49 protein-coding genes and 1 pseudogene (1 of these 50 running past the window's edge) are annotated in these 55,021 nt (G+C 60.3%); 29 read left to right on the forward strand and 21 right to left on the reverse strand.

The window, feature by feature from the left end; all coding sequences use genetic code 11:
• The 5 genes in view from BM131_RS12160 to BM131_RS12180 are tightly spaced (at most 19 nt apart) and all read right to left on the reverse strand, a layout consistent with a single transcriptional unit that may run on beyond the window.
• Nucleotides 1-1,150: the 5' portion of an ABC transporter substrate-binding protein gene (locus tag BM131_RS12160; protein ID WP_090189840.1), read on the reverse strand. 467 nt of this gene lie to the left of the window's left edge; the window shows 1,150 of its 1,617 coding nt (coding positions 1-1,150); the start codon lies at nt 1,148-1,150; its stop codon lies off the left edge, out of view.
• Nucleotides 1,151-1,169: 19 nt separating this feature from the next.
• The gene (locus BM131_RS12165; RefSeq protein WP_090189842.1) at nt 1,170-2,090 is read right to left on the reverse strand and encodes an ABC transporter permease; all 921 of its coding nucleotides are present in this window, start codon (nt 2,088-2,090) and stop codon (nt 1,170-1,172) included.
• Nucleotides 2,090-2,974: an ABC transporter permease gene (locus BM131_RS12170; RefSeq protein WP_090189844.1), complete on the reverse strand. Its 885-nt coding sequence runs from the start codon at nt 2,972-2,974 to the stop codon at nt 2,090-2,092. The genes BM131_RS12165 and BM131_RS12170 overlap by 1 nt, the downstream gene beginning before the upstream one ends.
• Nucleotides 2,971-3,570: an ANTAR domain-containing response regulator gene (locus tag BM131_RS12175; RefSeq protein WP_090189845.1), complete on the reverse strand. Its 600-nt coding sequence runs from the start codon at nt 3,568-3,570 to the stop codon at nt 2,971-2,973. Before BM131_RS12175 ends, BM131_RS12170 begins: the two co-directional genes overlap by 4 nt.
• Nucleotides 3,567-4,640, reverse strand: a complete 1,074-nt coding sequence (locus tag BM131_RS12180; protein WP_090189847.1) for a transporter substrate-binding protein — start codon at nt 4,638-4,640, stop codon at nt 3,567-3,569. The genes BM131_RS12175 and BM131_RS12180 overlap by 4 nt, the downstream gene beginning before the upstream one ends.
• A gap of 570 nt (nt 4,641-5,210) precedes the next feature.
• Here BM131_RS12180 and BM131_RS12185 point away from each other — a divergent pair.
• The 9 genes from BM131_RS12185 (at nt 5,211) to BM131_RS12225 (ending at nt 20,405) form a co-directional block, all read left to right on the forward strand.
• The gene (locus BM131_RS12185) at nt 5,211-6,515 is read left to right on the forward strand and encodes a mechanosensitive ion channel family protein (RefSeq protein WP_090189922.1); all 1,305 of its coding nucleotides are present in this window, start codon (nt 5,211-5,213) and stop codon (nt 6,513-6,515) included.
• 218 nt (nt 6,516-6,733) lie between these two features.
• Nucleotides 6,734-9,271: a PAS domain-containing protein gene (locus BM131_RS12190; protein WP_090189849.1), complete on the forward strand. Its 2,538-nt coding sequence runs from the start codon at nt 6,734-6,736 to the stop codon at nt 9,269-9,271.
• Between the two features lie 120 nt (nt 9,272-9,391).
• On the forward strand, nt 9,392-10,198 hold the full coding sequence (locus BM131_RS12195) for a DUF6635 family protein (protein WP_139222620.1): 807 nt from the start codon (nt 9,392-9,394) through the stop codon (nt 10,196-10,198).
• Nucleotides 10,199-10,419: 221 nt separating this feature from the next.
• Nucleotides 10,420-11,997 (forward strand): ABC transporter substrate-binding protein, encoded by a 1,578-nt coding sequence (locus tag BM131_RS12200; protein ID WP_090189854.1) that lies wholly within the window; start codon nt 10,420-10,422, stop codon nt 11,995-11,997.
• Between the two features lies 1 nt (nt 11,998).
• Nucleotides 11,999-12,961 (forward strand): ABC transporter permease, encoded by a 963-nt coding sequence (locus BM131_RS12205; protein WP_245754229.1) that lies wholly within the window; start codon nt 11,999-12,001, stop codon nt 12,959-12,961.
• Entirely contained in the window at nt 12,958-13,776 is an 819-nt protein-coding gene (locus BM131_RS12210) for an ABC transporter permease (RefSeq protein WP_090189856.1), read from the forward strand. Before BM131_RS12205 ends, BM131_RS12210 begins: the two co-directional genes overlap by 4 nt.
• Nucleotides 13,769-15,403, forward strand: coding sequence for an ABC transporter ATP-binding protein (locus BM131_RS12215; protein ID WP_090189858.1), 1,635 nt, complete (start codon nt 13,769-13,771; stop codon nt 15,401-15,403). The genes BM131_RS12210 and BM131_RS12215 overlap by 8 nt, the downstream gene beginning before the upstream one ends.
• Nucleotides 15,404-15,501: 98 nt before the next feature.
• Complete coding sequence (locus BM131_RS12220; protein WP_090189859.1) at nt 15,502-16,185, forward strand: glutathione S-transferase family protein; 684 nt, start codon at nt 15,502-15,504, stop codon at nt 16,183-16,185.
• Nucleotides 16,186-16,520: 335 nt separating this feature from the next.
• Nucleotides 16,521-20,405 (forward strand): hybrid sensor histidine kinase/response regulator transcription factor, encoded by a 3,885-nt coding sequence (locus BM131_RS12225; RefSeq protein ID WP_139222621.1) that lies wholly within the window; start codon nt 16,521-16,523, stop codon nt 20,403-20,405.
• A 315-nt stretch (nt 20,406-20,720) separates the two neighbouring features.
• On the opposite strand, the gene BM131_RS12230 is transcribed toward BM131_RS12225, so the two are convergent.
• A complete protein-coding gene (locus BM131_RS12230; RefSeq protein ID WP_090189863.1) occupies nt 20,721-20,924 on the reverse strand; it encodes a hypothetical protein in 204 nt (67 codons plus the stop codon).
• 63 nt (nt 20,925-20,987) lie between these two features.
• A complete protein-coding gene (locus tag BM131_RS12235) occupies nt 20,988-21,389 on the reverse strand; it encodes a hypothetical protein (RefSeq protein ID WP_139222622.1) in 402 nt (133 codons plus the stop codon).
• A 332-nt stretch (nt 21,390-21,721) separates the two neighbouring features.
• On the opposite strand from BM131_RS12235, the gene BM131_RS12240 reads away from it, so the two are divergent.
• The 5 genes from BM131_RS12240 (at nt 21,722) to BM131_RS12260 (ending at nt 27,199) form a co-directional block, all read left to right on the forward strand.
• On the forward strand, nt 21,722-22,564 hold the full coding sequence (locus BM131_RS12240) for a UTP--glucose-1-phosphate uridylyltransferase (protein ID WP_175499313.1): 843 nt from the start codon (nt 21,722-21,724) through the stop codon (nt 22,562-22,564).
• Nucleotides 22,561-23,310 (forward strand): trehalose-phosphatase, encoded by a 750-nt coding sequence (gene otsB, locus BM131_RS12245; protein ID WP_090189869.1) that lies wholly within the window; start codon nt 22,561-22,563, stop codon nt 23,308-23,310. The genes BM131_RS12240 and otsB overlap by 4 nt, the downstream gene beginning before the upstream one ends.
• Nucleotides 23,307-24,689 carry an alpha,alpha-trehalose-phosphate synthase (UDP-forming) gene (locus tag BM131_RS12250; RefSeq protein WP_090189871.1) on the forward strand — a complete coding sequence of 461 codons (1,383 nt, stop codon included), beginning with the start codon at nt 23,307-23,309 and terminating at the stop codon, nt 24,687-24,689. The genes otsB and BM131_RS12250 overlap by 4 nt, the downstream gene beginning before the upstream one ends.
• Nucleotides 24,690-24,853: 164 nt before the next feature.
• Nucleotides 24,854-26,764, forward strand: a complete 1,911-nt coding sequence (locus BM131_RS12255) for a PAS domain-containing sensor histidine kinase (protein ID WP_175499315.1) — start codon at nt 24,854-24,856, stop codon at nt 26,762-26,764.
• 45 nt (nt 26,765-26,809) lie between these two features.
• Complete coding sequence (locus BM131_RS12260; RefSeq protein WP_090189874.1) at nt 26,810-27,199, forward strand: response regulator; 390 nt, start codon at nt 26,810-26,812, stop codon at nt 27,197-27,199.
• Between the two features lie 77 nt (nt 27,200-27,276).
• Here BM131_RS12260 and BM131_RS12265 read toward each other — a convergent pair whose 3' ends face one another.
• A complete protein-coding gene (locus BM131_RS12265; RefSeq protein ID WP_090189875.1) occupies nt 27,277-27,759 on the reverse strand; it encodes a nucleoside deaminase in 483 nt (160 codons plus the stop codon).
• Nucleotides 27,760-27,826: 67 nt separating this feature from the next.
• On the opposite strand from BM131_RS12265, the gene BM131_RS12270 reads away from it, so the two are divergent.
• Nucleotides 27,827-28,258 carry a VOC family protein gene (locus tag BM131_RS12270; protein WP_090189877.1) on the forward strand — a complete coding sequence of 144 codons (432 nt, stop codon included), beginning with the start codon at nt 27,827-27,829 and terminating at the stop codon, nt 28,256-28,258.
• Nucleotides 28,259-28,287: 29 nt separating this feature from the next.
• On the opposite strand, the gene BM131_RS12275 is transcribed toward BM131_RS12270, so the two are convergent.
• The 8 genes from BM131_RS12275 to BM131_RS12310 form a co-directional block, all read right to left on the reverse strand.
• Nucleotides 28,288-28,740 carry an SRPBCC family protein gene (locus BM131_RS12275; RefSeq protein ID WP_090189878.1) on the reverse strand — a complete coding sequence of 151 codons (453 nt, stop codon included), beginning with the start codon at nt 28,738-28,740 and terminating at the stop codon, nt 28,288-28,290.
• Between the two features lie 139 nt (nt 28,741-28,879).
• Nucleotides 28,880-29,665, reverse strand: coding sequence for an XdhC family protein (locus BM131_RS12280; protein ID WP_090189880.1), 786 nt, complete (start codon nt 29,663-29,665; stop codon nt 28,880-28,882).
• Nucleotides 29,662-30,849 (reverse strand): vWA domain-containing protein, encoded by a 1,188-nt coding sequence (locus BM131_RS12285; protein WP_090189882.1) that lies wholly within the window; start codon nt 30,847-30,849, stop codon nt 29,662-29,664. Before BM131_RS12285 ends, BM131_RS12280 begins: the two co-directional genes overlap by 4 nt.
• A complete protein-coding gene (locus tag BM131_RS12290; RefSeq protein WP_090189884.1) occupies nt 30,846-31,721 on the reverse strand; it encodes an AAA family ATPase in 876 nt (291 codons plus the stop codon). The genes BM131_RS12285 and BM131_RS12290 overlap by 4 nt, the downstream gene beginning before the upstream one ends.
• Before the next feature lie 54 nt (nt 31,722-31,775).
• Complete coding sequence (locus tag BM131_RS12295) at nt 31,776-34,202, reverse strand: aerobic carbon-monoxide dehydrogenase large subunit (protein ID WP_090189886.1); 2,427 nt, start codon at nt 34,200-34,202, stop codon at nt 31,776-31,778.
• Complete coding sequence (locus BM131_RS12300) at nt 34,199-34,693, reverse strand: (2Fe-2S)-binding protein (RefSeq protein WP_090189888.1); 495 nt, start codon at nt 34,691-34,693, stop codon at nt 34,199-34,201. The genes BM131_RS12295 and BM131_RS12300 overlap by 4 nt, the downstream gene beginning before the upstream one ends.
• Nucleotides 34,694-34,707: 14 nt before the next feature.
• Nucleotides 34,708-35,562: an FAD binding domain-containing protein gene (locus BM131_RS12305; protein ID WP_090189927.1), complete on the reverse strand. Its 855-nt coding sequence runs from the start codon at nt 35,560-35,562 to the stop codon at nt 34,708-34,710.
• Nucleotides 35,563-35,695: 133 nt separating this feature from the next.
• Nucleotides 35,696-36,817 (reverse strand): MHYT domain-containing protein, encoded by a 1,122-nt coding sequence (locus tag BM131_RS12310; RefSeq protein ID WP_090189890.1) that lies wholly within the window; start codon nt 36,815-36,817, stop codon nt 35,696-35,698.
• Between the two features lie 481 nt (nt 36,818-37,298).
• On the opposite strand from BM131_RS12310, the gene BM131_RS12315 reads away from it, so the two are divergent.
• The 9 genes from BM131_RS12315 to BM131_RS12355 all read left to right on the forward strand — a co-directional run bounded on the left by BM131_RS12315 (nt 37,299) and on the right by BM131_RS12355 (nt 47,995).
• Nucleotides 37,299-38,888 (forward strand): ABC transporter substrate-binding protein, encoded by a 1,590-nt coding sequence (locus BM131_RS12315; protein WP_090189892.1) that lies wholly within the window; start codon nt 37,299-37,301, stop codon nt 38,886-38,888.
• Between the two features lie 73 nt (nt 38,889-38,961).
• Nucleotides 38,962-40,071, forward strand: a complete 1,110-nt coding sequence (locus BM131_RS12320; protein ID WP_090189928.1) for a M24 family metallopeptidase — start codon at nt 38,962-38,964, stop codon at nt 40,069-40,071.
• Nucleotides 40,065-41,072 carry an ABC transporter permease subunit gene (locus tag BM131_RS12325; protein ID WP_090189894.1) on the forward strand — a complete coding sequence of 336 codons (1,008 nt, stop codon included), beginning with the start codon at nt 40,065-40,067 and terminating at the stop codon, nt 41,070-41,072. Before BM131_RS12320 ends, BM131_RS12325 begins: the two co-directional genes overlap by 7 nt.
• 1 nt (nt 41,073) lies before the next feature.
• Nucleotides 41,074-41,979, forward strand: coding sequence for an ABC transporter permease subunit (locus BM131_RS12330; RefSeq protein WP_090189897.1), 906 nt, complete (start codon nt 41,074-41,076; stop codon nt 41,977-41,979).
• A 5-nt stretch (nt 41,980-41,984) separates the two neighbouring features.
• Nucleotides 41,985-42,962: an ABC transporter ATP-binding protein gene (locus tag BM131_RS12335; protein ID WP_090189900.1), complete on the forward strand. Its 978-nt coding sequence runs from the start codon at nt 41,985-41,987 to the stop codon at nt 42,960-42,962.
• On the forward strand, nt 42,959-43,951 hold the full coding sequence (locus BM131_RS12340) for an ABC transporter ATP-binding protein (RefSeq protein WP_281245333.1): 993 nt from the start codon (nt 42,959-42,961) through the stop codon (nt 43,949-43,951). The genes BM131_RS12335 and BM131_RS12340 overlap by 4 nt, the downstream gene beginning before the upstream one ends.
• A gap of 454 nt (nt 43,952-44,405) precedes the next feature.
• Nucleotides 44,406-44,876: a (2Fe-2S)-binding protein gene (locus tag BM131_RS12345; RefSeq protein WP_090189902.1), complete on the forward strand. Its 471-nt coding sequence runs from the start codon at nt 44,406-44,408 to the stop codon at nt 44,874-44,876.
• Complete coding sequence (locus BM131_RS12350) at nt 44,873-47,206, forward strand: xanthine dehydrogenase family protein molybdopterin-binding subunit (RefSeq protein WP_090189904.1); 2,334 nt, start codon at nt 44,873-44,875, stop codon at nt 47,204-47,206. The genes BM131_RS12345 and BM131_RS12350 overlap by 4 nt, the downstream gene beginning before the upstream one ends.
• 198 nt (nt 47,207-47,404) lie before the next feature.
• Entirely contained in the window at nt 47,405-47,995 is a 591-nt protein-coding gene (locus BM131_RS12355) for a rhodanese-like domain-containing protein (protein ID WP_090189932.1), read from the forward strand.
• A 206-nt stretch (nt 47,996-48,201) separates the two neighbouring features.
• Here BM131_RS12355 and BM131_RS12360 read toward each other — a convergent pair whose 3' ends face one another.
• A complete protein-coding gene (locus tag BM131_RS12360) occupies nt 48,202-48,558 on the reverse strand; it encodes a globin family protein (RefSeq protein ID WP_090189906.1) in 357 nt (118 codons plus the stop codon).
• Between the two features lie 129 nt (nt 48,559-48,687).
• Between BM131_RS12360 and BM131_RS12365 the strand changes: the two genes are divergently transcribed.
• From BM131_RS12365 to BM131_RS12370, 3 genes are read left to right on the forward strand one after another with little or no spacing between them, the layout of a single operon-like run.
• Complete coding sequence (locus tag BM131_RS12365; protein WP_090189907.1) at nt 48,688-49,128, forward strand: RrF2 family transcriptional regulator; 441 nt, start codon at nt 48,688-48,690, stop codon at nt 49,126-49,128.
• A 33-nt stretch (nt 49,129-49,161) separates the two neighbouring features.
• Entirely contained in the window at nt 49,162-49,317 is a 156-nt protein-coding gene (locus BM131_RS20270) for a hypothetical protein (protein WP_175499316.1), read from the forward strand.
• A gap of 2 nt (nt 49,318-49,319) precedes the next feature.
• Nucleotides 49,320-49,715, forward strand: coding sequence for a group III truncated hemoglobin (locus BM131_RS12370; RefSeq protein WP_090189909.1), 396 nt, complete (start codon nt 49,320-49,322; stop codon nt 49,713-49,715).
• A 27-nt stretch (nt 49,716-49,742) separates the two neighbouring features.
• Here BM131_RS12370 and BM131_RS12375 read toward each other — a convergent pair whose 3' ends face one another.
• The 3 genes from BM131_RS12375 to BM131_RS12385 form a co-directional block, all read right to left on the reverse strand.
• Nucleotides 49,743-50,399 (reverse strand): DUF2461 family protein, encoded by a 657-nt coding sequence (locus tag BM131_RS12375; protein WP_090189910.1) that lies wholly within the window; start codon nt 50,397-50,399, stop codon nt 49,743-49,745.
• Nucleotides 50,400-50,652: 253 nt separating this feature from the next.
• A complete protein-coding gene (locus BM131_RS12380) occupies nt 50,653-52,362 on the reverse strand; it encodes an FAD/NAD(P)-binding protein (protein WP_090189912.1) in 1,710 nt (569 codons plus the stop codon).
• Nucleotides 52,363-52,760: 398 nt separating this feature from the next.
• Nucleotides 52,761-53,075: a hypothetical protein gene (locus BM131_RS12385; RefSeq protein ID WP_090189915.1), complete on the reverse strand. Its 315-nt coding sequence runs from the start codon at nt 53,073-53,075 to the stop codon at nt 52,761-52,763.
• A 261-nt stretch (nt 53,076-53,336) separates the two neighbouring features.
• On the opposite strand from BM131_RS12385, the pseudogene BM131_RS19970 reads away from it, so the two are divergent.
• Nucleotides 53,337-53,444, forward strand: a pseudogene (locus BM131_RS19970) (IS5/IS1182 family transposase); the annotation flags it as partial.
• A 727-nt stretch (nt 53,445-54,171) separates the two neighbouring features.
• A complete protein-coding gene (locus BM131_RS12390) occupies nt 54,172-54,735 on the forward strand; it encodes a GAF domain-containing protein (RefSeq protein WP_245754230.1) in 564 nt (187 codons plus the stop codon).
• Nucleotides 54,736-54,750: 15 nt separating this feature from the next.
• Here BM131_RS12390 and BM131_RS12395 read toward each other — a convergent pair.
• A partial coding sequence (locus tag BM131_RS12395) for an ATP-binding protein (protein ID WP_175499320.1) occupies nt 54,751-55,021 on the reverse strand: 271 nt, incomplete at its 5' end.

Genomic DNA, 55,021 nt, shown 5'->3' on the forward strand with positions numbered 1-55,021 from the left:
TGCGTGGGTTGGGGTCGGTGTTCATCACGAAAAGCTCTGTGTCGAACCCGTCTGCCAAGCCAGCTTCTGCAAGCAGCGCCTTGGCCGCTTCGACGTCATAGGCGTAACCGGCGTAACCTTCGGTGTAACCGGGCATCGAGGGTGGCAGCGGCTGGGTCGCGGGCACGGCGCGGTTGTTGATCAACTGCGTGATGCGCTCCTTGTTGATCGCCATGTTGATGGCTTTGCGCACATTCACGTCGTCCAGCGGCGGGGTCGTGACGTTCAGGGTGATATAGCCGGTCTGCAACTGGCCGCCTTCGATCACGCGGGCAGCTTGAGCAGGATCGCCCATCACCTCTTGGAATTTGGCGGGCGGGATACCGTCACCGGGCACGTCGACTTCGCCATTTTGCAACCGCAGCAGGGCGACGATAGGCTCTTGGCCGACCTCGAACGTCACGGTGTCCAGATAAGGCAGACCGGCACGCCAGTAGTCGGCGTTCTTTTCAAACACCAGTTTTTGGCCGATGGTCCAGTCGCCCAGCTTGAAGGCACCCGTGCCCACGGGCATTTTGCCGAAATCGCCGTTGGCGGCGTCAACAGCTTCGCTTGGCACGACAGAGGCAAAGTTCAGCGCCATAACGTGCAAGAAGGTCGCATCAGGGCGGGACAGTTTGATTTCCACCGTGGCGGGGTCAACGACGGTGACGCCTGTAAGTGTATCAGCCTCGCCGCTGGTGATCGCATCATAGCCAGCGATGGCACCAAAGAAGCCCGCGCCGGGGGATTGCGTGGCCGGGTTCGTGACACGGTCGAGGGAGTATTTCACATCCTCGGCCACCATGTCGCGGCCGTTGTGGAATTTGACGCCGGGGCGCAGGTGGAAGGTGAAGGTCAGGCCGTCTTCGGAAATCTCATAGCTTTCGGCCAGACCGGGGCGCAGCGTTGTGGTGCCGGGCTCGTAATCCATCAGGCCGTCGAACAGCGATTTAATCATCGACCAGTTCTGCCAGTCATAGCCAATCGCCGGGTCCAGCGTGGCGACGTCGTCCTTATAGGTGACGGTGATATTGCCGCCGGACACAGCGTTCGGGTCCAGTGTTTCCTGTGCAAACGCTGGCAGCGCGATGGCTGCAATCAATGCGGTAGAGGCAAGTAGTTTTTTCATTTTAGTCTCTCCTGTTGGGTTAGCGGATACGGATACGAGGGTCGATCAGGGGGGCCACAAGGTCGGCCAAAAGGTTGCCCAGCACGATGGCAAAGGCAGACACGAGCGTGACGCCCATGATGATTGGGATGTCGACGCGCTGGATCGCCTGCCACGCCAGTTGGCCAATGCCGGGCCAGCCAAAGACGCCTTCGACGACGACGATGCCGCCCATAAAGATGCCGATATCAATGCCAATCATCGCGATAATGGGCAGGATTGCATTGGGCAGCGCGTGGCGCAGGATCACGCGGGACCGGGTCAGCCCCTTGGCGCGGGCGGTGCGGACAAAATCGGCGCGCAGCACTTCGACCATGCTGGACCGCATCATGCGGGCGTACCAGCCAGAGCCAAGGATCCCGAGCGTCATAGCCGGCAGCACCAGATGCGCTGGCGTGCCGTAGCCGCCGATAGGGAACCAGCCCAGCTGCACCGCAAAGACGTAAAGCAGCAGCAAGGCCACCACGAACTGCGGCGCGGACACGGTGACGAAGCTGGTCATCATCAGCGTATTGTCCAGCACGCGGCCCCGGAACAGCGCGGCGACAACGCCCATAGTCAGGCCGACTACCAGCTCTGCCCCGATGCCAGCGACCATCAGCAAAAGCGATGCGGGCAGGCGCGACATGATCAGTGTGGCCACGTCGGTTTTCTGCAAATAGCTGCGGCCCATGTCGCCATGAAACAGCCCCGCCAGATAGCGGCCGTATTGCACGATAAACGGCTGATCTAGGCCAAGCTGCGCGCGGATGTTCGCCACGGTTTCCGGCGTGGCTGACCGCCCCGCAATCTGGCGCACCGGATCGGCGGGCAGCACATACAGCAGAAAGAAGGTGATAAAGGACACGCCCAGCAGGATCAGGGCAGACTGGATCAGGCGGCGGATCAGATAGGCGGCCATCAGTCGGACCCTCGCAATGTTGGGTCAAGCACATCGCGCAGCGCGTCGCCAACCAGATTGAACGCCAGCGCCAGCACAACGATTGCAGCACCGGGAAAGAACACCAGCCAAGGGGCGGATTGGAAATAGGTCTGGTTTTCGAAGATGATGTTGCCCCAGCTTGGCGTGGGGGGCTGCACGCCAACCCCAAGATAGGACAAGGTCGCTTCTAGCAGGACGGTCGTCGAAATCCCCAGCGTGCCCCAGACGATAATCATCGGCACCAGATGCGGCAGGATATGCTTGAACAGGATGCGCGGGGTGCTGGCACCGAGCGTGCGTTCGGCTGCGATAAAGTCGCGGGCGGCCAAGGCGCTGGTTTCGGTATAGATGACCCGCGCCGTCTGCACCCAGTTCACCATGGCGATGACAAAGGCCACGATCCACAGGCTGGGTTGGAAAATCGCGGCAAGGCAGATCGCCAGCAAAAGCGCCGGAAAGGCCATCATCAGGTCGGTAAAGCGCATCAGGATTGCGCCGATCCAGCCTTGAAAGAAACCCGCCGTCAGCCCGATGACCGTGCCGATCACCAGCGCGATGCCATTGGCGACGACGCCGATGATGAGCGATGTGCGGGCCCCGTAAAGCAGACGGCTTAGCAGATCGCGGCCCAGCAAGTCGGTGCCAAGGACATAGGCACCGCCGGGCGGCAGCGGTTCGCCGAACATCGTCAGACCGTCGAATTTCTGCTCGAACGGATCATAGGGCGCGATCCACGGGGCAAGGATGGCGGCCCCGACAATCAAGATCACCAGCGCAAGCCCGAACATCGCCATCTTGCGGCGGCGCAGACGGGTCCAAGCGGACTCTGGCACGGCGCGCGTATTCGTGGTGGCGGCGGTCATCGGGGGGTGCCTTTCGTAACGGGGCGGATCGGTTGCGACAGAATGCGCGCGGCGGCCTCTTCTAGCCCGACACGTCCGTCCATCGCGGCAGCACGCAGGGCGGCATAGGCGGCATCCTCTGACCCGGTCGTCTGCATCAGCTGCACCACAGCGCGCACAACGGTCTGGCGTTCGCCCAAGCGGCGGCGCAGATCGGCAGCCTCTGCGGCCAAGGTGCGCCGTGCCTCGAACCCGTGGCGGGCGATCAGCAGGGCGCTGTAAACGCCGCTGTCGCCAACGGGTTTCAGGACCTGCGCATTGGCCCCCGTGGCCAGCGCCCATTCGACACGGCCGGGTGCTTCGGACCCGATCAGGGCGATCATCGGCATCGGGGCTGCCCCCTTGTCCCAAGGGAATTGATCGTCAAAGCCCATGTCGGCGTCAAAAAAGACAAAGTCGGCGGCCAGCGCCTCTGCCGGCAACTCTGGCCAGCAAGTCGTGACCTGCAGACCGACAGCTTGCAGCTGTCGCGTCAGGGCGGTGACGACGGCGTGGGGACGGTGCAGGATGATCGCCCGCGCGCCGCCAAGGTCTGCAATGCGCACCGGCCCGGTCACGAGATTACCCGCAGGCGCGTGACGCTGGCGCTGGGCGCGGGGCCCGTCAAATAAGGGTCCCCTGCCCGCACACCGCCATTATGCACGACCTGAAACGCGCCGCCCCGCACCTGCGCGATCAAGGCAGGCTGCGCCGTGTGATGCGTCTTGGCGTCAATGCCGCTGCGCTGCCCGGCGGGCGTGTCCAGCAAAGCCGACAGCGGCAGGCTGGCGGTGTCTGGCGATTGTTCCAGCATATCGGCCAGCGCGATGACGGCGCGGTAAGCGGCGGCCTCGTGGCTGCTGCCAAAGCCTGCGCCATCGCGGAAATACGGCCCCGCCGCGATCAGCCCTTCTGCGGCGGCCCCGACGTCGGCCAGTTCGCATTCCGTCATGTTGCACGACAGCACGGGGCAGCGATCCGGCGCAAAGCGCGGATCGCGCGCGGCCAATTCGGCCAGCGCCCGCAGGAAGGCATAGGACGACGGGCCGATCAGCGAATTGAGGATGAAGTCCGGCGCAGTGGCGCGGATTTCTTCGATCATGCGGGCGACATCAACGGAGCCGAGCGGCAAGTAACGCTCGCCCAAGACCTCTCCGCCTTTGGCGTGGATCGTGTCGCGGGCAAGGCGGTTCATCTCCCAGCCCCAGATGTAGTTGGATCCGGTCAGAAAGCCGCGTTTGCCATAGGTCGGCAGCGCCCAGTCCAGCAGCGGCAGCAGATGCTGGTTCGGACAGGCGTGCAGGTAAACGACGTGATCGGACGCCTCGAACCCCTCGTAAGGGACCGCATACCACAGCGTGCCGCCATGCTTTTCCAGCGTCGGGATGACTTCCTTGCGGCTCCATGATGTGACGCAGCCGATGATGTGCCGCGCGGTGGTATGCCGCAGAATATCGTCGCACAGCGGCGCATATAGGTCGATATTGCCGCCCGGATCGCGGTCCAGCGGATCAAACGCCACCTGCCGCGCCGTATCTGCGTTAATCGCCGCGATCGCGTTCAGCGCACCCGTGCGGCAGGCCTGACCGATACGGGCATAGCTGCCGGTCACAGAATACAGCAGGCCTAGCGGAATGGTGCGTTTCAAAGGGTGCCCCTAACGAAAAAAGCCCCGCCCCAAGACATCAGTAAACCTGATGGTCGGGTCGAGGCGCGTTTGCCGATCGGCGTTCAGCCGGATTTGCAAGAAAGGTGTCGCGTGGCGGCGATGCGGTCAAGTGGGGTTCAAAAACCGGGCGACCAGTTACACGCTTAACGTGCGTATTGACGTCAATCAGCATGGGTAAAAGTTGATCGTGCGGTTGATTTTCGCCCCGCGACCCAAGAAAATGCTCAGGTTTTGGGATAGATGCGCAAATTATGGGCAGAGCAGGCTTTCCAAAGAAAAATGCGCCAGCGCGCCTGCAAAAGACCGCAGCTTGCGCCGTCACGGACCCAAATCGACTGAATCTGATTCTAAACTGTCCCTTTTTGCTGCCCCCTTCGCCCGGACAACGTCCGCGAAACCATCACGGCGATGGGTTCTGACGAAGGCATCTTGCCGTAATGTGCAGCACGCGGCCTTATTCAGGCCCCAGCCGCCCCCCTTCGCCCGCAAGCCGCTTGCGCCACCCGCCCTGTTTATCGCATGACAGAGGCGGGCAATTTGGGGACGGCCATGGACAGCACTTATGTCGACACAGCGCGCGATTACGCCGCTCAAGGGGTCGCTTTTGCACAGGACTGGCTGCTGCGCCCCGCGTCTTGGTCACAGTTCGCCCTGCTCATCGCTGCCTATCTGCTGGCCTTGGTCCTCGCCCGCATGATCGCGCCCCGCCTGCGGGCGCTGCTGACGCCAGAGGACGCGAATACCTCTATCTTTGCGACGGCCCGCCGTTTTGCCCGCATGTTCTTGCCGCTGCTGCTGCCGCTGCTGGCCTATGTCCTGACCGCCGCAGGCGAGCAGGTCACCCGGTCGCTGTTCGGGTCCGGCGCGATCATCGCCTTTGGTAAGCGCGTGTTTTTGTTCCTTGCTGCGCGCGCCTTGGCGCGGCGTATCCTGACCGAGCCGTTCCTGCGTTTTCTGGCAACCTATGTGCTGGTCCCCGTCGCCGCGCTGTACGCGCTGGGCATCTTGCCCGCCGTGATGACCCTGCTGGAAGGCACCGTGGTCGGCATCGGCAGCATCCAGTTTTCCGCCCTCGCGCTGATCCGCGGGCTTATTGCCGGCGCATTGCTGTTCTGGTTCGGCCATTGGTCCAACAGCCAGACCGCAGGCTACATCGGCCGCCAGCCCATGCGCCCCGCCGTGCGGCAACTGATTGTAAAGGCTGCAGAGTTCGCAATCTTTGGCTTCGCGTTCTTGCTGCTGATGAACATCATGGGCATCAGCCTGACCAGCCTTGCCGTCATCGGCGGCGCGGTCGGCGTTGGCCTTGGCTTTGGCCTGCAAAAGATCGCGTCGAACTTTATCTCTGGCGTGATTTTGCTGCTCGAAGGACAGGCGACCGTCGGCGACTACGTCGAACTTGATGGCGGCGAAGCGGGACGCATCCACAAAATGATGGCCCGCGCAACAATCCTAGAGACATATGACGGCCGCTGGATCGTGGTCCCGAACGAGGATTTTATCGTCACGCGGGTCACGAACTATTCCGATGCCGGGTCCAACAACCGGCTAGAGGCGCTGTTTTCCGTCAGCTATGACACAGACATTAACCGCGTGCCGGACATCATCTGCGCCGCCGTGGCGCAGGTGCCCGGCGTGCTGAACACGCCAGAGCCGCCCGACTGCGAGCTGCGCGGGTTTGGCGACAGCGGCATTGATTTTGCAGTAGAATTCTGGGTCGAAGGTATCGACGACGGCCAGAATAAATACACATCCGACGTGCTATTCGCCGTGTGGAACGCGCTCAAGGCGCATGACATCGAAATCCCATATCCGCACCGCGTCGTCGAAATCAAAGGCGCTGGCTTTCTTTGACACGGGACGCGCGGCGCGGACTTCCTTTGGACTGAAAACGCCCCCCCGTTTCGCAATGCGATCCCACAGCAGGGCACAGGTCAGGTACGCCGCACGCGAAAATGATGCCGAAATCGCCGACGCATTCCAAAAATCACATAAATCTTGCACATTTTCTAATTTTTTAACCCGTATTGGCGACCAAATATGCAAGGATCGCCCGAATACGTGGAGGATTCATGTTCCTTTCAATCTTTCAAAGCTTAACCGGCCTTATTTTTACCGGGACGTTTTTATACGCGATCCTGATGTCAGAGCGCCTGACGCGCGCGGTGCGGACCCAGCAGATCATGGTGGGCGCGGCCTTCGGGATTTTGGCGGCATCTTTGGCGTCGCAGGGACTTTCCATGCAGCCCTTGCATGCAGAGCTTGATATCAAAGCTGGGCCATTAATTTTCGCAGGCTATTTAGGTGGACCAATTGGTGCCTTGGTTGCAGCCGCCATGTGGACTTTGTTTCGGATATTGTTCGACGGTCAGGCTACCGGATTTTCACCGAACTTTGCTTTGGTGTTTCCAATCATCGGTCTTATCGTCCGATGTCTGGTGCCTTCAAAAAACCCAAATGTGATACCAAGCCGCGCCATCGTTTATATTTCACTCGGCTTTGTTATATTTCAAATTGGCCATGTTGTAGTACATCCTTTTATCTTCAACCCAGACAATAAATGGGAATGTCTGCATAAAGCCGTTTTGGCGTCGACTTCTATCGGCGGTACATCGATTGCACTGACAACCCTGATTACCGTTATTGCCCAACACTTTGCCAGCCAAGTCTCAAAGGCCACGCTCCTGGCAAAGCGCCTTCATTTTGCGCTGAAACATACAAAAGTCGGATTGTTCGAGCGTGCGCTCGAAGATTACAGGGGGACGGTCGACGAGGTATACGTGTCGATTTACGGCTTATCCCCGGGGACAACGTCGGTCACGCGGTCAGAATGGCTTGGTTCCATTTACCCTGACGATGTCCCAACAGTCCTTGCGGCGATGCGAGAGATTAATTCACCAACGCATGATCAAGGTATATTTGACTATCGCATCATCAGACCCGATGGAAAAATTCGCGATATACACGAGAATTGGATTGGCGAATTTGATCGCAATGGCAAGAAGCTTGGGATCATTGCAATCCACTTCGACGTGACCGATATCAGAGAGGCTGAGCGCGTTCACCTTGAATCAATGGCGCGTGTGGCTTTGATTGCCGATAATTTACCCGGTGTCGTCTTTCAAATTGACATCACCGATCCGAACAACACCAATATTATCTACATCGGCCCCAAATGCCTGTCACTTTGGGGATATACCGACCAAGAGCTTTATGCCGATAATTCCCTACTTTTAACAGCGCATGATCCTCAGGATCGTCCTGTATTTTTAGCCGCAGTCCGGCAAAGCATCACAACTGCCACGCCCTTTTCGCACCGCTATATGATTACGGCGCGGGACGGCAGCACGCGCTGGCTTGAATTTCGCGGCGGCCCAATTTTTTCAAATGATCGCGTTATGATCGAGGCGATCATTCTTGACGTCACTAGCGAGGTGCAGGTTCAACAGCAGATCGAAAAAGAGCGGGAAATCTCTCATCGGGCGCAGAAGATCGAAAGTATTGGCCAACTGACCGGCGGAGTCGCACATGACTTCAACAACCTGCTTGCCGTGATCCTTGGCAACCTTGAATTGCTAATGGATGAAACAGATCCGGCGATGCATGCCGAATTGATCACCAATGCGATCACGGCGACCATGCGTGGCGCTGAATTGACCAAAAGCATGCTTTCTTTCGCCCGCAAGGCACGGCTGACGCCCGTTATATTAGACTTGAACGCAGTTGTGCGCGATGCGCAAACATGGATTGGCCGCACTATGCCGAAAAGCGTGGTGATCGACACCTCTTTATCTGCGAATTTATGGCCTATAGAGGCTGACCTGAGTTCGCTTGAAAACTCTTTGCTTAACTTAATTCTAAACGCGCGCGATGCGATGTTGGGGTCGGGCAATGTGACCATTGCAACGTCAAACGTTGTGATCGACGCCTCTGATATACAAAACCAGCAAGGCGAACTTGCCCCCGGTCGCTATGTGATGCTGTCCGCCAAAGATACGGGCGAAGGCATTGCGCCAGACAACCTTGCCCTGATATTTGAGCCGTTTTTTACCACAAAGCGGCAGGGCGAAGGGTCGGGCCTAGGCCTGTCGATGATTGTTGGCTTTATGAAACAATCTGGTGGAACGGTTCAGGTTGAATCCAATCCAGACCAAGGAACGACATTTAAACTGTACTTTCCTGCAGCAAACACGGCCGATACGTCCGCCGAAGCATCGAAAACGGAAAAGACGGAAGCGGGCACATCTTTGGGACGGATTCTTGTCGCCGAAGATGAACACGCGGTGCGCGCTGCAATTGTGACAATGCTAGAACGTGCTGGTTATCTTGTCACGCAAACCGCGTCGGGCGATGAAGCCTATTCCGTATTTAGCAAAGACCCGACCTTTGATCTGCTTTTGACCGATATCGTCATGCCGGGGAAATTGCAGGGCACCCATTTGGCGCAGAAAATTAGGCACAAATGGCCTGACCTGCCCATCGTCTTTATGTCCGGCTACGCGAGCGACGCGCACATGAATTGCGATGGGGTCAAAGCCGGTGATACCCGGCTGATGAAACCTGTCCGCCGGGCCGATTTGCTGGCCGCGTTGGCAAAAGCGCTGGAATAACGCGCAGTCCAATTGCGGGCCGCAGCACTGATGCCGGGCGGCGGGAACACTGCGGCCCTTTCAAACAAATGCCGCCCACCTTAAGTCATTCACATGCGCCCCTTTTCGAAAATGAACCCGATGCCCGCAGCGCCAGACCAAAACGCACAGGCGGTTCAGGCCGCGGTTGACGCTTTTGTGCGGCGGCATTTCCACTTGGGCGCGACCCTGCGACTGCATCGCAGTGCGCTTGGCTGGGACCTGCTTCGCGCGCCGATCAACGTGGCGCTTGCGCCGATCTTTTTGCTGATGGCGCTGGTCGCCCTTGTGGCGCGGCTTATCAAACTTCGCCGTTTTAGCGCGTGGCTCATGGCGCGGCGGGTGCTGCTGCGCACCTCTGTCGCGCGCAAGATCGAGGCGGATATCGCAACCGATTTGCTGCAAGCTGCGCCCCTTACCGCGCGCAGCCAAGCGTTGATCGACGACTACACCTCGGTCCGTTCTGCTGTGGCGGAAATCACGACATCGCTGATTGTGCTGACGACCGGCTGGCTGCTGTTCGGCACGGCCACGCCGGGGATCGCGTCGCTGGCGCCCGCCGTATCGGGCTATGTCGGGCATGCGACGGCGGTCACGAACTTTCCGCTGGGATCGACGCTGGGCGGCGCGTGGTATGGTGTGTTTCCCGTCGCGCTGCCGGTCTGGTTTGTCATCGCCATCGGCGCAGGGCTTGCCATGTCGGCGTCCGTCGTCACGACATTTGCGGGTATCATCGCAGACCCGGTGCAGGCGCATCTGGGGATTCACCGCCGCCGATTGATCCGCCTGCTGGGCAAAATCTCCCTGATCGAGGGCGGCTCCCCCGGTCTGGCACCGGAACATATCCTGGCCCGCGTTGCTGATCTGATGGACGCAGGCATCAGTTTGCTACGTGTCTTTCGGTCATAGACTAAAGGCTTTGCGGGGCTGCAATCGCCCGGCAGCGCAGTCATTTTGTTACACGTTACAGCGCAATATTGGGCGACCATATCAAGGCCAATCCCACGCGCGTTTTCACGTCTGAACCTCAAGATTTTGACAACGCAGGATTTTCCCCGCAATATGGCCTGCGCTCATTAAGAGGCGCACGTAATTTATTGACGAAAAAGACGACAACAGGGATTCCGAATATGCACAAGACAGTCACCACCAAAGGCCGCACCAGCCTGAACCGCCGCTCTTTTCTGGGCCGCGCGTCTGCGCTTGCGATGACGGCGGCGGTTGGCAGCGCGATGCTGGCAAGCGGCGCGCGGGCGCAGACGGCTGTGAAGGGCGGGACGCTGAAGATGGGCCTTGGCGGCGGCGGCAGCACGGACAGCCTTGATCCGGCGCTGGCGGCGAACCCTGTCACGTTCCACCTGATGCGGACGCTGGGCGAGCAGTTGGTGGATGTCACCCCCGACGGGCAGTTGGAAATGCGTCTGGCCGAAGAGGTCGATAGCGACGCCGAAGCGAAGGTCTGGCGGTTCAAGATCCGCCAAGGTGTCACGTTCCACAACGGCGCGGTGATGACGCCAGACGATGTGCTGGCCACGCTAGAGCGGCACTCGGACGAGGATTCTCAGTCCGGCGCTCTTGGCATCATGCAGGGCATTGAATCCATGCGCGTCGATGGCGACTGGGTCGAGGTCACGCTGACCACGGCGAACGCCGACCTGCCCTATCTGATGGCCGATTATCACCTGCAGATCCAGCCAAACGGCGGCCGCGACGATGCGGCAGCAGGCATTGGCGCTGGCGCGTATAAGATCGTCGCGCAGGAACCCGGCGTGCGCTATACCTTTGAAAAGCATGCAGAGTATTGGGACAGCGAGCGCGGTCACTACGACGCGGTGGAATTCCTTGTAATCAACGATGCCACCGCCCGGATGGCGGCGCTGCAGTCCGGCCAGGTGCATATTGCCAACCTCGTGGAGCCTAAGGTTGCGGGCCTGCTGAACCGTGCGCCAACGCTCGAGGTCAAGAGCGTCTCTGGCCGCGGTCACTACGTCTTTGTCATGCACACCGACACCGCGCCGTTTGATAATGCCGACCTGCGTTTGGCCCTTAAATACGCCGTCAACCGCGCGGAAATGGTCGACAAGATCCTGCAGGGTTTTGGCACGATCGGCAACGACACCCCGATCAACGCCGCCTATCCGCTGTTTGACGACAGCCTGCCGCAGCGCACCTTTGACATCGAAAAGGCCGCCGCGCACTACAAGGCGTCCGGCCACGACGGCAGCCCGATCGTGCTGAAGGTCGCGGATACCGCGTTCCCCGGCGCTGTCGATGCCGCCGCGCTGTTCCAGCAATCCGCCGCCGCGGCTGGCATTCCGCTGGAAATCCAGCGCGTGCCCAACGATGGCTACTGGTCCGAGGTCTGGAACAAAGAGCCGTTCTGCGCATCCTATTGGGGCGGCCGCCCGGTGCAGGACCAGATGTACACGACCGCCTATCTGTCGACGGCAGACTGGAACGACACCCGGTTCACGAACGCAGCCTTCGACGATCTGCTGCTGCAAGCCCGGGCCGAACTGGATCCCGCCGCGCGCACCGCGACCTATGCGCAAATGGGCGCCATTGTGCATGACGAAGGCGGCGTGATCGTGCCGATGTTCAACGACTTCATCGAAGCGGTCAGCAATGACGTGCAGGGCTGGGTCGCGGACGGCGGCGGCGACACGATGAACGGCCTTGCACCGCACAAGACGTGGTTGGCCAGCTAAGGTGACGCGCAACCCGATTGTCTTTTTGTTGGCCCAGCGTTTATCGCTGGGCCTACTCTTGCTGCTCGCGGCCTCTGCCTTGATCTTTATGGGCACCGAGATTTTGCCCGGCGATGTGGCCCAGTCCATCCTTGGCCAAAGCGCGACACCGCAGGCGCTGGCGAACCTGCGCAACGAGCTTGGCCTGAACGAGCCTGCCTTGGCGCGCTACTTTGATTGGCTGGGCGGCATTCTGCGCGGCGATCTGGGCACGGCGCTGACCAATGGTCAGGATATCTGGACCGCCATGTCGGGGCGGCTGGCCAATACGCTGTTTCTGGCAAGCTGCGCTGCGATCATTGCCGTGCCGCTGGCGATCATCCTTGGCGTCATCGCGGTGCGCTACCGCGGGCAATGGCCGGACAAGCTGATCTCTGGCATCACGCTGACATCGGTATCGATCCCGGAATTTATGCTGGGCTATATCGCGATGTTCGTTCTGACGGTGCAGTTCCGCATCTTTCCATCCGTATCCACGATCTACGACAGCATGAGCCTTGGCGAAAAGCTGCATGCCGTGGCAATCCCGGTGCTGGTGTTGGTGCTGGTCGTGCTGGGCCATATGATGCGCATGACGCGGGCCGCGATCCTGAACGTGATGCAATCGGCCTATATTGAAACCGCCGAGCTGAAGGGCCTGCGCCCGATCACCGTGATCGCCCGCCACGCCTTTCCCAACGCCATCGCGCCTGTGGTCAACGTGGTCATGCTGAACATGGCCTATCTGATCGTCGGCGTTGTGGTGGTCGAGGTGGTCTTTGTCTTTCCCGGCATGGGCCAATACCTTGTCGATCACGTCACCAAGCGTGACGTGCCTGTTGTGCAGGCCTGCGGGCTTGTCTTTGCTGCCGTTTATATCGGCCTGAATATGGTGGCTGATATCGTGTCGATCCTGTCCAACCCCCGCCTGCGGCACCCGAAATGAGGGGGATACCTGTTTCCGCCCTGATCGGGCTCGCCTTTGTCGCGCTTTATGCCTTTGGCGCGATTTTTGCAGGCTTCATCGCCCCCTACGGCATGGCCGAAGTCGTCGGCGATGTGTGGGAGCCTGCGTCATCCGCCCACCTGCTGGGTACCGATAGCATTGGCCGCGATCTGCTGAGCCGGATCATCTTTGGCGGGCAGACGACGATCTTTGTCGCCACCGCCGCCACGATCCTCAGCTTTACCGTGGGGTCGATCATGGGGCTGACCGCCGCTGTGGCAGGCGGCTGGGTTGACCAGTTTCTGTCGCGGTTTGTCGATCTGATCATGTCGATCCCGGCGCTGATCTTTGCCCTTGTCGTGTTGTCGGTGATGCCCGTCACCCTGCCCGTCCTGATCGTCGTCATGGGCCTGCTGGACGCCACCCGCGTCTTTCGTTTGTCCCGCGCCGTCGCCGTCGATATCACCGTGATGGATTACGTGGAGGCCGCCCGCCTGCGCGGCGAAGGCAACCGCTGGATCATCTTCCACGAGATCCTGCCAAACGCCCTGTCGCCGCTGGTCGCCGAAATGGGCCTGCGGTTCATCTTTATGGTGCTGTTCATCTCGACCCTGTCGTTCCTCGGGCTTGGCGTGCAACCCCCCTTGGCGGATTGGGGCGGTATCGTGAAGGAAAACAAAGACGGTATCGTCTACGGCATCCCTGCCGCGCTGATCCCGGCCTTTGCCATCGCGACGCTCGCGATCTCTGTCAATCTGGTGGCGGACTGGGTGCTGAGCCGCACCGCCAGCCTGAAAGGAGGCCGGGATGGATGATACCCTGCTTGATGTGCGCAATCTGACGATTGGCGCGACGGTCTATCCGCCTGATGCCGCGCCCAAAGACATCTCTATCGTGCACGGCGTGTCGTTCACCCTAGCCAAGGGCCGCGTGCTGGGGCTGATCGGGGAATCCGGCGCGGGCAAGTCCACCATTGGCCTGTCCGCCATGGCCTACGGGCGCGGCGGCGTGCGGATCACCGGCGGTCAGGTGTTCCTGAATGGCCGCGATATCCTGCAAGAGCGCGCGGCGGGCCTGCGCAATTTGCGCGGGCAAGAGGTCACCTACGTCGCCCAATCCGCCGCCGCCGCCTTTAACCCCGCGATGCGCCTGATGGACCAAGTGGTCGAGGCCACGGTCCGCCACGGCCTTGCCACCCGGGCAGAGGCCGAGGCCCGCGCCGTGCAGCTGTTCGGCCAGCTGGGTCTGCCGGACCCGGACAGCATTGGGCGGCGCTATCCGCACCAAGTCTCTGGCGGGCAATTGCAGCGCGTGATGACCGCCATGGCCCTGTGCCCGCGCCCGTCGCTGGTGATCTTTGACGAGCCGACGACGGCGCTGGATGTCACCACGCAGATCGACGTGCTGTCGGCGATCAAAAAGGCCATTCAGGACACCGGTGTCGCCGCGCTTTACATCACCCACGATCTGGCCGTCGTGGCGCAGGTGTCGGACGAGATTATGGTCCTCAAATCAGGCAAAACCATTGAACACGCGCAGGTGCGCCAGATCATCGAGGCCCCGCAACAGGACTACACCCGCGCCCTCGTGTCGGTCCGGTCCATCGACCACACGGAAAAAGAACCCGCCGCCCCGCTGCTGCGCGTGGACAACATGACCGCCCGCTATCCGGGGGTCAAACTGGACGTGCTCAAAGATGTCAGCGTCCAGATCGCGCCGGGGCAAACGCTGGCCGTGGTCGGCGAAAGCGGCTCTGGCAAATCCACGCTGGCCCGCGTCGTCACCGGCCTGCTGCCGCCGTCTGACGGGCAGATCACATTCGACGGGCGCACCCTGCCCGCCGCGCTGGACGGCCGCGCCCGCGATGATCTGCGCGAATTGCAGATGATCTATCAAATGGCCGATACCGCGATGAACCCGCGCCACACCGTCGGCACCATCATCGGGCGCCCGCTAGAGTTCTACTTTGGCCTCAAAGGCGCGGCCAAACGCGCCCGCGTGCAAGAACTGCTAGACCAGATCGAGATGGGCAAAGGCTTTATCGACCGCTATCCGGCAGAGCTGTCGGGGGGCCAAAAGCAGCGCGTCTGCATCGCCCGCGCCCTGGCCGCCAAACCCCGCCTGATCATCTGCGACGAGGTCACATCCGCCCTTGATCCGCTGGTCGCCGACGGCATCCTGAAACTGCTGCTGGACCTGCAGGCGCAAGAAGGCGTCGCCTATATGTTCATCACCCACGACCTGGCCACCGTCAAAGCCATCGCCGACCAAATCGCCGTCATGCACCGCGGCAAAGTCGTCCGATACGGCCCAAAATCACAGGTCCTCGCCCCGCCCTTCGACGATTACACAGACCTGCTATTAGCCTCTGTGCCAGAGATGAAAGTCGGATGGCTCGAAAACGTCGTGGCTAGCCGCAAGATTGAAAGCGCGGGAAGGTAGCGGGGCGTGGCGGGCAACGCTTTGTGACTTGCAATCAGGCGCTTGCCCCACCTTAACTTCGCCAGCGAAACCCATCTTATCCACGAATGGACGATCCGATGATCAAATTCTATTTTCACCCCTCCCCGAACCCCGCCAAAGTCGCCCTGCTGCTGGAAGAGCTGGGCGTTGCCTATGACGCGGTTCCCGTGGACACCCGCAAAGGCGAGCAGTTCACGCCAGAATTCCTAGCGATCAACCCCAACGGCAAGACGCCCGCCATGACCGATGGCGACGCCAAACTGTTCGATAGCACCGCGATCTTGATGTATCTGGCCAATAAAGAGGGTAAATTCCTGCCCGAAAACACACCAGAGGCGCAGGCGCAGTACCTGTCGTGGATGATGTTCGTCGCCAGTGGCATCGGCCCCTATTCGGGCCAAAGCGTGCACTTCAAGCACTTCGCGCCAGAGCCAAAAGACTATGCCGTCAACCGTTACGGCTATGAGGCAGAGCGTCACTGGGGCCTGATTGACCAGCGCCTTTCGGAAGGTCCCTATATGATGGGCGACACCTATACCGTTCTGGACATGGCCGTCTGGGGCTGGGCGCGCGCTGTGCCGTTTATCCTTGGCGCTGACGCATGGGAAAATCTGCCCAACCTCAAGCGGTTGCTGGACGAAATTAATGCACGTCCCGCCGCAAAGGCCGCAGAGGCGATGTTCGCCAGCCATACCTTTAAAAAAGAGATGGACGACGATGCGAAGGCGATGATGTTCCCGCAGAACAAGCGCCTCGCGTAACGCGATTGCGATGGGTCCGGCGCGATATGCGCCGGACCTTGCCGACTTGGACAGCGCTGCCGATTGCTGCCGCGATCAAGACTTTGCAGCGAACCCCTTTTTATATGCAGCATGCGCCAATTCGCCTTTCGGGTGGAAATGGCACAGCGTGCGGGGTCGATTTTAACACAATCTAAAGTATTACTGGACTCCGTTTGGGCGGCGGCGTTCAATTTCACTTTAACGTCACCAGACAATCGTCTGTTTTCAATTTATTTTACGTCGATATTTTTAGGTGTGTCATCATTTCCAATCTTACGCGTCTTACCATTGCCGCCCTGTCCCTGGTCTGCGCAATGTGCCAACCCGCCCGATCCGAGACGCAGAAATCTGCGATCCAACTGACGATCAACGACGGCATGTCGCAAAGCACCGTCAATGACATCCTTCAGGCCGACGATGGCCGGATGTGGTTTGCGACGGGCGACGGGCTAAGCCTGTATGACGGGGAAAGTTTTCAATACGTCTATCGCGCCCAGCCGGACGCGCCGGGACTGGCGAACAATTACACCTTTGCGCTGGCGCAGGATACTAACGGGCTGATCTGGGTGGGCACCTTGGGCGGCGGAATCACGGTGTTTGACCAACAGGTGAACCCCGTGGCCAGCCTGCGCGCTGCCAGTGGTCTATTTGCCTCGGACGAGGTTTTCGACCTTGCCCCCGGCCCCGACGGCACGATGTGGATCGCCCATGGCCGCGGCGTGACGCAGTTGCGTCTGGACGATGGTACCTTTACCCAGCCCGGCGGCGCGCAGCCTGCGGACATCGACACCGACTATATCCGCAGCCTTGTGGTCAGTGCAGATGGCGGCGTTTACATCGGCACCGGCAGCGCAGGGCTTTATCACTTTGATCCGGCAAGCGGGCAGCTTACCCATTGGGATGACAGCAATAGCGCGCTGACCGGATTGACCGTACTTGATGTGCTGATCGACACCGACGGCCTTGTCTGGATCGCGACAGAGGACGCGGGACTGCACCGTCTAACGCCTGATACAGGCGTCATCGACCAGCCACTTGCCATCCCCGATGACGACGTCGAAGCCCTTGCGCAGGGGCAAGACGGGCGGCTGTGGATTGGCACATGGTCAAACGGCATTTTCGTCTATGACCCCGCCACCGGCGTCATGGAAAACTACCGCAGCCGCCGCGGCGTGCGCCAGCGCATCAGCTCTGACACTATCGTCGCGCTGACGCCCGGCAATCTGGGGCGCATGTGGATTGGCACCTATGACAACGGCGTCAGCAGCGTGTCCCAGTCCCCCGACCTGTTCGAAACCTACTACCCCCAAGACAGCGGCGTCATCTGGGCGCTGGCCGACGCAGGCCGAAGCGGGCTCTGGATCGGCGGCAAGGATGGCCTTTTGCGCCTTAACCGGAACCTACAGGATCTGACCATCGTCGATCTAGACAAAGACCTTGGCCCCGGCCCCCACGATGTCCGCGCGATCCTGTCAGAGCCGTCGGGCGTCATCATCGCCGTGCGCGACCATGGCCTGCAGCGGCGCAAAGCGGGTCAGCTGACGTGGTCCCGCTTGACCGCACCGGATGGCACGCCCGTTGCGGGTGATGCCTTTATCCGGCTGCTGCTGCGCGCGGCGGATGGCACCTTGTGGATCGGCACGCATACCGGGGTGTTTCACGTTGGCGCCGATGGCACGCAGCTTGCGCATTGCGTCGAAGGCGACGGGCCACGCGATCTGCCCCATAACCGCACGCGAAGCCTGTATCAGGGGCCGGACGGCACGATCTGGATTGGCACCAGCGGCGGGCTAAGCCGTTGGAACGCGGACACTGGCGATTTCACCACCGTATCCGGCCTTGATGTGTTGCCCGACAACGACGTGCGCGCGGTCTGGCAGGGCGCGCCGGGCGATCCGCTGTATGTTGGCACGCAAGGCGGGATCGTTCTGCTGGATAGCGATATGGCCCCCATCCGGCAGATCGGCCGGGCGAATGGTCTGCCGAACGAGACGATTTACAAGATGCTGCCGGGCAGCCTTGGTGATCTGTGGCTGACCACGAACAACGGTCTGGCGCGGCTTGATCTGGCGACGGACCAGATCGACGTATTCCGCGCCTCTGACGGGCTGCAAGGCGCAGAGTTCAACTTTAACGCCGGCACCGTGCTGGACGACGGGTCCATCGCGGTGGGCGGGATCGACGGGTTTTCCCTGTTCGACCCCCGCGAAATTTATGCAGAGCGCAGCGCGCCGCGCGTGTCGGCCGTGTGGGATCAGCAGCCGACGACCCCAATTATCGCCCCCTTTGGCATCGCAATCGATCTGTCCGTTATCCAATATGACAAGCCGGGTGATAACGCCCTGCGCTGGCGGCTGCTGCCGGATCAGACCGATTGGACGACAGCCAGCGGCGTGCGGCACCGGATCAATTACCAACTGCTCAAGGCTGGCGATTACCAGCTGGAATATCAGGGCATATCCTCTGCAGGGGTCGCATCGGCCCCCGTTGCGGTTGCCTTTCAGGTCATGCCGCCCTTTACGCAGCGCTGGTGGGCGTGGCTTTGCTATGCCGCGATTGCCGCTGGCGGGCTTGTGGCCGTGTCCCGTCTGCGCACGCGGCAAGTCCGGGCGCGCAACCGCAGTCTAGAGCAGATCGTCGCCGCAAAAACCGCCGAACTGGCGCAGCAAAATGCCAAGCTGGCCTGCGTCGCGCGGGACCGGGCGGCGTTTTATGCGCGCACCGTGCATGAAATCCGCACGCCCCTGTCGCTGATCAGCGCGCCGCTGGACCACGCCTTGCGCCTGCCGGACCTGCCCGCCGAGGCCCGGCGCCTGATCAACCTTGTGATCCGCGCCGCCGCCCGCATGACCATGCTAACCCAGCAAATGGCTGATACCGCCGCCGCCCCCGAAGGGCTGGGCGGTGGCCGCGCGACCCTTGATCTGGCGTCTTTTGTGCAACCTATTGTCGATTTCTACCACGAGATGGCGCAAGAGCGCGGCTTGATCTGGTCTGCGACAACGCCGCTCAGCGGGGCTGCGACCCTTGATCCCAGCGCCTGCGATGCCTTGCTGCACAACCTGTTGTCCAACGCCGTGCGCCACACGCCTGCGGGCGGCACCGTCGCCGTGCAGATCACCGCACAGGCGCAAGATCTGACCATTCGCGTCACCAACACCGCGCCGTTGCCACAGCACCTTGCGGACCGGTTGATCGCGCGCAGCCTTGAGGTCGAGCCATCAAAAGGCTTGGATATCATTGCGCAATCCGTTCTGCAGTTGCAGGGCGAGCTGAGTGTTAACACCGGCCCACAGACGACACTTCAGGTCGTGATCCCCTGCGATGCGACCCTTGCGCCGCAAACCTTGCCCTTGGCGCAGGACGATGGACCCGCTGTGGCACCGCTGTCCAAGGCGGCGCAGGACGATGCCCCCACCATCCTGATCGTCGAAGACGACAGCGATCTGCGCGGCTTTTTGGCGGACCTTCTGGCCGAGGTGGGCCAGATCCGCGCCGTCGGATCACTTGCCGCTGCGCGCAGGGCGCTGGACCGGCACCCGGTACAACTGGTGCTATGCGATGTGATGCTGCCCGATGGGCGGGCCTTTGATTTTGGCAAATCGCTAAAGTCCGACAAGGCCACCGCCCATATCGGTCTGATCTTTCTGACCGCCTTGCAGGACACCGCCGCCCGCCGCGCGGCGCAGGATGCTTGGGCGGATGATTACCTGACCAAGCCCTTTGACCCGCAAGATGTGCTGCGCAAGGTGCAGCTACGGCTGCGCGCAGCAGAGCGGGTGCAGAACTATGTCGTCGACCATCTGATGCCGGACCCCGGCGCGCCCGCGCCTGCGCTGCAACCGGACCTTGCACCGTTTGATCGGCAGTTGCTGGACCGGCTGGATGTGTTTTTTGAAGGCGCTCTTGCGAACCCTGATGCGCGGATCGAGGATGCGGCAACGGCTTGCGGTGTCAGCACGCGGGTCTTGCAGCGCAAGATCGATGCGCTGTGCCCGCAGCCGTTCAATACGCTGCTGTCGGACCGCCGGATGCAGCACGCAGGCGATCTGTTGCAGCAGGGCCGCCAAAGCGTCACCGATGTCGCAAGCGCCTGCGGTTATCGCAACTTGTCCAGCTTTTCGCGGCGGTTCAAAGCGTTTCATGGCCAGTCCCCGCGCGACTATGCAGCGGCGCAAACATCCGTCCGGACGGGCTAATTGCTTTGCCGGCGGCCTAAATAGCGGTCGAACCCTGTGCCAAACAGCCGTCTTGTTGTGCAGGCCGCGCCAATTGCGCCGAAGCCATGCCATCCCCGGTTGAGCCAGCATGACGCAGACGGCAAGGATAAGGCGCGGATTATTGATCTCCGCTGAGGTGGTGGACTTTTAGGGCGACCCCCGATGATACGTCACGTTTTTTGACCGGTATCCATTCAACTACAATTTAATGCGTCCACCCCGCTCCTCGCTGCGTTCGCGCGGTGCCGGATAACAAACGACGGCACCGCGCAAACGCGCGGTGCCGTATGCGCGTCAGTGCTTATGCGCCAAAGCGCCAACCACAATCACCACCAGCGCAAGGGGCAGCAACAGGCTGGCCGCATCCATGCCGCCGCGGGCGGGGGCAGGTTGGGCGTACTGGGCGGCGCGCGGCGCTGGGGCTTGCTGGGCATAGGACGCCACCGGGGCGGCCAGCGACAGCGTGGCTGCCAGTATGGTCAGAGATTTGCGAAACATAGTCTTTATCCTTTTGGTGTCTGGATGGCCTGCACATCGCGCAGGCCGTTTTAACAGTCTGATCTAATTGCGCGGCGGCGGGGCCTTGCGCATCTGCTCCATCGCGGCGTCGATAAGTGCGGGGGTCAGCGACGGGTTCTGCACCATCAGACAATCGACAAGGGCCGCGCGATCAGCCTGTGATGGTTCGGTGCCCGGCTCGGGCCGTGGCCCCATGCAGCTTTGCATCTGGGGCGGCGTCAGGTCCAAGGCTTCGGCCACGGCGTCCATCGGGTTCGGCCCCTGCCCTTTAGGACCTTGGCCCTCTGCGCCTTGGGCCATCGCGCCCGATGTCGTCACTGCCGCCGCACTAAGCAGCGTGATAGCGGCGACAAAGGCGAATGACAGCGCGGTCGGGCCTTTGCCTGCGGACGTCATTGTGCCGCGCTGACTGCTTGCGCGTTTATTGATCTTGGGAAACATCATCTTCTCCTGTTTTGGCGCAAATCGCGCCGTCGCCTGATCCTTTTGCGCTAAGTTTGAGGAGCGGATTTGCAGTGAATATGCACCCAGCGTGCAGGGTGCGAAAAAAGTGAAAAGTCTGCCAATTTCACACGCTGCGGTGTGATGGCGCGCGGCATCCGTCATGACCTGCAGTTGCAAACCAAGTTTCGCGGCTGCCGTTTTTGTCAGCATCGCGCCTGCGCTCGCGGCATATCAGGCAAATTTGCGCCGATGGCCCCCATGGGGCGGGGAACATCCCCATCAGCCACACGTTACCGCAGCATAATCACATGACTGCCATCAGGAGAATTCAAATGCCGATCTTGGACACCGTTGTCTTTCCAGTCGCCGGACGGGGCACACGGCTTTTGCCGCTGACCAAATCGGTCCCAAAAGAACTGCTGCCCGTCTATGACAAGCCCATCCTGCAATTCGCGGTTGAAGAGGCGATCAAGGCCGGGGCAAAGCGGCTTGTGTTCGTCACCCATGCCTCAAAGCCTGCGATCGGGGATTATTTGCAGCCGGACAGCGCGCTCAAGGACGTGTTGGAAAGTGACGGCAAGGTCGAATTGGCCCGCGCGCTGGATGAAATCACGCTGGGCAGCGGTGTCGAGGTGATCTTTGTCGAACAGGACGAGCCGCTGGGTCTGGGTCACGCGGTGCTGATGGCCGCAGACCATGTGCGCGGCGATGCCTTTGGTGTGATCCTGCCGGACGATGTGATCCTTGGCCAACCTTGCCTGCCGGAAATGGCGCAGGCGTATACCGGCGGCCACATGATTGCCGCGATGGATGTGGACCGCGCAGACGTTAAGAAATACGGCATATTCCGCCCAACCGCCGACGCGTCCATCGGCAAGATCGTGCAAGCGTCGGAACTGGTGGAAAAGCCAAGCCCCGAAGTCGCCCCGTCGCAACTGGCCGCTGTGGGCCGCTATATCCTAGACAGCCGCATCTTTGACGCGCTGCGCAATCTGGAACCCGGCGCGGGCGGTGAATATCAGCTGACCGACGCGATTGCAGCCGATGCGCCAGCGTTCGGGCTGGCGGGCTTTCGCTTTTCCGGCGCGCGCCACGACTGCGGATCGCATGCCGGATTGCTGGGCGCGGCGAATGCCCGCGCCACGGAACTGACCTGCGCCGTGGCGGCCGAATGACGGATGACATCGACGCAATAGCGCGCGAAGGGACCACTGATATTTATCTGATGCTCGACTTTGACGGCACGCTGATTGATCTGGCCCCGACGCCGGATGGCATTCACGTGCCCGCCCGCCTGCACGGCTTGCTGGCGGGCCTGCATGCCAAACTGGATGGGCGGCTGTGTCTGGTGTCGGGCCGCGAAGTCGCGGTGCTGGAACACTTTTTGCCGGATTTCCCCGGCGACATCTTTGGGGCCCACGGGGCAGAGGCGCGGCGGGGCGGCACCCTGTCGCGTCACCCGCTGGTCGGCAGCCCGGTGGTCGCCAGCGTGCAAAGCCAAGCGCAAGACGCGGTGGCGCAGATGCACGGCGTGACGCTGGAAACAAAAGACACCGGCGCTGTCATCCACTACCGCGCTGTCCCGCAAGCCGAAGGCGCGGCCCGCGCGGCGGCTGAAACCATTGCGGCTGCCGCGCCGGGCATGGAAATGCACACCTCTAAAATGGCGTTCGAAATCAGGCCATCGGACGCCAGCAAGGCCGGCGCAGTGCACGCCATCATCGCAGAGCAGCCCAGCGGCATCCGCCCCGTCGTGATCGGCGATGACGTCACGGATGAAGAGGCGATGGTGGTGGCCAACGCCGCGGGCGGTTTCGCTGTGCGCGTCGGCGGCGGCGACACCTGCGCCGCCTACCGCCTGCCGGACCCGGCGGCGGTGCTGGCCTTGCTTGAATCCTGGCTATCGGAGGAAACATTATGACTGGTCGTCTTGTCGTCGTCTCGAACCGGGTGCCATCGGACGGGCCGCCCTCTGGCGGGCTTGTTGTTGCGTTGCATGATTGCCTGCATGAAAATGGCGGCGTGTGGTACGGCACCTCTGGCCAGATCAACGATGCACCCAGCGACGGGTTCAGCGATGTGGCGGGTGACGGCTATGACATGCGCACCTTTGATCTGACGCAGGCCGAACACGACGGCTATTACCTTGGCTACGCCAACTCTGTCCTGTGGCCGCTGTGTCACCGCCGCGCCGATTTGATGGCGCTCAGCACGGGCGATTTTGAAACCTACATCGCTGTGAACCGCCGCCTTGCCAAAATGATGGCCCGCGAATTGCGGCCCGACGATCAGGTCTGGATTCATGACTACCATTTCCTGCCCCTTGCCGCCTGCCTGCGCGAACTGGGCGTGACCGCGACCATCGGCTTTTTCCACCACATTCCGTTTCCGGCGGTGCATGACCTGCTGGCCCTGCCCCAGCACCACATATTCCCGCAATGGATCGCCAGCTTTGACCTTGTCGGGCTGCAAACCCAGCGCGACGTCGCAGCCGCGCTCGAGATGTATCGGTCCCTTGTCGGGGCAGAGCAGCTGCGCGACGGGTCGCTGCAATACCGGGGCCGGAACTTTGAAATCCGCAGTTTTCCCATCGGGATCGACGTGGATGCCTTTGCCAAAGAGGCAGGGCGCCGCGATGGCCGCGCCTTGCTCAACCTTGCCACAGACGAACGGCTGGTGATCGGTGTGGACCGGCTGGATTATTCCAAGGGACTCGACAATCGGCTAAGCGCCTTTGGCCAGTACCTAGAGGCCCGCGAAGACGGCGATCCGCGCGCATCCTTGCTGCAAATCGCCCCGCCCACGAGGGAAGCCGTGACCGCCTATCAGAACATCCGGTCAGAGATGGAGCGGATTTCCGGCAAGGTGAACGGGCTGCATTCCGATCTGGACTGGACCCCGATCCGTTATATCCACCGCGGCATCCCCCGCGATACGCTGGCGGCGCTGTACCGGGCGGCCGATGTCGGCTTTGTCACGCCCTTTGCCGATGGCATGAACCTTGTGGCCAAGGAATATGTCGCAGCCCAATCACACGAAGACCCCGGCGTGCTAATCCTATCGCAGTTCGCTGGCGCGGCAGAACAGATGACGTCGGCCCTGATCGTGAACCCCTATGACATCGGCGAAATGGCCGCCGCGCTGCGTACGGCCCTGTCGATGCCCCTGGCAGAGCGGCGCGAACGGCATGAAGCCCTGTTCAAAGTCGTGCAGCGCGATGACATTGGGCACTGGACGGATAGCTATCTGGCAGCCATGGCCCGCATTGCGCATAAACCGCTGGTGGCAGAGGCGGTCTGATCCGGCGGGGCAGCGTATAACGGCCCCAGCTTGACGCGCCGTCAATGCGCTGTGCTGCATGCGATCCCCTCTATTCAATCGCCTGCGACACTTTTACACTAGGGGTTGCGACCTCTGGGCAAGTCCATCGGCTGAGGCGTATTTGTTTTTGGAAAGTGCGCGCCATGATCGAGTCCAGTGCCCCTAACGAGTCCTTTGATGCTAAGTCTGCACCAAAAGACAGCGGACATGCCCCTGCGTTTTTGGGCGGCGGCGAGCTGGGTCAGCGCATGTGCGCGTTCGACTGGCAGACCACGCCGCTTGGCGCGCCGTCAACCTGGCCCACCGCGCTAACCACACTGGTCGAGGTGATGCTGCAATCCCGCCAACCCATGTTTCTGGCATGGGGCGACGCGCGCACAATGCTTTACAACGACGCCTATGCGACCGTGCTGGGTGCACGCCACCCCGACGCGCTAGGGCGGCCGTTTTTCGACGTTTGGCACGATATTATCGACGTGGTGAAGCCGATCATGGACAAGGCCTTTGCGGGCGAAAGCACGCATATGGACGATCTGATGCTGCTGATCCACCGACACGGTTATCCCGAAGAAGCGCACTTTGCCTTTTCCTACACGCCTGTGCGAGGCGGCAGCGGCACCGTTATGGGCATGTTCTGCGCCTGCACCGAAACCACCAAAGAGGTGATGGCCCGCCGCCGCGAAATCGCCGAAAGCGAGCGGCTGGAAAATATGTTCGCGATGGCCCCCAGCTTTATGGCGATCCTGCGCGGGCCGCGCCACATCTTTGAATCGACCAACGCCGCCTATAACCGCCTGATCGGACGCGATGACATCATCGGACGGTCGGTCAGAGAGGCCCTGCCCGATATCGCGGGGCAAGGCTTTTTTGAAATTCTGGACGAGGTCTATGCGACCGGTCAGCCGTTCGTGAACCAAGACGCCAAGGTCACCTTTCAGACGTCGGAAGACAGCGCGCCGACGGACCGGTACGTGTCGTTCATCTTTCAGCCCATCAAGGGCGATGACGGCGAAGTCACTGGCGTGTTCATTGACGGGCACGACGTGACCGAGCGGATGATCAGCCAAGGCGCGCTGACCGAAAGCGAAACCCGCTTTCGCGAAATGGCAGATAACGCGCCGAACTTTATCTGGATGACAGAGCCGTCGGGCGGTTGCACCTATGTCAACCAGCGCTGGCATAGCTTTACCGGGCAAACCGCGCAGGACGTGTGCGGCAATGGCTGGCTGGATGCCGTCCACCCCGATGATCTAGAAGAGGTGCGCCTTGCCCTGCAACAAGCCCACGTCGATCATGATGTATTCGAGCTGGAATACCGTCTGCGCCAAGAGGACGGCACTTATGTCTGGACGCTGAACACCGCCCAGCCCCGCTTTACCACGGACGGCACCTTTGTCGGCCTGCTGGGATCGGGATTGGATATTGACGAGCGCAAAGACTTTGAAGAGCGTCAGGCCCTGATGGTCAGAGAGCTGCACCACCGCGTCAAGAACACGCTGGCGACGGTGCAGGCGATCATCGGCTTTACGCTGCGCACCTCGACCGACATGGAAAGTTTCCGCACCGGTGTCAGTAACCGCATCGCGTCGCTGGCGCGCAGCCACAGTTCGCTCACCGACGCCGAATGGCAGGGCATGGACCTGCGCGCCGTGCTGCGGTCCGAACTGGAACCTTATGACAACGGCAAGCGTCTGATCCTGAAAGGGCCGCGCGTCTTTCTATCCTCCGACACCGTCGTGCCGCTGACCATGGCGGTGCACGAGCTGACGACGAACGCCGTCAAATACGGCGCGCTGTCCAACGAGGATGGCCAGATCGAAGTGCGCTGGTCCGTCACCATCGGGCCAGAGGGCGAACACCTGACCCTTGATTGGCGCGAAATCGGCGGCCCTGAAGTTTGCCCGCCCACGCGCACAGGCTTTGGCACGACCTTGCTGGAACGCCTTCTTGGCGGCCAGCTAAACGGGTCAGCCACGATGAATTACCCCGCGCAGGGGGTCGAGGTTCAAATCAAAGCGCAACTTCGTGATGCAAAAGTCGGAACGAAACCTTGATGGCACGCGTTCCGACATGATTCAAAAATTCAGGACATTCATGCAATGACATATCGTCATATCAAAGGCGCGACTGTGCTTGTTGCCGAAGACAACATGCTTGTCGCGCTGAACATCGCCCTCGCCCTAGAGGACCGAGAGGCCCGCGTGCTGGGCCCCTGCGCCCGCGTCAGCGAGGCGCTGCAGATGATCGAGGGCGCAAACATCGCCGGTGCGATCCTAGACGTCGACCTGATCGACGGGCCAGTGACACCGCTGGCACAAGCCTTGATCGCCAAGGGCTTGCCCATCGTATTCTGCACAGGGGTCGGATTGCCAGCAGAGCTCAAGGCGCTGATCCCGAACGCTGAAGTGTTCCTAAAACCGACAGAGCCAGAACGGCTGATCGACAAGCTGAACCAGATGATCAGTTCCAGAATGCAGGCGTCTAGCTAACGCCGTTTTCGCCCCGCAGGCAGCACAAACGCCTGCGCAACCTTGCCAAATAAGCGCGTGTCGCGGGCGTTGTCGCTTTACTCGTCGCCATCCGCGTAAAGGTGTATAACCGCCGCCTCTTTCACACCGCCAATATGCGTAAACGCCGCGCCCGCTTTTGCGAAGTCGGTAATCTTGAGCTTTGGAAATACGAAATACTTTTCCGCCACGTTTTCTTGCTGCGCGCAGTAGATGACGCGGGTGATCCCGGCAAAGCGCATGGCTGACAGGCACATCTCGCAGGGTTGCAGGGATGATATCAGGGTGCATTCCGACAACTGCTTGCGATCCAGCCGCTGCGTGACGGCGGCCAGCACAACCATTTCGGCATGCTTGGTCGGATCGGTCAGGGCATTGACCTCGTTCTCTCCGATTTCCAGAATTTGATCGCCGCTGACAATTGCGGCGGCAATTCCATTGCGGTCATCCGCTTTGGACGCATCCAATGCCCGGTCAATGACACCTTGAATGGCCTCGCGCTCAGTTTTCGATAAACGGGTGTCATTTTCCAGATCGGACATGTGCAATCTCCTTTAGCGATCTAATTAGTGCGCCAAGGGGACAGTCCACCGCAAAAGGATAAAATATATGCCCGCGTTAAAATCAATTCTGGAAACAGCGATCTATGTCGACGACTTGGGCCGCGCCTGCGCGTTTTACGAAGACATCATGGGGCTGCGGCCGCTTAAGAAAACAGACCGCCTTTGCGCCTACGGCGTGAACGAACGCAGCGTTTTGCTGATCTTTTTGCGCGGCGGCACGGCGCAGGGTGCCACGGCCGATGGCGGAAACGAGATCCCGCCGCATGACGCGACGGGGCAGATCCACTTTGCCTTCGAAGCCACGCACGCGGCCTTTGCCGAATGGGACGATCATCTGACCGCACGCGGGGTCGACATCCTAAGCCGGACAAGCTGGATGCGCGGCGGCAAAAGCCTGTATTTCCGCGACCCGGACGGAAATCTGGTGGAGATTGCGGCCTCTCCGGGTCTATGGCCGATGGAAGGCACTACGGCCTAAACGGGCGGGGACGGCCCCGCCCGCTATTGTCAGGCGACCTGCTCGGCTTCCAGCACTTCGGCGAAACTTTGAAAGAACTTCGCGGCCAGTTTTTTGGCCGTGCTTTGGATCAGGCGGCTGCCCAGCTGCGCCAACTTGCCGCCGATTTCGGCCTTGGCGTCATAGGTCAGGACCGTGGTGTCGCCGTCCGCCACCAGCGTGACATCCGCGCCGCCCTTAGCATGGCCAGCAGCGCCGCCATTGCCTTGACCCGTCAGGGAAAACGCATGCGGCGCGCCGCTTTTGTCGAGCTGCACATTACCGCTAAAGCGGGCTTTTACCGGACCGATCTTGAGCACGATCTTGGCCTCAAGCTCGGTATCCGAATGCTGGATCAGCTCTTCGCAGCCGGGGATGCATTGGCGCAGGATTTCGGGATCATTCAAGGCGGCATAGACCCGATCCAGCGGGGCATTGATGATAATGGCGTCTTTCAGTTCCATGGATATCTCTTTCTAACAGCAGGGAAATTTTACGGTGGATAGCGTCTCGGCCTGCTCTGGGGTCAGGGCCCATTTGCGGCGCAGCGCAGCAAAGACGTGGCGCAGTCGTGTCATGGTCATGTTCCTTTGGCGGGGGTCATTAGGATGCGGCGCTTTGAGCGGCCTGCGTTGAAATCTGGCGTTTGACTTCGGTCATCTGCGCAAGGATCGACAGGGCGATTTCTGCTGGCGTGACGGCCCCAATGTTCAGGCCCGCAGGTGCGTGCACGGCGGCGATTTGACCCGCTGGGATGTCCTGCGCGGCCAACTTCGCCGACAGCGTGGCGTACTTTTTGCCGCTGCCGACAAAGGCTACGTAGTCCGCGCCGCTGGTCAGAACGGCGGTCAGCGCGGCCAAATCCCCCTGCCCCTGCGTGGCAATCACGACATAGCGGGCGCGGCCCGGTGCGCGGTCTGGCAGGGGCGCATCGCTCGCGGCCTCTGTCACGGTCCAGCCGAAATGCGGTGCGAGGGCGGTCAGTTTCAGCGCCACCGGGGATGCGCCGATGACCCACAATTCAGGCTCTGGCAGATGCGGTTCGATAAAGATGTCGATGGTGCCCTTTGACGGGCAGCCGTTGCGGGCAAAGCGGACGCCGTCCTTGTCATCACCGGCATGCACGCCTTGGCGGGCAAGGTCCTCTTCCGGGGCGACAGAAATCAGTTGCGGCTGCCCGGTGGCATAGGCGCGCAGGGTCGCGGCCTTGATCGCGCCTTTCACGCAGCCACCCCCCAGCCAGCCGTCGATAATGGTGCCGTCACCGCGCAGCAGCGCCTTGGCGCCGGGTTTGGCGGCGGTGGTGCCAGCCGTGCGCACGATGGTGGCGATGGCAAAGACGTCTGTGCCGTCCTGCAGCCCGTGTTCCATGATCTGTTTGGGTGTCATAGCCGAGCCAATTCAGGTTCAAGGGCGGCCAGATCGCCCAGCGTGTTGGCCGCGCAAAACAGGTCAAGATGCGGTAAAGCCTGCGCCATGGCGCGCGCGGTGGGGGCGTAACCGTCCCAGCCTTTCAGCGGGTTCAGCCAGATAATCTTGCAGCCGCGCTTTTTCAGCCGCGCAAGCGCGTCCGAAATACCGTCCGGCGCGGCGGTGTCATAGCCGTCGGACAGGATCATCACGACGGTGCGGTTATCGACAAAGCGGCGGCCATATGTGCCCGCAAAGGTGTTCAGGCTATCGCCAATCTTGGACCCGCCCGCAAAGCCGTCCGCCAGCAGCGACAGCCGCGCAAGGGCGCGCAGGGCGTCCTTGTCGCGTAGCGCTTCGGTAATGCGGACCAGTTTGGTGTGAAACAAATAGGCGTCGGCGCGGGGATCAGCGCGCATCAGACCTGCCAGAAAAGCCAGAAAGATGCGCGAATAGACCGTCATGGACCCGGACACATCGCAGATCGCGGTGACGCGCAGTGTCCGGTCCGGGCGGTGGCGGCGCGGTAAGGCAAAGGGTTCGCCCCCCGTCGCTAAGCTTTGCCGGATCGCTTTGCGAAAATGGATCTGATCGCCTTTGCGCGCCGCAACCCGGCGGCGGGATTTGCGATCGCGCATCGCCGCGCCAAGGCGCAGCGCGATCTTTTCAGCCTCTGCGATGTCGTCAGGGCGTACGATGTCGCGCAGGTCTTTTTTGAATAGGTTCGCGATGTCGGTGGCGACCAGCTTGCCCTCGCCGTTCGCGTCCGCCTCTCCTGTCCCGCCGTCCGGCGCGCTGATATCGCCAGCGCCATCGCTGGGATCGCCCGCCGCGTTCGCCTCGCGGGTTGAATGGGCGTGCTCGTTCGGGGCGTTTGGCGCGGTGGGTGTGATGCGGGTTTTCACCCGCCCGCCGTTCATCCAATAGCTGTCGAACAGCCCGTCGAACTGGGCGGCTTCTTCGGTACATCCGGTAAAGACGGATTTCAGGGCACGCCGCGCCTCGCTTGGGTTGGCGGCATTGACGTGGCACAGCGCCTCTATCGCTAATGCCGTCTCTCCGACGCCAAGGCGCAGGCCGTGATCGCGCAGGTGCCGGGCAAAGCCGGTCATGCGCGCAGCTGGCCCCGGATCGCGGGCGGCGAATTTGGTCACAAGGGTCATGCCGCTTTCCCGGCCAGACGCTGGGCGATTTCGGTTGGGATCGCGTCCCGGTCCATCTGCGTTTTCAGCAAGGTCGCCAGTGACGCCTGCAAGATCGCAGGATCATCGGTCAGGTCCGCGACGCCAAGCCCCATCAGGGCGGCGGCGAAGTCGAGCATTTCGGCAATGCCGGGCTTCTTTTCCAGCTCTTGTTTGCGCAAGGATTGCACGAAGCCGACAATCTGGGCGCACAGGCGGTCAGTGATTTCGGGATAGCGCGTGACCAGAATGGACAGCTCTGTTTCCAGATCGGGGTATGGGACATGGGCGTAAAGGCACCGGCGGCGCAGTGCATCGCTGAGGTCGCGGGTGCCGTTGGCGGTCAGGATCACCATGGGGCGGGTCGTCGCGGTGATCGTGCCCATTTCTGGGATGGTGATTTGGAACTCCGACAGGATTTCCAGCAGATAAGCCTCGAATTCCTCATCCGCGCGGTCGATTTCGTCGATCAGCAGTACAGGCGCTTTGGTCTGGCGTATCGCCTTAAGCAAGGGCCGTTCCAGCAGAAATTCGTCGGAAAAGATGCGCGCCTCAACCTGCCGCCCCGTCTCTCCATCCTCGGATGCCGCACGGATCGCAAGCAGTTGGCGCTGGTAGTTCCATTCATAGATTGCCTGCGCCGCGTCCAAGCCTTCGTAGCATTGCAGCCGGATCAACTGCGTGTCCTGCACGGCGGCCAGCACACGGGCGACTTCGGTCTTGCCGACGCCTGCGGCCCCTTCCAGCAGCAAAGGCCGCCCCAGCTGCAGCGACAGATGCAGCGCCATCGCCAGATCGCCAGAGGCAATATACCCCTGTTCGGCCATGGCCGTTTGTAACGTCTTAAAGGTCATTGGATCCCCTCCCCAAGGTGCGGGCTGCAGGGTCTGCAGCCCGCGATGGGTCATTTAGTCGTGCATGCCAAGGTTCGCGGCTGTCTGCCAAATCCGCCAGTGGTCATGCGGCATGTTGGTGTGACGGTTACCGAACGGGCGGAACGCATCCTGCACCGCGTTGGAAAAGCACGGCACGCCGCCGACATGCGGGCTTTCGCCCACACCCTTTGCGCCGATCGGGTGATGCGGGCTGGGGGTGACGGTAAAGTCGGTTTCGTAGTTGGGCACTTCCCACGCGGTTGGCAGGAAGAAGTCCATCAGCGTACCGGTCTTGACGTTGCCGATGTCGTCATAGGCAATCTCTTGCCCCAGTGCGACGGCAAGGGCTTCGGTCAGGCCGCCGTGGATTTGGCCTTCGATCACCATCGGGTTGATCCGTGTGCCGCAGTCGTCCAGCGCGTAAAAGCGGCGGATTTCCGGCACACCGGTATCGACGTCGATATCCATGACGCAGACATAAGCGCCAAAGGGATAGGTCATGTTGGGCGGATCGTAATAGCTGACCGCCTCTAGACCCGGCTCTAGCCCCGGAATGGCCTGATGATAGGACGCATAGGCGATTTCCTTCATCGTCTTGAACCGCTCTGGCGCGCCTTTGACGGCGAAGCGGTCCACGTCGAATTCCACGTCGTCGTCGTGAACTTCCAGCAGATAGGCCGCGATCATCTGCGCCTTGGCGCGGATTTTGCGCCCAGCCATCGCCGCCGCCGCACCCGCAACTGGGGTAGAGCGAGAGCCATAAGTGCCCAGACCGTAAGGCGCGGTGTCGGTGTCGCCTTCCTCGATCGTGATGCTATCGGCAGGCAGACCGATTTCGGACGCAAGGATCTGCGCAAATGTCGTCGCATGCCCCTGCCCCTGAGAGATCGTGCCAAGCCGCGCCGTGGCAGAGCCTGTCGGGTGGATGCGAATTTCGCAGCTGTCAAACATGCCCATGCCAAGGATATCGCAGTTCTTGACCGGACCTGCACCGACGATTTCGGTAAAGAACGACAGGCCAATCCCCATGATCTTGCGCGTCTCGCCGCGTTTGAACGCTGCGACCCGTTCTGCCTGCTCCGCACGCAGACCTTTGTAGTCGACGGCCAGCAGCGCCTTGTCCCACGCGGTTTGGTAATCGCCGGAGTCGTATTCCCAGCCCAGCGCCGCGGTATAGGGGAACTGCTCTTTCTTGATGAAGTTAATCGACCGCAGTTCTGCCGGATCCATGTTCAGCTCGATCGCCAAGACTTCGATCATCCGTTCGATGAAATACACAGCCTCGGTCACGCGGAAGGAACAGCGATACGACACGCCGCCCGGTGCCTTGTTGGTGTAGACGCCATCAACGCCCAGATAGGCGACGGGGATGTCATACGACCCGGTGCAGATGTTCATGAAACCGGCCGGGAACTTGGTCGGATCGGCGCAGGCGTCAAATGCGCCGTGGTCTGCGGTGACGTGGCAGTGCAGGCCTGTGATCTTACCCTCTTTCGTGGCGCTGATCTTGCCCTTCATCCAATAGTCGCGGGCAAAGGCGGTGGACATCAGGTTTTCCATCCGGTCCTCGACCCACTTCACGGGCACGCCGGTGACGATGGATGCGACGATGGAACAGACATAGCCCGGATAAACGCCGACCTTATTGCCAAAACCGCCACCGATGTCGGGGGACACGACGCGGATATTGTGCTCCTCGATGCCCGACAAAAGCGAGGCGACGGTGCGCACAACGTGCGGCGCTTGGAATGTGCCCCACAGCGTCAGCTTGCCGTTGACCTTGTCCATCGACGCAACAGAGCCGCAGGTTTCCAGCGGGCACGGGTGGGTGCGGTGGTAATACATCTCGGCTTCGGCGACGACTTCGGCGTTGTCGATCACCTGATTGGTGGCCTCTAACTCTCCGGCTTCCCATGTGAAGATATGGTTGGGATGCTTGCGCGGGCCATGGGCTCCGTTGGGGATAGAGCCGTCTGGAGCGATCAGATCCTCGCGCAGAACCACATCAGATTGCAGCGATTTGAACGGGTTGACGATGACTTCAAGCTCTTCGTACTCGACCTCGACCAGCTCTACCGCGTCCGCCGCGATGTAGCGGTCAGCGGCGACGACAAAGGCGACCTCTTGCCCTTGGAACAGCACTTTGCCATCGGCCAGCACCATCTGCTTGTCACCTGCCAGCGTCGGCATCCAGTGCAGGCCCAGCGGTTCCAGATCCTTGGCGGTCAGAACCGCCGTGACACCGGGCAGCGCCATCGCGGCGTCGATGTTGATCGATTTGATCCGCGCATGGGCATAGGGCGAGCGTACGAAATCGCCGTGCAGCATGCCGGGCAGCTTGATGTCGTCGACATAGTTACCCTTGCCTTGGGTAAAGCGGGCATCCTCGACGCGCTTGCGCGAACAGCCCAGACCTTTTAGGCCAGCGACCCGGTCCTCGCGTGTGACTTCGTCCTTCATTGTGCCGCCTCCTTAGCTGAATTCAGTTCCGAGGCTGCGGACAGAATGGATTTCACGATGTTCTGGTAGCCCGTGCATCGGCAGATGTTGCCAGCGATGCCAAAGCGGACCTCTTCTTCGGTCGGGTTCGGGTTTTCCTCTAGCAACTTGGCGGCGCGGGTAATCATCCCCGGCGTGCAAAAGCCGCACTGAAGCCCGTGATGTTCCTTAAAGTTTTCCTGTAGCACATGCAGCGCGTCCGGGCTGCCCAGACCTTCGATGGTGGTGATTTCCGCGCCATTAGCTTGCGCCACGAACATGGTGCAGGATTTCACGGATTTGCCGTTCAGCGTGACGGTGCAGGCGCCGCAATGGGACGTTTCGCAGCCGACGTGCGGGCCGGTGATGTTCAGCTTTTCACGCAGGGCGTAGATCAGCAATTCGCGTGGTTCGGCCAGAAACTCGTGGTCTGTGCCGTTCACGTTCAGTTTGACGTGCATCTTGTTTGACATGGGTGTGTTCCTCCTTACGCCCGGGACCAGGCGCGGGCGATGGCGCGGCCAAGGACGATGCCAGCGACGTGGCGCTTGAATGCGACGGGGCCGCGGTTGTCTTCGGTGGGGTCAATATCAGCCAGCATCGCAGCGACGGCGGCCTTGATCGCGTCCGCACCGCAGTCGGTGCCGACCAGCGCTGCGCCAGCAGCCTCGGACCACACGGGTGTATCGCTCAGGTTCGTCATCGCGATGGACGCAGCGGCGACTTTGCCGCCCTCCTTGCTGATCTGCACCGCAGCAGCGGCGGTGGCGTAGTCGCCGATTTTGCGCTTTTGCTTTTCATAAGCATGGCCGCCAACGGGCACGGCAAAGGTGATCGCGGTCAGCACTTCGTCGTCTTCGCGGGCCGTCATATAGGCGGAATCGTAAAAGTCGCGCGCCGCGACAGTACGTTCGCCCTCTGGGCCAATCAGGTGGAAATGCGCATCAAGGCACTGCATCAGGCCCGGCATATCGTTGCCCGGATCGCCGTTCGCCACATTACCGCCGACGGTGCCCATATAACGGACCTGCGGGTCTGCGATCTGCAAAGCAGCCTCTGCCATGATCGGGGCGGCGGCGGTCAGGGCCGCGTCGCCGATGATGTCATGCTGCGTGGTCATTGTGCCGATGCGGATGGTGCCGCCGTCAATGGTGATCCCGCTCAGGCCAGCGATGCCTTGCAGGTCGATCAGGTGCGGCACGTCCGCCATCCGCAGCTTCATCATCGGGATCAGGCTGTGGCCACCCGCCAGCACGCGAGCTTCGTCGCCATGCTCTTGCAGTAGGGCCAAAACGCCCTCCATGCTGGTCGGCCTATAGTATTCAAACGCCGCTGGTATCATTGCATCTCCTCCCAAATCCGCAAAGTCTTCTGCGGTCAGGCTGGCCTTTGGCCGGGGGCAATGCTTGTGAAATTCAATGAAACGCAGGGTGTTTTGCACGAATGGCGCCGTTTGGCGCACGAATGGCGATGCGCTATACGCCCAGCGTGTCGCGCACAGCCTTCAGGTGTGACCGGCTGACGGGGACCGCTGGCAAGTGCCCATCGGCAAAGCGGCACAGGCCTTGATCCTTCGTCCGCTCGAAACCTTTGACCTGCGCAGGGTTCACCAAATAGCTACGATGCGTCTTGATAAAACCCGCGTCTGACAGGCGCTTAACGGCCTCTGTGATCGGCCACGCGCAAAAGTGCTGGGCGTCGTTGGTATAGACTTTGGTGTAGTGCCCCTCGGCCCGGACAAAGGCGACTTGGACGGGGTCAATCATGTGAGTGACGCCGTGCCGTTCGCAAGGGATATGCAAAGGGCGCGGCGCGGCGATGGGCGCAGGTGCAGGTGCAGGTGCCATAGCGGCAGGTGCCGTGACGGGCGCTGACACAGATGCAGGCGGCACAAAGAACGTCACGCCCATCCACAAGAACCCGCCGAATATCACAAAGCTTGATACGATGACGCCCAGCGCCAGGGTTTCATTGCTCATGACCGGGCCGAATTCGTCCAGCGTCTGTACGGCGACGAACTGCGTATTGGCTGTCGCGATGAAATGCACCGCACAGACCGCCAAGGCAAAGCACAGGGTCCCCAGCAAGATGCTGCGATTGGTGCGCTTGCCGTAGGCCACCCAGAACGCGCCGATGCACAGCCCGATGGCCGATACCGCCGACATCGCCACCCCCAGCGGTGTATAAACCGGCTTGCACAGTTGCAGCCCAGCCATGCCAAGGTAATGCATCGCCAGAATACCGCAGCCCACCAAGGCACCCGCAGCGGACACCGTCACCGGGGTACGGTCGCGAAAGTGCAATAGCAGCAGCGCCGTGCCAACGATCAGAATCGCCAGCAAGGCCGAGGCCAGCGTCACCGCCGCGTCATAATAGAACAAAATCGGCATCTGCATGCCCAGCATGGCTACAAAATGCATCGACCAGATGCCGCCGCCCAGCGCGATGGCAGAGGCAGCAACAGACCGCTTACGCTGCGCAACGCCTTGTTTTGAAAGATCCTTTGATAGCGTTAGCCCAGTGAAACCCGCCGCTAGGGCGATCACCACAGAGGCTGCGACAAGCCAGCTATTTTGACCAACGTCCAGAAATTCCATCCGCGCTTGATGGCACCAATCTTGCGACAAATCAACGCGCTGGCGCCCACGGCAGGCGCTGCGCTTTGTCGCTACGGGCCGATACAACCTAGGGTCAGCTTAGGCCGGGCCAAATCATGCGCGATACGATCATACAAAACGCCGCCGCGTTGCCGCTGAAATGATCGCAAAACACACCTGATGTGCAACTTTCTTGCCTTATCGCAATGATCACGACGGCCGTGTTTTTTCAGCTTGCTCTCGCGCCTGTGAACGCACACAATTTCAGCTAAGCCACTGCACCAAGCCACCATCGGCTGCAGGACCGGCGCTGAAACTGGGGTTTGGTCAGCCAAACCTTTGATTGACGCAAAGGCAACGGCGCTTGGGAATTCCGGTTGTTTGGCCCCTGCTACGGCGGGCCGGCCCATATCAACGGACTGCCCCGGGCCTTGGTTTGCTGGCTGCATAAAAAACGATCAACAACAGTGAGGAGACACTAATGTCATTGAAAATTTCCGTTGCCGCAGGCTTGCTGCTGACCACGTTTGGCGTGGCCGCGCAGGCCCAGTCGCTGGTCTATTGTTCCGAAGGATCGCCCGAAGGTTTTGACCCGGCGCTTTACACGTCTGGCACGACTTTCGACGCGTCCAGCCACCCGATCTATGACCACCTGACCGAATTCAAAGTCGGCACCACAGAGGTTCTGCCCGGTCTGGCCGAAAGCTGGGACGTGTCCGAGGACGGCATGACCGTGACGTTCAACCTGCGTCAGGGCGTGAAGTTTCATTCCAACGACCAGTTCACCCCGACCCGCGATTTCAACGCGGACGACGTGATCTTTTCGTTCGACCGTCAGGGCAACCCTGAAAACCCATACAACAGCTATTCCGGCGGCACGTGGGAATACTACAGCTCTATGTCGATGCCCGATCTGGTCGGCAGCATCGAAAAGGTCGACGACTATACCGTCAAGTTCAACCTGACCCGCCCAGAAGCGCCCTTTATCGCCAACATGGCGATGGATTTCGCGTCGATCGTGTCCAAGGAATACTCTGACGCGATGATGGAAGCCGGCACGCCTGAAATGGTGAACCAAGCGCCCATCGGCACTGGCCCGTTCACGTTCCAAGCCTACCAGAAAGACGCCGTCATCCGCTATTTGCGCAACGACGACTATTTCGGTGACAAGGCCCGCGTCGAAAGCCTGATCTTTGCGATCACGCCGGACGCATCGGTGCGCTACCAAAAGGTGCAGGCGGGCGAATGCCACGTCATGGCATATCCTAACCCGGCTGACGTGCAGTCCATGAAGGACGCAGACGACGTCGTCGTGATGGAACAAGAAGGCCTGAACGTGGGCTATCTGGCCTACAACACCAACGTCGCCCCCTTTGACAACGCCAACGTGCGCAAGGCGCTGAACATGGCGATCGACAAGCAGTCGATCATCGACGTCGTGTTCCAAGGCTCTGGCGAAATCGCCAAGAACCCGATCCCGCCAACCATGTGGTCCTACAACGACGCGATCGAGGACGACCAGTACGATCCAGAAGCCGCCAAGGCGATGCTGGAAGCCGAAGGCGTGTCCGATCTGTCGATGAAGATCTGGGCGATGCCCGTGCAGCGCCCCTACAACCCCAACGCCCGCCGCATGGCAGAGCTGATGCAGGACGACATGTCCAAGATCGGCGTGAACGTGGAAATCGTATCCTACGAGTGGGGCGAGTACCTGGAGCGGTCCAAAGCTGCTGACCGTGACGGTGCCGTGCTGCTGGGTTGGACCGGTGACAACGGTGATCCCGACAACTTCTTGGCTGTGCTGCTGGGCTGCGACGGCGTTGGCAACTCTAACCGCGCCAACTGGTGCAACGAAGAGTTCGACGCGCTGATCCAGAAGGCCAAAGTCCTGCCGACGCAAGAAGAGCGTTCGGCGCTGTATGAAGAGGCGCAGGCCATCTTTAAGGACCAGGCACCTTGGGCCACCATCGCCCATTCCGTCGTCTACATGACCATGCGCCCCGAAGTGGACGGCTATGTCGTGCACCCGCTGGGTGGTCACATCTTTAACGCTGTCGGCCTGTCCGAGTAAGCGTTTCGCGTAAACCAAGGGGGCGGCATCTGGTATGCCGCCCCTTCCCTATTTTATGATGTGGAGCCTGCCCATGGCCGCAACCCTTGCTGACCGCCTCGCCGCCTATGCCGCCGTCGCCGCCCAATTGGGGGTCGATGCCATAGCGCTGGTGCCGGGACCGAATTTCACCCGCGCGGTGGACCATGCCTTTATGAGCCATGAGCGTCCTTTCCTACTGGTCATCCCCGCCAGTGGCCCTGCCGCAGCGCTGGTGCCGAACCTGGAACTGGGCAGTTGGGATCTGGTCGGCTTTGATGGGGCCGTGTTCGATTGGCGCGATCAGGACGGCTATGACGCCGCCTTTGCCGCGCTGACGCAACATCTGAACATCCGCTCGCTCGCTGTAGAGGGTCAGGTCATGCGCGTCTTTGTGCATCACGCCCTGCTGCGCGCCCAACCTGATTTGACGATCACCGACGCAGAGCGCGAGATTTCCGCCCTGCGCATGATCAAGACCCCCGCCGACCTTGCCGCCCTGCAAGAGGCGATTGATATCTCTGAACGTGCGCTGACCCGCACGCTCGACTCTGTGCGCCTTGGCCAGACCGAAAAGCAGATAGAGCAGACGCTGGTGCAGATGCTCTTTGCCGAAGGGGCCGACGATCTGTCCTTTGCCCCGATTGTGGCCGCTGGCGACGGATCGGCCCGTCCCCACGCCAAGGCGCGCAGCGATTACCATGTAAAGGCGGGCGATGCCCTGCTGATCGACTTTGGCGCGCGCAAGCATGGCTTTTGCGCCGACATCACCCGTACCGTGTTTCTGGATCACGTCACCGAGGAGGGCCGCGCGGTTTATGACGCCGTGCTGCAGGCCAATCTGGCCGGGCTTGCCGTCACCCGCGCGGGCGTTTCGGCGCATGACATCGACGACGCGGTGATTTCGGTGCTTGAAGCCACGCCCTACGCCGACCGCATCCGCACCAAGACCGGCCACGGTCTGGGCCGAGAGGTCCACGAGGCCCCCTATATCATGCGCGGTAATCCCATGGTTCTGCCAGCGGGCACCGTTTATACCAACGAGCCGGGTCTGTATCAGATCGGAAATTTCGGCGTGCGCATCGAAGATGACGTGCTGGTGACCGATGACGGATACAAGACCCTGACCCATTTCACAAAGGAACTGACGGTGCTGAAATGCTGAAATATACGCTCAGTCGGCTACTAACCTTCATCCCGACCTTTATCGGCGTCACGCTGATTTCGTTCAGCTTTATCCGCGCCCTGCCCGGCGATCCCATCGTCGTCATGGCCGGCGAACGCGGCCTGAGCGATGAACGCTACGCCGAGCTTGCCACGCAATACGGCTTTGACCAGCCGATCTATATGCAGTTTTGGGATTACCTGACTGGCGTGCTGCAAGGTGATCTTGGCACGTCCTTTGTCACAAAACGCCCGGTCTGGGACGAGTTTTTCACCCTCTTCCCCGCCACGCTAGAGCTGTCGATCTGCGCGATGATCTTTGCCATCGCCCTTGGCCTGCCAGCGGGCATCATTGCTGCCGTGAACCGGGGCAAGTTCCTAGACCGCGCGCTGATGTCCACCGCGCTGGTGGGCTATTCGATGCCGATCTTCTGGTGGGCCTTGCTGCTGATCATCGTGTTTTCCGGCAACCTTGGCTGGACGCCTGTGTCGGGCCGGATCGACCTGCTGTATTACTTTCCCAACGCCACCGGCTTTATGCTGATCGACTCTGTCGCATCGGGGCAAAGCGGTGCCTTCACCTCTGCTGTGCGGCATTTGCTGCTGCCGACCATCGTGCTGGGCACCATCCCGCTGGCGGTCATCGCGCGGCAGACACGGTCCGCCATGCTCGAAGTGCTGGGCGAGGATTACATCCGCACCGCCCGCGCCAAGGGCATGTCCCCCGGCCGTATCAACGGCGTGCACGCCCTGCGCAACGCCATGATCCCCGTGATCACCGTGATCGGCCTGTCCGTTGGCACCCTGCTGGCGGGCGCGATCCTGACCGAGACGATCTTTAGCTGGCCGGGCATCGGCAAGTGGATGGTCGATAGCATTTTCCGCCGCGATTATCCTGTCGTGCAAGGCGGCCTGCTGCTGATCGCCGTTATGGTGATGATCGTGAACCTGACCGTCGACATGCTGTATGGCGTCATCAACCCCAAAATCCGGAAGCGCTGACATGGATGATGCACTCTCTGCCGAAGCCGAAATGGTCCACGCCCGTCCGGGCCGCCTGCGGGAATTCTGGTTCTATTTTCGTGAAAATCGCGGGGCCGTCATTGGTCTGGTGATCTTTGTCATCTTTGCCATTCTGGCGGTCTTTGGCCCGTGGATCGCGCCGCATAGCGCCACGCAGCAATACCGCGCCGATACGCTGGTGCCGCCGTTCTGGCTTGAAGGTGGCAGCTATAAATACATCCTTGGCACGGACCCGCTGGGCCGGGACATGCTGTCGCGGCTGATCGTGGGTGCCCGGTTTTCCTTCTTTGTGGGCATCGTCGTTGTCACGGTCGCGGCCTCTGGCGGTATCCTGATCGGTCTGATCGCGGGCTTTGCGCCGCGGTGGCTGGACGCGATCATCATGCGGATTATGGATATCATTCTGGCCTTTCCATCCTTGCTGCTGGCCTTGGTGCTGGTCGCCATTCTGGGGCCATCGCTGGTCAACGCCATGATCGCCATCGCCATCGTGCTACAGCCGCACTACGTCCGTCTGACCCGCGCCAGCGTGTTGTCAGAGCGGCAAAAGGACTACGTCACCTCTGCCCGCGTGGCGGGTGCTGGGCTGATGCGGCTGATGTTCGTCACCGTGCTGCCCAACTGCCTTGCGCCGATCATCGTGCAGGCGGCGCTGTCGTTTTCGACTGCGATCCTTGACGCGGCCGCCCTTGGCTTTCTGGGCATGGGGGCGCAGCCGCCCACGCCAGAATGGGGCACCATGCTGGCCGAAGCGCGTGAATTCATCCTGCGCGCGTGGTGGGTTGTGACCTTTCCGGGTCTTGCGATCCTGGTCACGGTGCTGGCCATCAACCTGATGGGCGACGGTCTGCGCGACGCCCTTGATCCGAAACTGAAGCGGAGCTGAGGCCAATGACATTGCTACGCATTCGAAACCTGACCGTCGAATTCGCAACCGCCTCTGGCGCGTTCCGGGCGGTGGATTCCGTGGACCAAGATATTGGCAATGGCGAAATCCTCGCCATTGTTGGCGAAAGCGGCTCTGGCAAATCCGTGTCGATGTTGGCCGTCATGGGCCTGCTGCCTTGGACCGCCAAGATCACCGCAGACGAGGTGTCCTTTGACGGCCAAGACCTGCTGAACATGGACCCCCGCGCCCGCCGCCGGATCATCGGCAAAGACCTTGCGATGATCTTTCAAGAGCCGATGTCGTCCCTGAACCCCTGCTTTACCGTCGGTTGGCAGATCAAAGAGGCGCTGCGCTTTCACCTGAAAATGGACCGCAAAGCACGCCATGCCCGCGCGGTCGAATTGTTCGAACAGGTAGGCATTCCCGATCCGGAAAAGCGCCTGTCCGCCTTTCCGCACCAGCTGTCCGGCGGCATGAACCAGCGCGTGATGATCGCCATGGCCATCGCCTGCAAACCCAAGCTGCTGATCGCGGACGAGCCGACGACGGCGCTGGATGTGACCATTCAGGCGCAGATCCTTGATTTGCTGGCGTCCCTGCGCGATGAAACCGGCATGGGCCTCGTGCTGATCACCCACGACATGGGTGTCGTGGCCGAAACGGCTGAACGGGTCAGCGTGCAATACGCTGGCCAAAAGGTCGAAGAGCAGCCCGTCGCCGATCTGTTCAACACGCCGCACCACCCCTACACCGCCGCCTTGCTGGATGCCCTGCCCGAACGTGCCACGGCGCGTCTGCTGCCGACCATCCCCGGTGTTGTGCCCGGCCAGTTCGACCGCCCCGCAGGCTGCCTGTTCTCGCCGCGCTGCAAATTCGCGGATGCAAAGTGCAAGGCCACACCGCCCCCGCCTCTTGGCACGGACTTGGGCCATGCCCGCTGCTTTTATCCTTTGAACACAGCCGACAGGATCGCATCATGACCGACGCCCCCGTGATGACAGCGCCCTCTGCGACAGCCCCCGTCATGCAGGCGACAGCCCTGCAGCGCCACTACGAGGTCAGCGGCGGCTTTATGCGCAAGCCCCGCCTGCTCAAGGCTGTGGCTGGCCTTGATTTCCAACTGACGCCGGGCAAAACGCTGGCGGTCGTTGGCGAAAGCGGCTGCGGTAAGTCCACCCTCGCCCGCATGGTCGCCATGATCGAAGAGCCGACAGAAGGCACCCTGACGCTGGACGGCAAACCGGTATTGCCAGACGATTGGGCCGACCTGCGCCAGTCGGTGCAGATCGTGTTTCAGGACCCCTACGGATCGCTGAACCCGCGCCAACGCATCGGCACCATCCTGATGGAACCGCTGGTCATCAACACCAAACTGACCAAGGCAGAGCGCGAGGCAAAAGCCCGCGAGATGCTGCAACTGGTCGGTCTGCGGCCAGAGCATTTCGACCGCTATCCGCATATGTTCTCTGGCGGGCAACGGCAGCGGATCGCGATTGCGCGGGCGTTGATGCTGGACCCCAAGGTACTGGTGTTGGATGAGCCTGTCTCGGCGCTGGATCTGTCGATCCAAAGCGCGATCCTGAACCTGCTGACGGAACTGCAGGACCGGCTACAGCTGGCTTATCTGTTCATCAGCCACGATCTGGGCGTCGTGCGCCATGTCGCAGACGAGGTGATCGTGATGTATCTGGGCCGCGCGGTAGAGCGTGGATCGAAGGCCGCGTTGTTTGCAGCGCCCCAGCATCCCTACACCGTCGCCTTGCTGTCGGCGACGCCGCAGGCGAACCCCGGCGCGGAAAAGCGGCGGATCAAGCTGAAGGGCGAGTTGCCGTCGCCGCTGGCCGTGCCGAACGGCTGCGCCTTTGCCCCGCGCTGCTGGAAGGCGCAGGACACCTGCCGCGCCAAGACGCCAGAACTGGGCGCCGCCCCGCATTCAGCCGCCTGCTTTTTCCCCGAAAACGCCGGCTAATGCCGTGTCGCCCGGTGCATGTGCCGGGCGACACAAGCTGCCGATTTGGCACCGCAACCGCCAATCAGCGCCGCACGACCATATGTGCGAATTTGCACCCTTGAAGTTAAAAACAGCGCCCAGTGGCATTTTTTGCAACACGGCGTTATTCCACTATATCCAAACGTTATTAGATACTTATACGTCGCTCTTAATCTAAATTCGCCCAGCGAAACCGCAGCGAAATTCGCAACTGCCTGACCCGCATCTTGCGTAATTACTACGCGGCGCCCCCCCTTTCCCCCCGCAGGCGTTATCCCTTATACGCCGCCACCTCAACCATCGCGGCGGTGGTCTGGACGAAGGGATACCGATGTCACGCAGTAAGCTCTCTGGCGCGGTGCAGCGCTCTGCCCGGTCGGTTGCACCGGACCCGTCCAAACCTGACTTTGCAAAGATATCTAAGGAACACGACATGATAGAATTCGAAATCAATGGACGGAAGGTCAGCGTCGATGCTGACCCGCAGACGCCTTTGCTTTGGGCGATCCGGGATGAAATCGGCCTGACCGGCACCAAGTTTGGTTGCGGCATCGGCATGTGCGGTGCCTGCACCGTGCACATCGACGGCCAAGCCACCCGGTCGTGCATCACCGCCGTCGGCGATATCGCAGGCCTGAAGGTCACGACGATCGAAGGTCTGGACGCGGATGCCAACCACCCCGTGCAAGAGGCGTGGCGCAATCTGCGCGTGCCGCAGTGCGGTTACTGCCAGTCCGGCCAGATCATGCAGGCCGCCAGCCTGCTGCAGGACACCCCGAACCCAACGGATCAGGATATTGACGACGTGATGACCGGCAACCTGTGCCGCTGCATGACCTATCCCCGCATCCGCCAAGCCGTGCGCGAAGCGGCCACCGCAATGTCCGGAGCGCAAAACCAATGAGCAACAAACTAATGTCCCGCCTGACGACAGGCGCATCCGCCCCCGCAGCCGCATCTGCCATGACGCGCCGCGGCTTTCTGGTGTCGATGACAGCAACCGGCGTCGCCTTTGGCTTTCCGCGCGCATCCCACGCCGCGATGAACCCTGTCGCCGCTGACGGCCTGCCCGTGCAGCCCGTGGGCGACACGTTCGAGCCGACGATGTGGTACTGGATCGACACTGACGGCCAAGTGAACGTCAACATCATCCGCGCCGAAATGGGCCAGCACGTCGGCACCGCCATCGCCCGCATCCTTGCGGACGAGCTGGAAGTGTCGTGGGACAAGGTCCACATCACCCACGTCGACACCGACGAGAAGTGGGGCCTGATGGTCACCGGCGGTAGCTGGTCGATCTGGCAAAGCTGGCCGGTTTACCGCCAAGCGGGTGCTGCTGGCCGTACTGCCTTGATCGAGGCAGCAGCCGCCCAGTGGGGCGTCGATCCGGCGACCTGCACCGCGCGCGATGGCGTTGTGACCGATGGCACAAATTCGATCACCTACGGCGATCTGGTCGCCGCTGGCCTTGACCGTTCCTTTACCGAAGAAGAGCTGCAGGCGCTGACCCTGAAGCCGCACGAAGAACTGCGTCTTGTCGGCAAGGACGTCACCGCGCTGGACATCGAGAACAAGACCAACGGCAAGGCGATCTACGGCCTTGATGCCAAAGTTGAAGGCATGGTCTACGGCGTGCCGCTACTGCCGCCGACGCGCCTTGGCTCGTCCGTCACCTCTGTCGATGACAGCGGCGCGAAGGACGTCAAAGGCTACTTGCAGACGCTGACGCTAGAAGACCCCTCTGGCACCGTGCCGGGCTGGGTTGTGGTCTTGGGCGAAAGCCTGATGGCTGCGAAATGGGCGTCAGAGGCGATTGCCGTCGAATGGGCCGCAGGCGACACCGCCAACGTGAACGAAGCGCAGATCAACGACCGGTCCCGTGCACTGATCGCGGATGACACCGCGGGCAGCATTCTGCCCACGGACAACCCCGACACAACTGCTGCATTCGAAGGTGCCGCTGACGTGCTAGAGGCGGAGTATTCCACCCAGACCGTCCTGCACTTTCAGTTGGAGCCGGTGAACGCGACCGTATTCCAGAACGACGAAGGCATGTGGGAAATCCACACGGGCAACCAGTGGCAATCGCTGATCCTGCCCGTCCTGTCCGAAGCACTGGAAGCCCCGGCCGATAAGATCGTGATGCGCAGCTACATGCTGGGCGGTGGTTTTGGCCGTCGTTTGAACGGCGACTACACCGTACCTGCGGCGCTGGCGTCCAAGGCGCTTGGCGGCAAGCCGGTCAAACTGGTGTTCTTCCGCGAAGACGACGCCCAGTTCGACAGCGTCCGGTCCCCCAGCATCCAAAAACTGCGGATGGCCTTTGGCGAAGGCAACGCTGTCACCGGCATGGAACACCACGCCGCCGCTGGCTGGCCCACGGGCGTTTTGGCACCAGGCTTTATGCCCAAGGGCGTGAACGATGTGCCTTATGACCCCTTCGCCATCGACGGCGCGGACCATTGGTACAACGTCGGCGCGCACAAGGTGCGGGCGCTTGAAAACGATCTGGCCAACGCGACCTTCCGTCCCGGCTGGTTGCGGTCGGTCGGACCGGGCTGGACCAACTTTGCGGTCGAAAGCTTTATGGACGAGGCCGCCCATAAGGTCGGCACCGATCCGGTGGAGTTCCGCTTGCAGCACCTGACAGCCGAAGGCAGCAACGCCGGGTCCGCCCCGAACGCTGTTGGCGGCGCATTGCGTCAGGCCGAAGTGCTGCGCCGCGTCGCTGAAATGTCGGGCTATGGCACGGCTGATCTGCCCGCAGATACGGCGATTGGTATCGCGACAACCTTTGGCCAGTCGCGCGGTATGCCGACCTGGACCGCCGGTGCGGTCAAGCTGCACGTGGACCGCGAACGCGGTTATGTGACGGTGGAAAAGATGTGGCTGGCGTTTGACTGCGGCACGGTCGTCGATCCCGACGGCGCATTGGCCCAGTGCCAAGGCGCGGCGCTTTGGGGTCTGTCGATGGCGCTGCACGAAGGCACCATGATCGAGGACGGCAACGTCGTCGACCGCAACCTTGGCGGCTATACCCCGCTGCGCCTGATCGACACGCCAGAGCTGGAAATCGCTTTCGTCGAAAGTACCGAAGTTCCGGTGGGTCTGGGCGAGCCCGGCACCACGGTGATCGCACCCGCGATTGCAAACGCGATCTATAACGCCGTCGGCGCGCGTCTGCGCCACCTGCCGATCCGGCCCGATGATGTGCTGGCTGCACTGAAGGCGTAAAGAAAATGGGGCGTCCGTGAAAACGGGCGCCCTAAATTTATCGGCTGTGCGTTCGGGCGGTTGTCTCGAAGGCTCTCATAGGTGTCTTCAGTAAGACCGCGGCAATGAAAATTGCGCCGCCCTAGGCTTTCGGTGACGAAACGCCATTTGGCGGCTATGCTAAGTCCCAGAACGTGGATGCATCTGGAGGACGAAGATATGAACAACCTTGCTTTGACAATCGCACTCACACTGGTTGCTGGGACAGCGATGGCGGAAAGTGTGGTGGGCATCACCAAGGACCTGCCCTCAGTCACTGTGCAAACAGGGAACGGTCCGGTGATGATCGATAGGATCCAAGATACGAACAATGAGGTGAGCGGCGAATGGGCGCTTACCTCCCGTCCCTGTCCCGAGTTTTGCATTCAACCGCACAGCCCCGCGGAAGGCGTGACCACAATCGGAGAGCTGGAACTGATCGACATGTTACAGGACCCCAAGGCCGTGGTCGTGGACAGCCGCACCCGCGACTGGTTCGAGGGCGGCACGATTCCTGGCGCGATCAACATTCCCTATACCTACGTCGTGGACGAGCTGGGCCAGTTAGGATGCGAGCCGGATTTCGACGGCTGGGACTGCACGGAGGCGAAGCCCGTCGCGCTATTTTGTAACGGCGTCTGGTGCGGCCAGTCACCGACCGCGATCCGCAATATGGTCAACGCCGGATACCCCGCAGACCGCATCTCTTATTATCGCGGCGGCATGCAGGTTTGGCGCCTGCTTGGTCTGACTGTGATTGGGGGCGAGTAACGGCCCAAAACGGACAACGTCGGCGTTCAGCGCGTTGATACACCGCGCCCTGTTCTGGTGTGCTCAATCGGGTGGTCCGGTTTGAATGTTAATACATGGTCGGCCTTTGGTCTGCCGGGTTAACCACTGCCCGGCAGGTGATTTACATGCCAGCCACTGTTGTTCAGCATCCCGGTCATCATGCGGCATCCAGAACGTCCGCATTCCTAGGGCAGCGCGGTGATGTCATCGGTCAACCGCGCTTCGTCCGATAAACAGCAGGGCACCCAACGCTGCGTTGAGCGGCGCTGACCCAATGTGCGGCAGACTTTGCGCTTTGATACGGTGAGGGTCTGCCACATTTGATCCGCCATCGCGTGAACTGATCCGTCAAGAAGCCCTGCCAGCGCCTTGGGGTGCGATGCTGTCTCGTCCTGATGCGCCTGATTGAATAACGCCTTGATGTCGTCATCGCGAAACAGCCGTTCATACATGTTTCGGGTGATCGCGCCGCCATGCGCCTCTAACGCGGGAACGGTCGACTTCACGATGTCGATGGTGCGCTGGCTCAGTGCTGCTGTCATTTCAAAGCTCTCTTCGGCTGTGTTAAAAGACTATACATGTAAAAATAATACATGTATAAGGCCTGACATACAGACGCTCTGGAACATTCAAGGAAAGTACATGTATTCGCTCGATGCCAGCATAACGCGATGAGGCTAACGCGTTATACCGACTACGCTTTACGCGTCCTGATGTACCTTGCGGCCCAGCCTGACCAGTTCTGTGCGATCTCGAAAATATCTGCCGACTACGGCATTTCGCACAATCACCTAACCAAGGTTGTCCACGACCTTGGGCGCTTGGGCTTTGTGCAAAGTCTGCGGGGCCGCAACGGCGGCATTCAGCTGGCCCGCCCGGCGTCTGACATCACAGTTGGCGAGGTTGTCCGCACGATGGAAGACGACTTTACGATGGCCGATTGTGCAAATTGTATCATCGCGCCGGGGTGCGGGCTGAACCCCGTTCTAGAGGAAGCCACCAACGCCTTTCTTGCGGTCATTGATCGCTACACGTTGGCCGAGCTTTGTCGCAGCGGAACGGGATTCATGACGCTATTTCCAGCCTTTCACGCAACAAGACCGACGACCTAATCGTAACGCGATACTCATGAAGGAGTGTGAACCATGACGATGTCAGAAATATTCTTGTGGCCCGGCACAAAAGCTTGCGAACGCCTTGGCGTTGATCCTGAAGGCGAGGCTGGTCTGATCCGCTGGATGGTCAATACGCTGGTCTATCTGGTGGCGAGCCTGATCGTCGTCTGGATCGTCGTGGTGTGACCATGCCACCGCGCATCCCCGTGTCCGAGGCACAAATCGACCGTGTCGTGGCGCAGTTCTATCAACGTGTCCGGGCGCATCCAGCCCTTGGGCCTGTCTTTGCAGGACACGTTGCGGACTGGCCGGTCCATGAAGAAAAGATCGGACGGTTTTGGCGCAATGCCCTGTTGGTGCAACGATGCTATGACGGCAACCCGATGCAAGTTCACCGGGCCGCAGGCGACGTCAAAGCGCAACACTTTCCCGTTTGGCTGTCGATATTCGACGCGGTGCTGGCTGAAGAATTACCCCAGCACCTCGCACAAGCATGGTCTGCGCTGGCGCACCGGATCGGGCGCGGATTGAGCTTTGGTCTACCCCAGACCGACGACGCTGACCCGGTGCCCTACTTGGGCTGATGCGTCATCCCGCGCGAACAATGACGTTCACCAGTCGAAGTAGCGCACCAGTTGACTAGCGACGCGAAAGATATCGATCAGTTCGTCAATCACCTGATCATCCAGCATGTCAGTGTCCGGCAGGCTAGCGCGGCACCCCAGACCAACCATTTTGAAATAGGGCACCGTGGGACCGCGCACCTTAAAACCTTCTGGCAAGGCATCTAACGCTTTTCGCGTCACCAATCCTTCTGGAAAACGTTTGCTAAACTCAGGGTCATCTAACACGTCTTTCAGGCCTGCTGGATCATCAAGAAGGCGATTGCGCAATCTGGCCAACGCGTCCTTGGACGGCTGGAAAAGGGCGGCACCGGCGTAGCAGTTTCCTGGCTCGATATGCAGATAGTATCCAAAGTCTTCTGCTGGATCACCGGCATTGGCAAAGACATCCACATCCGCACGATACATCGCGCGTCCGATACGGTCCCGCGGCTCTTGGAAGAACTTGGTGAAGCTTTGCTTTGGCTTGATCCTTGTCGTCGCAACGGAATGATCGAAACGATCAGCATAGTCGTGCAGCGTTATCGCAATACCAGTAAAATTGCGCAAAGCGTCGTCGCGCTCTGTGCGGTGGTCGTCCAACCACGCTTTGCGGTTGTTCAACGCAAGTTCAGTAAGGAACGCAAATGTCTCTGGTTCTACCATTTGGCAGCCTCCTGTTTCACGGCTGACCTTAAGACGTGTCTGCGTTCGTATAGCACTCCCAACCAGACAAGTCAGGCAAACCGTCATCGGATCCTTGGCGTGAGGCCTGAAACCCATCGAAATCGGTTAAAGCGCTCTGCTCAACACCAGCATGGCACGGAATCGTTGGCGCTAGACTTGCGGGCTTGAGTTTGCCCTTTTCTTCGTGGATTCTTCTGCAGCAGCTGCGTGGTCGTCAACCTAACAGGCAGCCCTAGGCGACCTCTAGTACGCTGCGGGCCACAACGCTTGCGATCTCATGGCTACCCGGCAGGCCTTGAACGAAAGGCTTGCTGGACATCAGGAAACTGATTGCGGCCAGAAACACCCTCGGCTTGCCTTGAAACAAGCGTAAACCAAAGCCCTCAGTAAGCGCACCACGAAGCGGATCCTGCGATCTGTTGGCGTTGCTGACAGTCGCAACCTGCTCGCGCAGTGTGGCAAACGGCAAATCGTGCAGTGACATCGCGCGCTGACCCCTGGCATCAACGAGGGTGTCGAAGACCTGTCTGCCTTGCGCATTCATGACGACAAGCTGGTTGTTGTCTTCCAGCGTCCGAACCTCATACGGGTCCTCTCCCAACGCCCTGACATCCAATATCCCCGCATCCGACAATGCCAAAAGCCTCTCCATCGAGAGGGGCGGAACCGCGGCGTAGTTATCGACAAAGACCCGGCGCAATCCCCGATCAAACCGGTCCCGATCCGCGTCTGTCATAAGTGCGTATAGGTCTGAAAACGGCTCATGCATCCTCAGTATGGTGTAGCGCCAAGCAACCGTGTGCTTGCTGACACTATCGCGTTGCGTCTGCTGCAAATCCCGGCGGGCCCACACGAAGGGATCCGATTTCAAACGCTCAGCAAAGACCGCGAGCGGAAAGGTGTCAGCCGTAACACCGTTCATCATGTCCGAAGCCGCGAACGTCGGATCCGCGACATTTAGCTGCTGCATAAAGAGATGAAACAGCCGGTCGAACAGCCCCGCGCTGCCAAGCGCGCAGGCGCTTGCAATAGCGGCGTCAGTGAACACATCCAGTGGCTCATAGGGAAGCGGACAGTAGAAGTCTGTTTCGGGCAATAGGCCGTTACGAGACAGCATCGTGATACGCGTGTCGTCTTCAGCGCCATTCAGTTCAAACGACAACCCGTCATCAGAGCGCACAAAGCGACCAATGCGGCCTGCGACGGCGACAACTGCGTCAATGCCGCTTAATGATGTTCCGATGATACCAATCTTCGGCCCCACGCTATCGGTATCTATTAATCCCGACCATGGGTTGGGCAGGACGACACCATCAGGAAGATCAGGCGCGCTCCAGTCATGGCCGCTGGCGACGATAAGACGGTCGTAGGACACGGTGTCCCGGTGACCATCATAGCGTTCAAACGTAACGTCTACGCCAATAACGCTGACCGAAACGTCAATCACCTCGTGACGTTCCCTGACAACGATCCTGTGCCCCCTCTCTCGACCTTGCATCAGGATCCGTTCAAACTGGTCACGAAAGAACATTCCCAAAAGGAGCCTCGGATAAAATCCCCGCTCTGACAGCGTGTCCGTATCAACGCCGTACGGTCGCAGAAAACTGTCCGGCTGCCTTTGGAGCCACTCTAGATATGTTTCCGTCAGTGGCGGGATTTCAATGCTGCCAATATTGGCAAGCATGTCATAGGTCGCATAGTCAGGCGAATAGGGCATACCTACGCCAGCCATATTGCTCTTCTCAAAGACTGCGATGAAAAGCGGCGTATCCGACTTTACCAGTTCCATCAGGGTATAGACCCCCGTGGGCCCTGCCCCAATTATTGCGATGCTGTCATGCGTTGCTGGCCCCTTTGCGCCAGATTGCGGTGCGGGGTGGTCTGATATGCGTTCATCAAGAAGCATCGGAAAGTCCTGTGAAAGCAAATGACGTGATGCCATTCGTATGATGCAAACTTGGGAAATGATCCGTTGTTCCCGAGGTGATCGTAAGTTTCACAGGTAAGGCGACAAGTCACCGTCCTGTCCCCGAATTGACCCTGCTTGCGTCTTTCGAAAAGTGGCCATTCGCGCTTGGCGTCGCCAAGATTTTCTTCCAGCCCAGACTCTTTAAGACTTTCAACAAAAGTCTCTGCCGGGCCGGTTTTGCAGCCGGCCTATCGTCGACAGATATCTGTCGTTGAGTTGGCATCAAAAGCACCAATGAGTGGACGATCAGACACCCAACGAAGAGCCGTGGCGAGAGTATCTGTCAAAGACATCAAACGCGCCACGCGCAAGCATGACTGATCGGAAAAGATGCTCAGGATCGTGCCGGGCAGGCTGTAATTCCTACGATTCTAGTCTGCGAGTATGGTCAGCGCACCGCCTGCGTCAGCGCCCGCGTGAGACAACACCCCCCCCACCTCATCAGGACCGCCGGTGCCTGTGTCGTAGCCATAAAACATGCCGTTAGCGCCTGTACCAAAGCTTGTTCCATCCACGACTGCGCCGTTATGGGTGACCGCGAAATTACCGCCGCTAAATTCGTTTCCGGCAATCGTCATCCCAGTCACTGAAATGTTCTCTGTGATGCCCCCTGCGGTATTTGCGGTCGCAACATCAACAGACCCCGATGCAAAGTTGGCCGAGATCGTAGCCGGAACTGCATGCATTAAGTTCTTAACTCAATGCTGTTTGCCACTTTGCGGGTCGATGTTGCACAAATACAGGTTTAATTCATGTCGTGAATCCATCGTGGTAGCTGGCCCGCATGAGCAAACACATCACCTACCTATAAGACGACGAACTGGGCTGACGAAAACGCGGCAGTAAAGCGCCGCGGCTCACTGACAATCTGCTGCGATCCCAAGATGAACTGGGATTCCGAAACTTTTGGAAAGAGAGGCAGGTCAGCAGCGTGACCGCGGCCGGCGCTTACGACACGCGACTTTGACCGACAGGTCGCAGAGGTTCAGATGCGCATCGCGGTCCTGAACGGCTACACCGCTCTTGGTATTCCTGTCACGAAAGCCCTGCGATAAATCCGTCTGGGAAAGGGGAAAACCGTCCTTCAACTGATTTGCGCAACAGCGTCGTCATAAATCATTCCGCTGTTAGAGCCACACAAGGCACGGATGCCAGCGCTATTGAAAGAAGTTTAGAGCGGTCAACGATCGCCTGAAACGTCAACGATACAAGGCATCGGGTCCACCTAAATGCGACCCAAGCGAAATAGTCAAAATGGTAATCTGGCGGAGGCTCAGTCCGCACATTAATATTGCTAAGCATATAACTTTTAATGATAAAATAATCATTATTTTAAATCATACCACAGAAAGTACCACCACTCTCAGAGCGCACGGTCTCATTGGGTGGACATTAGATGGCGTCGGCCTTTACATCATAACTAAATAACTAACCCAAATGACAAACCAGTCCTTCGCGCAGACCGCAGCGATTGAAGGGACCGAGCTCAATGCGCAAGATATTGCGCGAAACGCCAATGTCAGCCTCTTGCAACTTTAGGGCAGTACAAACGGACGAAATGCGGACAAAACTGTCCTTTTTGGCGTAGTATCTATCGCTATTGGCGGCCAAACTATCCACCGCGACCTGCTAAGGTTTGGCTTTCGCCAATGTTGAGTTGCATCGTAAAAGTATGTTGCTTACTCAAAGGACATTAAATTATCGGCATCGGCATGCGGACAGCACCTTTTCTATGCAAGTCAAAAGATACTGTTGCCGTGGCGGAAGTGCGAGGAGACCGGAATGAGTGGCAGAGCAGCCCAGCAAGCAGTCATACAAGACCATGCTGCATACTTAGAGGGAACGCACAACTTCCAAGCTGATATTGAGAAGCTGGCGAACAGCGCTTTGATAGGCACTGTTCTTGAAACTGTTATGCTGGCCACAAATATGCGATTTGCGGCTGTCGCGCGCGTTACCGCTGACCGCTGGGTTGCATGTCGCACTGTTGATGAAGTCAATTTTGGTTTGTCATCGGGTGACGAAATTGAAATCCAATCGACTTTTTGCCAGTCAGTTCGCGATACATCTCAAAAGGTAATGTTTAACGATGCGGCTACTGATGATGTCTACGGTGGCCATCCAATTGCAGCTAAGTTCGGAATTTTAAGTTACGCCTCAATCCCAATTTATCGAAGTGATGGAACTTTCTTTGGCACGCTATGTGCTATCGATACTGAGCCGCGCGATGTAAAACATCCACGTGCAGTGGCAATGTTGGAGATGTTCGCCGATATTATTGGTCGGGGTGTAGATTTCCACGCGGAAGTGAGCCGGGTTTTCCATCGAGAAGTGAGCCACCTTTAAGTTATGTTTCGGGTGTCAGGCTTTGGTCAATGCATGATTGTCCTCCCTCTTTTTCTGCGCCGCTACGGCTGCACTGGCTTTGAAGCGGAAGCTGTCGTTTCCGGTCTCCAAGATGTGGCAACGGTGGGTTAGGCGGTCGAGGAGTGCGGTCGTCATCTTAGGATCGCCAAAGACGGTGGCCCATTCGCTGAAGCTCAGGTTCGTGGTGATGACGACGCTGGTGCGCTCGTAGAGTTTGCTGAGCAGATGGAAGAGCAGCGCGCCGCCTGATGCACTGAACGGCAGG

Source organism: Loktanella salsilacus (assembly GCF_900114485.1).
Taxonomy (GTDB): Bacteria; Pseudomonadota; Alphaproteobacteria; order Rhodobacterales; family Rhodobacteraceae; genus Loktanella; species Loktanella salsilacus.

Excerpts from the sequence above, each read along its gene's own strand:
- BM131_RS12220 (WP_090189859.1), top strand. The coding sequence starts at position 15,502 with ATGATCAAATTCTATTTTCACCCCTCCCCGAACCCCGCCAAAGTCGCC.
- BM131_RS12300 (WP_090189888.1), bottom strand. The coding sequence starts at position 34,693 with ATGTCAAACAAGATGCACGTCAAACTGAACGTGAACGGCACAGACCAC.
- BM131_RS12375 (WP_090189910.1), bottom strand. The coding sequence starts at position 50,399 with ATGGTAGAACCAGAGACATTTGCGTTCCTTACTGAACTTGCGTTGAAC.
- BM131_RS12340 (WP_281245333.1), top strand. The coding sequence starts at position 42,959 with ATGACCGACGCCCCCGTGATGACAGCGCCCTCTGCGACAGCCCCCGTC.
- BM131_RS12295 (WP_090189886.1), bottom strand. The coding sequence starts at position 34,202 with ATGAAGGACGAAGTCACACGCGAGGACCGGGTCGCTGGCCTAAAAGGT.
- BM131_RS12190 (WP_090189849.1), top strand. The coding sequence starts at position 6,734 with ATGTTCCTTTCAATCTTTCAAAGCTTAACCGGCCTTATTTTTACCGGG.
- BM131_RS12265 (WP_090189875.1), bottom strand. The coding sequence starts at position 27,759 with ATGTCCGATCTGGAAAATGACACCCGTTTATCGAAAACTGAGCGCGAG.
- BM131_RS12285 (WP_090189882.1), bottom strand. The coding sequence starts at position 30,849 with ATGACCCTTGTGACCAAATTCGCCGCCCGCGATCCGGGGCCAGCTGCG.
- BM131_RS12230 (WP_090189863.1), bottom strand. The coding sequence starts at position 20,924 with ATGTTTCGCAAATCTCTGACCATACTGGCAGCCACGCTGTCGCTGGCC.
- BM131_RS12370 (WP_090189909.1), top strand. The coding sequence starts at position 49,320 with ATGCCACCGCGCATCCCCGTGTCCGAGGCACAAATCGACCGTGTCGTG.
- BM131_RS12345 (WP_090189902.1), top strand. The coding sequence starts at position 44,406 with ATGATAGAATTCGAAATCAATGGACGGAAGGTCAGCGTCGATGCTGAC.
- BM131_RS12215 (WP_090189858.1), top strand. The coding sequence starts at position 13,769 with ATGGATGATACCCTGCTTGATGTGCGCAATCTGACGATTGGCGCGACG.
- BM131_RS12365 (WP_090189907.1), top strand. The coding sequence starts at position 48,688 with ATGAGGCTAACGCGTTATACCGACTACGCTTTACGCGTCCTGATGTAC.
- BM131_RS12290 (WP_090189884.1), bottom strand. The coding sequence starts at position 31,721 with ATGACCTTTAAGACGTTACAAACGGCCATGGCCGAACAGGGGTATATT.
- BM131_RS12275 (WP_090189878.1), bottom strand. The coding sequence starts at position 28,740 with ATGGAACTGAAAGACGCCATTATCATCAATGCCCCGCTGGATCGGGTC.
- BM131_RS12325 (WP_090189894.1), top strand. The coding sequence starts at position 40,065 with ATGCTGAAATATACGCTCAGTCGGCTACTAACCTTCATCCCGACCTTT.
- BM131_RS12210 (WP_090189856.1), top strand. The coding sequence starts at position 12,958 with ATGAGGGGGATACCTGTTTCCGCCCTGATCGGGCTCGCCTTTGTCGCG.
- BM131_RS12330 (WP_090189897.1), top strand. The coding sequence starts at position 41,074 with ATGGATGATGCACTCTCTGCCGAAGCCGAAATGGTCCACGCCCGTCCG.
- BM131_RS12360 (WP_090189906.1), bottom strand. The coding sequence starts at position 48,558 with ATGACAGCAGCACTGAGCCAGCGCACCATCGACATCGTGAAGTCGACC.
- BM131_RS12385 (WP_090189915.1), bottom strand. The coding sequence starts at position 53,075 with ATGCATGCAGTTCCGGCTACGATCTCGGCCAACTTTGCATCGGGGTCT.
- BM131_RS12170 (WP_090189844.1), bottom strand. The coding sequence starts at position 2,974 with ATGACCGCCGCCACCACGAATACGCGCGCCGTGCCAGAGTCCGCTTGG.
- BM131_RS12195 (WP_139222620.1), top strand. The coding sequence starts at position 9,392 with ATGCCCGCAGCGCCAGACCAAAACGCACAGGCGGTTCAGGCCGCGGTT.
- BM131_RS12235 (WP_139222622.1), bottom strand. The coding sequence starts at position 21,389 with ATGATGTTTCCCAAGATCAATAAACGCGCAAGCAGTCAGCGCGGCACA.
- BM131_RS12335 (WP_090189900.1), top strand. The coding sequence starts at position 41,985 with ATGACATTGCTACGCATTCGAAACCTGACCGTCGAATTCGCAACCGCC.
- BM131_RS12240 (WP_175499313.1), top strand. The coding sequence starts at position 21,722 with ATGCCGATCTTGGACACCGTTGTCTTTCCAGTCGCCGGACGGGGCACA.
- BM131_RS12315 (WP_090189892.1), top strand. The coding sequence starts at position 37,299 with ATGTCATTGAAAATTTCCGTTGCCGCAGGCTTGCTGCTGACCACGTTT.
- BM131_RS12225 (WP_139222621.1), top strand. The coding sequence starts at position 16,521 with ATGTGCCAACCCGCCCGATCCGAGACGCAGAAATCTGCGATCCAACTG.
- BM131_RS12165 (WP_090189842.1), bottom strand. The coding sequence starts at position 2,090 with ATGGCCGCCTATCTGATCCGCCGCCTGATCCAGTCTGCCCTGATCCTG.
- BM131_RS12390 (WP_245754230.1), top strand. The coding sequence starts at position 54,172 with ATGAGTGGCAGAGCAGCCCAGCAAGCAGTCATACAAGACCATGCTGCA.
- BM131_RS12260 (WP_090189874.1), top strand. The coding sequence starts at position 26,810 with ATGACATATCGTCATATCAAAGGCGCGACTGTGCTTGTTGCCGAAGAC.
- BM131_RS12380 (WP_090189912.1), bottom strand. The coding sequence starts at position 52,362 with ATGGCATCACGTCATTTGCTTTCACAGGACTTTCCGATGCTTCTTGAT.
- BM131_RS12200 (WP_090189854.1), top strand. The coding sequence starts at position 10,420 with ATGCACAAGACAGTCACCACCAAAGGCCGCACCAGCCTGAACCGCCGC.
- BM131_RS20270 (WP_175499316.1), top strand. The coding sequence starts at position 49,162 with ATGACGATGTCAGAAATATTCTTGTGGCCCGGCACAAAAGCTTGCGAA.
- BM131_RS12320 (WP_090189928.1), top strand. The coding sequence starts at position 38,962 with ATGGCCGCAACCCTTGCTGACCGCCTCGCCGCCTATGCCGCCGTCGCC.
- BM131_RS12350 (WP_090189904.1), top strand. The coding sequence starts at position 44,873 with ATGAGCAACAAACTAATGTCCCGCCTGACGACAGGCGCATCCGCCCCC.
- BM131_RS12305 (WP_090189927.1), bottom strand. The coding sequence starts at position 35,562 with ATGATACCAGCGGCGTTTGAATACTATAGGCCGACCAGCATGGAGGGC.
- BM131_RS12250 (WP_090189871.1), top strand. The coding sequence starts at position 23,307 with ATGACTGGTCGTCTTGTCGTCGTCTCGAACCGGGTGCCATCGGACGGG.
- BM131_RS12255 (WP_175499315.1), top strand. The coding sequence starts at position 24,854 with ATGATCGAGTCCAGTGCCCCTAACGAGTCCTTTGATGCTAAGTCTGCA.
- BM131_RS12185 (WP_090189922.1), top strand. The coding sequence starts at position 5,211 with ATGGACAGCACTTATGTCGACACAGCGCGCGATTACGCCGCTCAAGGG.
- otsB (WP_090189869.1), top strand. The coding sequence starts at position 22,561 with ATGACGGATGACATCGACGCAATAGCGCGCGAAGGGACCACTGATATT.
- BM131_RS12355 (WP_090189932.1), top strand. The coding sequence starts at position 47,405 with ATGAACAACCTTGCTTTGACAATCGCACTCACACTGGTTGCTGGGACA.
- BM131_RS12280 (WP_090189880.1), bottom strand. The coding sequence starts at position 29,665 with ATGACACCCAAACAGATCATGGAACACGGGCTGCAGGACGGCACAGAC.
- BM131_RS12310 (WP_090189890.1), bottom strand. The coding sequence starts at position 36,817 with ATGGAATTTCTGGACGTTGGTCAAAATAGCTGGCTTGTCGCAGCCTCT.
- BM131_RS12270 (WP_090189877.1), top strand. The coding sequence starts at position 27,827 with ATGCCCGCGTTAAAATCAATTCTGGAAACAGCGATCTATGTCGACGAC.